We start from the raw sequence: 57671 nt of genomic DNA, 5'->3' as shown, positions 1-57671 counted from the left end.
TAGGCGAGGGGTTTTAGAGATGTCTCGACGGTGCTCGACTGACAGGTGATTAAAACGCTGTGTTTCTCTGTGTACTCTGTGGTAAAATTTAGTCTTTTAACTTCCAACCGCTGCGCCATAGTGCCCAACAGGCGAACATTGTTGTTGCGGTAGCTAGGGATACGATAAGCACAGCTTGGCTAGGGTCTGTGTCGCCTACGTTTAAGAAACCGTGGCGGAAGCCGTCAATCAGATAAAAAAATGGGTTGAAATGGTTGGCAGTTTGCCATGTTTCAGGGAGTTGTTTGACGGAATAAAACACACCCGATAAAAAAGTGAGCGGCATAATGATGAAGTTGTTTAAGAGCGCCATATCATCGAATGTTTTCGACCACATACCACCAATCATGCCCATACCACCCATAATAATACTGCCACACACACCGTAAAACATAATCATCCAAAGATGTTCGATATGCATGTTGGTGAATGGTACAAGCACCAACAATAAAACCACGGCAACAATAAATGCGCGGGTGACAGCGGCAGCCAAGAAGGCAAGGGTGACTTCAAAAGCAGTCAGTGGTGCCATCATCAAGAAAATTTGCATATTCATCAACTTGCCGACCATGATGGAGCTGGATGTGTTGGCAAATGCATTTTGCATCATTGCCATCATCACCAAACCTGGGATTAAGAAGTTAAAATATGGCACATCCAAATCGGGTACGGATCGTTCACCCATGGCATAACGAAACACAATCAAATACATCACTGCCGTTAACGCTGGCGCAACAACGGTTTGCATTTTGACATTTAAAAAGCGGCGCGTTTCACGAGAATATAAGGTCCAGCAACCATACCAATTCATGCGGTTGCTCCATTGTGGGTGATACGTAAAAATACGTCTTCCAAGTCTTCATCTTGGATATTTACTGATACTGCTTCACCCCAACAAGCCAAAGCTGCTTGGTAGGCATCATTAAAATTGGTATGTCCTTCGCATTTTTTAAGGCTTAAAATAACTTTATTTCCTTGGGTTCTCGGGCAAAAATCAGCAAGTTTATTTTTGATGTCATCACTGATGACCTTGGTATCAGCGTATTCCAATACCAAGGATGAACTGCCAACATTATCCAATAAACCTTTCATAGACTGCGAGGTGAGTAGTTTACCTTGGTTGATAATGGCAACATGGTCGCACAATTCTTCAGCTTCTTCGAGGTAGTGAGTGGTTAATAGTATGGTTGTGCCATTGTTGTTGAGTTCACGCATGAATCCCCATAAACGTTTTCTAAGCTCTACATCTACACCAGCCGTTGGTTCATCTAAAATGACCACTTTGGGTTTGTGTACCAAGGCTTGTGCTACCAGTAAACGTCTTCGCATGCCGCCTGATAACATACGGGCATTTTTTTGTGCGTGTTCTGCAAGCTCCAAGTGTTCTAAGAGTTCATCTATCCATTTTAAATCGGGTTTAACACCAAACATGCCTGACATAATTTTGAGAATATCACGCGGATTAAAGAAGGGGTCAAAAGCAATCTCTTGGGGGACAACGCCTAAACGCTGTTTGCACCATTTACGCTCTGTAAATAAATCATGCCCTAAAAAACTGACTTCACCAGCACTTGGTTTGACAGTATCTGCCAAAATATTAATCAGGGTGGATTTACCCGCACCATTAGGGCCGAGCAAAGCAAAAAACGAACCTTCAGGTACAGTTAAATCTACGCCTTCTAGGGCTTTTTTACCGTTGGAATATGTTTTGGTGAGTTGTTTAACCGCTAGGGCAATGCTCATAGTTTGTGAAGTTTAATACTCCGCAGCGGCATGACCACAGCCAGCACCTGTATCAGCAGGGGTGAATGACTTACCACAACCACAAGTTGAACCTGCATTGGGATTTTTAATCACAAAAGATTCGCCTTGTAAGGAAGTTTGATAATCCACTTCAGAGCCTTTAAGCATATCCATGCTCATTTGGTCTACCAAGAGGGGCACACCAAAACTTTCAACAACAGTGTCGGTATCTTTTACATCATCGTCAAAAGTGAAACCATATTCAAAGCCTGAGCAACCGCCACCCGATACAAAAATACGAAGTTTAAGGTCTTTGTTTTCTTCGCTATCCATTAAGGATTTCACTTTCATAGCAGCACTTTCGGTCATTGAAACAGACATAAATACACACTCCTTTTTTCCCGATTATATGGCGTAAAATACTTCGGCACAAGTGTTGCTTTCATTTGTTTCGCTCGACTTGGTATTTATTTTAATTTACGTTGGGTCTTAAAATGCAAGTATTTCAATAAAAACAAGTGATTACGGATCAAGGATTTTTTAACCTTGGATCAGCCGCTAGGAAATAACACATTGATACGTCAGAACCTTATGTTTATTGAAATGAACGGCGAGAAATTGTTTTTGAATTGCATAATGAAATTGGGCAAAACTTAACGGCTATCCGTATCTCTGCGTAGTTGATGCATAAGGTAAAGCGAAGCTAGGAAAACGCACCTTGGCGGAGAGTATTGTCTCCCTTACGGATCAATTGTATACCAGTATGTATCGGTTATACCCTAGTAATTTGGATAAGTTTGGTTTGTAGAATTCACCACAAGATTTAATGGCTTTGGCGAGCCCCTAGTTTATGTAGACAGCTAAGAGTTTCTCATCATACTTATTTGCAAACCTTACAGGTGAGAGTCTATTGTTGTTCCCATGATGACGTACTGGGTTATAGAACAATTCAATATAACCAAAAATATCTGAGCGAATCTAAGGCATTGTTTTATATATATTTTCTTAATACTCTCGGTTTTTAGTATTGAGAAAAAGCTTTCAGAAACAGCATAATCATGGCAATTACCTCAATACAATCCCAAATTGATGATATTATCCACGTAACGTATGAAAGCAAAATATTTACTGCCCACGCGATTAAGCTAGGCATTAAGGTTATTTGACCAAACGTACGTAGCCTGATGAGTTGATTAAGGAGGTACGCTTGGTGGATAAGGCGCGTTTATATTGAGCTTTCTTTGGCATAAGGCTTAGTCATGTCCAATATATCAAGATCTGCTTGATATTTTCAGTTCGCGTGAGTTCGAAGTGTTTGCTGTTTTGGCAGAAGGGGTGTCAGTAAAGGATATTTCGTCCTTGCTTAACTTGAGGCCTAAAACTGTTTGGGTACATCGTATGCATATTATGAAAAAATTAGGTGTGTATAATTTATCAGCTATTACATGTTTAACGGTTCGCCATGAGGTGATTGTAGTTTAAGCAAAAGAAATGGCATTGCTTTTGCTTTAAATTGTAAAACTTTTAGAAAAATAAGCTCAGTGTTGGAGTTGAGAATGGTTAATATCAAAACATGGTTTGCAGAACTTACAATTGTCGGACGTTTACGTTTGATTGGTACAGTTGCTGTTATTGGTATGTTGGTGGCGGGTGCAGTTCACAATAGTTCAAGTAATCAAGTGCGTGAGGTCACGGTTAGAGTAACCGATGCCATGCATCTACAAGGTGTACTAGGTAGGTTGTTGGGAAATGTTTTTGTTGAATTTGAATCAGCTGCTCGGTATTTAAAATATAAAGATAAACAAGGGAAAGAAGCATGGCTAGCGTATTCAGCAGATAATGATAAGGATATTCAAACATTGGTTCATGGTCTTCCGACCACTGCGTTAAATCAAGAGACGGTCAATTTACAGCAAGCTATGCAGAAGTTTGATAGTATTTTTGAGCAAGCTGCGGTTGAGCGTGAAAAATTAGGTTTGAATAAAAATGATGGGCTTACCGGTCAGTTGCGGAAAGCTGTACATAATGTTGAGGCAAACCTGAAAAAATACAACAAAAATAATCTTATGGTTTCTATGCTCATGTTAAGACGGCATGAAAAAGACTTTATGCTGCGCCAGCAACCCAAATATGTGGACAAGTTTCACAAAGAAGTACAAAGATTTAAGACCCTGCTACGACAATCAAACTTAAGCATGCAAGTGAAACATAATATAGAAAGAGATATGGGGGAATACGAAAAGTCATTTGAAAGTTATGCTGAAAAACTTTTAAGTTTGATTCAAGTTGAAACAGAACTGGAGAAAATTTACCAAACTGAGCTTAGTGCGGAAATAAAGTTATTAGACCAAGGGTTCCAATCTTATCTTGATAAATTATATGAAGAGCAGGCTGCTCGACAAACATCTCAAAAGTATCAGTTTTGGGGAATCTTAACCATTGCTATTGTATTGATTACTCTTTTAATTGTTAGGATTGGTAAAACCATTACAACACCGTTAAATAAGGTTGCAGAAGCTATGGATGTATTGGAGCGGGGAGAAATTCGCGAGGTATCATATCCAATGAAGGGAGCAATAAGTGAGCTGTTAGATTCACTGAGAAAGTTCCAAAAACAATCTGTGGAAAGCAATATGTTAAAGCAAGTTGTGGAGTCTTCACCACAAGCCATGATGCTTGCGGATAAGGATTCATTGGTGATTAGTTATATGAACCCAGCGGCGCTTGCATTGTTTCAGGGTATTGAAGGTGCATTGCCATGTGCTGCTTCAGAATTGGTAGGTAAAAACATCGATATCTTTCATGAAAAACCATCACATCAGCGTCAAGTTCTCAAAAATGAACAGTCATTTCCGATGTCTGCATCGTTTGAAATTGCTGATCGAACCATTGAATTTAGTGCACATACGATTAAGAATATTGATGGTGACTGGGTATCTATTTTGGTATCTTGGAATGATGTAACCCATGCTGTGCAACTGGCCAAAGATTTTGAGACTAATATTGGGGCAACAGTGGATGAATTAATCGCTGCAGCAACACAAATGCAATCATCATCCGAAACGCTTTCAGCGATGGCTGAGCAATCTTTAGGGCAAGCAACCAGTGTGTCTGCTGGTGCTGAAGAGGCGAATCATAATGTTGCCAATGTGGCATCAGCAACAGAGGAGCTTTCCTCTTCGATTTCTGAAATCACACAGCAGGTACAAGGTGCTGTGGATATGTCGTCACAAGCTGTGTCTGAAGCAGAAACGACCAATAAAACCGTCGCTAAACTATCTGTAGCATCGCAAGAAATTGGTGAAGTTGTGGGTGTAATTACAGATATTGCAGAACAAACCAATTTACTTGCACTTAATGCAAGCATTGAAGCTGCTAGAGCAGGTGATGCAGGGCGTGGTTTTGCTGTAGTGGCAGGAGAAGTGAAAGAACTTGCAAATCAAACTGCCAAAGCAACTGAACAGATTTCCTTGCAAATAACAGCGATTCAACAGGAAAGCCAAGGGGCGGCAACGGCAATTGAAAAGATTGGTCAAACCATTCAAAAAATGAATACTATCAATGAAGCTATCGCTATGGCAGCCAGTGAGCAGAGCAGAGCAACACAAGATATTGCACAGAGTGTTCACCATGCATCCGATGCAACAGTGCGGGTGACGACTGCCATTTCGGATGTGCGACAAGCAGCTGAAGATACGGGTAGATCAGCCAGTGAAGTAAAAAGTGTATCGTCATTAATTCGACAAAAAGGAGAGTCTTTATCGGCTCGTGTGACTGATTTTTTAGCCAGCTTGCGCAACCGTTAGACAGGTGTTGCGCAGACGACAAACTAGAGCCTTTTGTTGGTGTTGTTTTGACAACACCACCAGTTACGGCACTGTTAAATACAGTGGTGAAACCTACGTTATCGATGGCAAGTTGTAAGAGTATTCAGGTGGCTGAGAAAACAATAAAATTTGAAGCTGAAGATGTTCAACAAGCCAAAGCTGAGCAGGTTATAGCTGATGTGAATGCAGTAGTGAATGAAGGTTCACGAAATCAAGTTAGTGTTGAAACATCGTCTGTTACAAAAAATGATGTTGAAAGTTCCAACTTAAACCATCGCAGTTCATCGTGGTCATCAGAGTGGATGGCGCGTTTATCGGGTCCTCATTCCAAACGTGAATGGTTATTATTGGGCGAACGTGTCTTTTCGCATCCCCGTTATGCTGTTATTGTCATGATTGCTTTGGGTTTATGCGTGTTTGAGCGCTATTGGTTTGTTATGGCACCGCTGGCGATCTTTTTTACAGTGGAGTGGGTGCTTCGCTTTTGGCTGCAAAAGGAAAGTGGCTATCGCAACAAAATGGAGCTGTTTTTTCTCTTTTTTGATGGCTTAGCGACTATCAGTATGTATGCCTCGTTGTTGATGCCAGCAGGTTTGTTGGAGCAGGGCATTTATTTGCGTATCGCAAGGCTATTCCGTGGCATGTATATGTTACGGATGTTGCGTATTTTCCGCTTTTTAACCTTTGATACTTTGGTGTTTTCATTGCCATTTTCTTTGGTGATGGTGGGGCTTGCAGCTCTTGCTTGGGCGGTGTCTAGTATTGGTTTGTATATTGGCATGATTTTGTTGATTGAAACCAGTTATCGCTGGTATTCTTTATACCGCGTTTTATCCGCTGGAAAACGCAGACGGTGGGAAGTCTTTTTTATCGCCCCTGATATGTTTGCTGCTATTGCTTTGATGGGTATTGTACCTGAATTAAGTAGCACTTGGGTTTTGTTACGCCTCGTTCGTTTCCTTATTATGCTCAATCCCTTGGGTAATATTTGGCTTGCCGTGAAAAAAGTAGTGGCTAGACCTGAAATTCGCCGTGAAGGCAGCATGTTGGCAGCCATGTTTATGGCATTCATGATTATAGGTTTTATTGCCATTTGGTATTTTTATCCGCATATTGATATTAATGACGATGGTGATGTGAATGCTGGGGATTATGCGCCGTTTCAGGTGTTGTTATTTGTCTTTCGTTTGATGATAGACCCTGGCGCTGCACCCACGGTGGCATTTACACCTTGGTTAACGGGTTTGACAGTTGTTTTGGTGCTTTCAGGTGTGTTTTTCTTTGCTTTGGTGGTCAGCCTTGGCTCGAATGTGATGAAATATATGTTAGACGAGCTTGCCAATAGCCCACTTTCAGCGCGTGAACACTTATTGTTTATGGGATACAATGAACAGGCTATGCCCATTTTACACAAGCTTGGACAACTGGCGGCAAGGTTGCGTTATTCTTTTCCTTCAGTGTGGATTTTTCATGATAAAGTGGTGGATGGTGCGGCACAAGTGGGTAGTTGGTTAAGTGTGCGCGAGGTGCAAACGGGAAGTCGCGCTTTGATTGAACATTTTAAACTTACAGGTATTACTCAATTTATTGTATTCATGCAGAAACAGCATGAGCCAGATACAGCCAAGGTTGCGGATATTCACCATTTGGCACGTGAGTTGGATACCGATGGGTTGGTGGTTACAGACAGTCGGTTACCCTTAAGTTTATCCCAAGTTTATGAACATTCATTGGCAATGCATGTGGTGGACTCATCTTCGATTCGCGCCCGTATGTTGTATCAAATGCATCATTGCAGCCATATGCCAGAGTTGGGTATTCATATGTTTGATGTGGTGTCGGGGGAAACAGGTTTATACAGCATGTCGTGGCAGTTTGAGATTGTAACCAGCAGTGCGGGTGCTGCAATTAAATTTGAAAATGAACAACTGTTGCTCGAACCTTGGTTAACCAATTGTTTTGGTTTGGGGCTGAATGTGTTGGCAGCACGGCGACATGATGGAATATTTATTTTGTTCAGTGATTTGGTCAAACACAAAAAAGATGAAGCTTTTGAAGGCATCATTGCTTTGGGCAGAGATAGAATTTTATGGTCGGGTATTTTAGAGCAAAGCTTTGATTTAGGGCTTATGCCTCATGAAAATCAATTGCAAACCTTTACTTGGCCAGAAACTTGGGATTTATCCATGATGTTTTTGGGTTGGCACCCTGGTTTGCCAGCCATGATTGAAGAGATGGCAGAGCGACATCATAAGCTAACATGCCATGTTTTTAGTACCCATGATGAAACATTGTTAACAGCACAAATGCGTGCTTTGCGAAGTGTTGAAGAACATGTGAAAGAAAACATATCATGCACCTTAAATGTGTCGGTTCATGCATGGGATGGTTTGGATACCGAAGTATTAAGCAAACAACTTCGCGGTTGTAAAGTTATCATGTTTTACCCTGAAAGTGGGGAAGAGGGTAATGAGGATTCGATGTTGGAGCTTTGGTTGCATGAAGTGGCATCCATGCTCTCTGCACGCAAAGAACAAGTGAAATGGTGGACACCACCCAAACTGATGGTCTTGCCGCGTATGGCAGAAAATATTGAAAGTTTGGTTAATGCTGGTCAGCGCTACCCACTTTTGGATGTGCGGGTTGGCTCGCCTGATGCGTTCCATGATGTGTTTATGGCAAGGCAATTGCTTACACAAGCAAGAAAGATGCAATACCCTGAGGAAGCTGTTGAAGATAAGTATGCTTATGACTTTATGGACAATATGCTTGGTGATGCTGTGTTGGTGGAAGATGTAGAAGCGATACACTTGCTTGAGGGTGGGAAACAACCCAGTTGGGAGTCGGTTTATCGGGAAGCACTGCGCCGTGGTTGGATGCTGATGGCATATTTGAAACATGATAAGGATACAGATGCAAAAAGTTTGTTTCATGCTTTGGATCATGTGTTTCCTTTGCATTCAGGGCATGTGGGTAATATGCAGTTGTTGGCGGGCTCACCTGTGATGGAAATGGATGCGCCCTATCAAACGGCTTCATTTTTATTTTGTCGTCGTGGTGTGTTGAATAATGACGAAAACGAAGCTGAGCAAACATTAACGCTCAACACAGAAGAAACGGTTGTTGCTACCAACACACCAGTTGAAGCCCAAGAGGAAGTAGTAAGAGAAGAAGAAACGTGTGAAGCGGCTCCAAGTGATGAAGTGATTAAAGAAGAAAACCAAGACATACAATCCGTTGCAGTGGTTGATATGGCTGTTGAAGGAGAAGTGATGCGTGAATCAATTTGGCCTAAGCAGGTAGATAAACGTTTGTTGCGGGTATTGGAAAAACAAGTGCAAGGCTCAGTGGAGCTATTGGCAACAAGCAGTGAAGAGGGTTTGGTAAAACTCATGGATATTTTGGAAATGGGTGTAGCTCCTGAAGTGGAAGCCAAGCTGATGGAAGCACTGACCGATTTACAAAATATCGATCGGGTAAACCAACGTCTGAACAATGTGAAATCATGTTTGAGTGAATGGGCAGATGCACAGCCTGAAGCTACAGAAAAAGCAGCTTGGGAAGAAGAAGTTGCCAAACGTTATGTGATGGAAGAAGAGCGAATTGTATTGAGAGGTGAGTTATGAGTGGTCCACGGATTTTAATTGTTGAAGACTCGGCAATGGTAAGAATTACAGTGAAACGAACACTGATGTCTGTTGATTTTGGTGTGGAAGAAGCCAAAGATGGACAAGAAGGTTTGGATAAAGCAATACAAGCTGAAACACCTTTTGATTTGATTCTAACCGATTTAAACATGCCCAATATGGATGGGTTAACCATGATTCAAAAGTTGAGAGAAACAGAGGCTTATGCACACACACCAATCGTGATGTTAACGACGGAATCTGGCGAAGATAAAAAAGCTATTGGGCACAACTCAGGTATTTCAGCATGGTTGGTTAAACCTTTTCAGCCTGAAGCTTTAATTGAAACAGTCGGTGGCATGCTTTTTTAAGGCACTGCAAGTGTTGCGTCGTACAAATGTAGGAGAATGGACATGGATGAAGAACTCTTAGGTGAATTTTTAACAGAAAGCAATGAAAGCCTAGAATCCATTGAGCAGCAGCTCATGGATTTGGAAGCTTCCCCTGATGATTCAGAGCTTTTGGACTCTATCTTTCGTGCCATTCATACGGTGAAAGGTAGCTGTGGTTTTCTCAACTTAAGCAGGTTGGAAAAAGTAGCCCATGCAGGTGAGAATCTATTAAGCCGTATTCGAGAGCTTAAGTATCATGTGGATGAAGATATTGTATCCTTACTTTTGGAGTGCGCAGATGCAATTAAGGATGTGCTCACAGGTTTAGAAGAAACAGGGCAAGAACCCGTTTTAGATCATGATGACTTGATTGAGCGTTTACAAGCATGTGAGAAAAAGGTGATGGGTTTGGATGAAGGTCAAGAGGGGGGGAGGTCAGCGGGGGGAAGGTCAACAGGGAGGCGATGATCATGGGCAAGCACCAATGGAAGCTGAAAATGTTCAGGTTGCGCAAGAACAAGACAATAAAGCTGAGCCTTTGACATGGTTGCAAGGTTTTGAAGATGCGGTGATTGCAGCCATGATTGCCAACAACCTGACGACGGCTTCGAGTTTGATTGAGGCTGGTTTTGCAACTTTACGTAACCTTGAGCCTTTGACGCCTGCGGATGCCTTGAAAATCTTGGGTATGGCTAGGGCGCGTGTGGAATCGGGTGAGGATGTAGAAGTAAGTGTGTCCGTACACACTGAAAGTGGAAGCAAAGAAAAGCCAACGAAAGCGCCAAAATTGGAAACCAAAAAAAGTAATGAAACGGTGCAAAGCAGTACGCAAGAGTCTACGGAAACTGTGGCAACGCCTCCCGCAGTACAAAACAAAACACTAGAAAGCAAAGCCGTGCAAACGACATCGCAAGAAAAAGGTGTGAGTAAAACCAAACAAAAACGACCTGTAAGCCATGAAAGTATTCGTGTGGATATTGAATTGCTAGACGAGTTGATGAACCAAGTTGGTGAGCTGGTGTTAACTCGGAATAGTCTGGTGCAGATGATTCAAGCCTCTGGCTCTATGGAATTTGTGCGTATTGGTCGTGATGTGGATCAAATTACTGAGCAGTTACAAGAGCAGTTATTGCGTACACGGATGCAGCCCATTCAAACTATTTGGAGCAGTGTGCCACGTATTGTTCGTGATATTGGTAAGCAGTTAGATAAAAAAATTAAAGTGGTGATGGAAGGTGAAGATACCGAGCTGGATAGAACCATATTAAATGCGCTTAAAGACCCACTCACTCATATTATCCGTAATAGCTGTGACCATGGTATTGAATCGCCCAAGGTTAGGTTAGCGGCTGAAAAACAAGCAACGGGTATACTTAAGCTTTCAGCGGTACAAGAATCAGGGTTTATTGTGATTACGATTCATGATGATGGCGGTGGCATTGATGCACAACGCATCAAGGACAAAGCGATGCATATGGGTGTGATCAATGCAGAGCAAGCAGCCAATATGACTGACAAAGCTGCTTTACAGCTTATTTTTAATGCAGGTCTTTCCACCGCAGAGAAGGTGACTAATTTTTCAGGGCGAGGCGTGGGTATGGATGTGGTACGCACTGAAATTGAGCGCGTTGGTGGAAGCGTAGATATTGATAGTGAGCTTGGTAAAGGCACTACACTTCGGATTCGTATTCCGCTTACCTTGGCAATTATTTCAGCCATGATTGTGGTTTGTGAAGATAAACGGTTTGCAATTCCTCAGATGAGTGTGCAAGAGTTATTAAGCGCACCCAAAGATTCAGATGATTGGCGGGTGATTGCAGGGCAAGTTTTTTATCGTTTACGTGGGAAACTTTTACCCGTGTTACGTTTAAATGAAGCTTTGGGTTTATCTGATGCCAGTGATACAACTTTATCAGGCTCTATCGTCGTGGCTGATATTGGTGATAGAACGTATGGGATTTTGGTGGATGAAATTCTTGGTGCCGAAGAAATTGTGGTCAAACCGTTGGGTATTCATTTTCAACATCTGAATTTTTATGGTGGCTGTAGTATTTTGGGTGACGGTACGGTGATTCCAATTTTTGATTGCAATGGTTTGGCATCCATGATTCAACTTGAAAGCGCGCCTGCCGAAGCGATTGATTATATGGGTGAGCATGATGATGGGCTGGCAGAAGAACGGCAACATGCATTGGTATTTACCCAAGGTGAGCAGCGTTTTGTGATTCCAATGACTTTAATTGAGCGTTTGGAGTATTTTGAAGCATCACGCATTGAAAAAACGGCTTCGGGTGAGGTCTTACAATACCGTGGTGATGTGGTTCGAGTGCTGCGTTGGGGTGAAATGTTAGGGAAAAAACCTGCCGTATCTACGGGTGAAGATGAGTATTGCCTTATCTTAGCTGACAATGGAAAACGTATGTGTTTGCAGGTTGATCAAGTGGTGGATATTTTAGAAGTAAGTTTTGAAATTAAGCAAATTTCAGATACACCGCTTTTATTAGGTACAACTGTGATTGAAGGCATTGCAACCGAAGTGGTTGATGTTTTTGAAGTGGTGCAAAGAGCAGATCCAAACTGGTTTGTTCCCACGCATGACCAAGCCAAGAAGTCGGTATTGTTTGTTGAGGATTCACAGTTCTTCCGGCAAATGGTTACACCTATTATTGAATCCTTGGGTTTTGTGGTGCGTACGGCAGCGGATGGTACCCAAGCTTGTAAACTCTTGGAAGATTACACACCAGACTTTATTTTAACCGATATTGAAATGCCGATTATGAATGGATATGAGTTGGGTAAATGGGTAAAAATGCAAGCGCACTTGTCTGATGTGCCAGTGGTTGCGTTAACAGCACAGCAAAGTATTGATGAGCAACAAGCCAAAACGTTGTTTGACCAAGTGCTTTCGAAAAAAGATAGCACGCAATTGGCTAAAGAATTAAAGCAGGCTTTGTCGGTATACGATGTGCTTGAAGCACAAACGAAAGATGTACAGCCAGCTATCACTGTGAGTTAAGGGGTAAATATGTCAAATGTATTGGTTCATGAAACGTCATCCGTCACGGTGATGAAAGACAATAAACCTGTTGAGCTTTTGACGTGTCGCATCGCTGATCAATGGATTGGTTTTCGCGTACAACAGGTGCGGGAGGTGGTAAAACAACAAAAGCGAACCACTATGCCTATGGCACCCTATGCAGTCGCGGGTTTGATTAACTTGCGGGGAAGGGTGATTACAGAGCTTGAAGTGCGCCGTGTGATTGGTGAGCCAGATAGAGGAGAAGATGAGCCTTTTCACGTGGTTATTATTGAAACCATGAGTGGTGAAGACTTTGGTCTGATTGTGGATGATGTTGGCGAAGTGATTGTGTTGGATGAAGATTTGTTTGAGGCAACACCGAGTTCTTTAAACGAAGTGTGGCGGCAAGTGAGTGATGGGGTGTTAAAACAAGAGGATAGAGTGTTGTTACTGGTGAATGTGGATAGATTTGTTGCATTGACCATTCCCAATGCATCGGCACCCAATACCAAAGAAATCACTATGCATTAGACAGCATATGAAAATCCTTATAGTTGATAGTTCCGCTCCATTTCGTTTGTTATTACGCACATGTTTATCCGACTTACCCGATACGGAAATTATTGGTGTTGCCAATAATGGAAAAAAAGCATTGGATATGATTGCGCACTTGCAACCAGATTTAATTACCTTAAGCATGAAGATGCCAGATATGGACGGCATAGAAATTTTGTATCAAATGCGAGAAAAGTACCCACATATTAAAGTGATTGTTGTGGCTTGTAGCACGGAAACAGATGCAGAGAAAACCTTAAAAGCTATGGAGTTGGGTGCATTTGATTTTATTCTTAAACCTGATACCAATGTTGTCGATAAAAAAACTTACTTGCAAGATAAATTGTTACCTGAAATTCAGCAAGCGCGAAGCTTAAAATCGGTATTTAAACGTGTGCATGTGCCTGTAAAAGTTACTCCAACAGCAGTAAACGCAGCCGCCTCTCCTTTAAAAACAAGTCATAAGGTAACGCGTGGTGTATTTAAGGCAGATGTGGTTGCCATTGGTTCAAGCACAGGAGGACCTGCTGCTTTGCAAGAGGTGTTAAGTCAGCTTCCTGAAAATTTTTCAGTGCCGGTTGTGGTAACTCAGCATATGCCCAAAGCATTTATTACATCACTTGCGACACGTTTGAATCAAAGCAGTCCGCTGGTTTGTCGTGTGGCAGGGCAAGGTGAGGTGCTTCAAGCTGGGCATGTATATATGGCACCAGGTGATGTGCATATGAAAATTATGCAACGTGGTTCAGCTTTGGTTGCACAGTTAGAGGCGGGGGTACGGGTAAACCATGCCATTCCGTCGGTAGATGTAACTTACGAATCTTTGGTTGCGTTATCGCCAGCAGTAAAAACCTTGGCTGTGGTTTTGACGGGCATGGGTAACGATGGTGCTAAAGGCGCCAAGTTACTGTCAGAACAAGGAAATCATGTGCTTGTCCAAAATGAGGAAAGCAGTGTGGTGTGGGGTATGGCAGGTGAAACCTTTCGCAATGGTGCTGCTAATGAAGTCTTACCTTTAGCTGATATAGCTAAAGCTATGCTCAGGCATGTGGCCTAAGCTGAGTATTATATGGAGCTAGAAACGTGAAAGAGCATAAATTTACATGGTTTAGAGAGTTTCTAGAAAGGAAAAGTGGTATCGTAATTACCAAGGAAAAAGCATATTTGGTCAAATCAAGACTTCAGCCGATTTTGACAAAATATAACGCAGATGATTTGAATGCACTTATTCTTAAGATAAAGCAGCAAGAAAACTCGGCACTTGCTGCTGAAGCGATTGATTTGATGACTACCAATGAAACATTGTTTTTTCGGGATGGTTACCCTTTTGTTGCATTACAAGAACATATTTTTCCTGAAATAAACCAAGGTAAAGGTATGAGTTCACCTATAAATATATGGTCAGCTGCTGCATCCAGAGGTCAGGAGGCATATTCTATTGCTATGACAGCCTGCGAGGTTATGCCCAATGCTAGGCAGCGTGTACAAATTGTAGGCACAGATTTATCTGCGGAATCGGTTGCGTTTGCCAAGCAAGGGACTTATTCAGATATTGAAGTAAAGCGTGGTGTTTCCATGCCAAGGTTAAATAAATTTTTTCGTCCAATGGGGCCATCGTGGGTGGTGAATGATGATTTAAGAGCAATGGCAAGCTTTTATGAGGGAAATTTGGTGTTAGATACACTGGTGACACAAATGCACCGGTTTGGTTTATTTGATGTTGTGTTTTTGCGTAATGTGTTGATTTATTTTAGTATTGAAGAGCGCAAACGCGTGATTGACCGCATAGCCAGAACGATGCGTAAAGGTGGTTACCTCATTACAGGTGCCGCAGACTTACCTGAAGGAAATATATCCAAGTGGCAACGGGTTGATGTTCAACGGCAAAGAATTTGGCGTTTATGTTGAGGTTTGTGTTGTTTCAGGCAGTAAACTATCGATATATGCTCCTGCATGAAAAGGCATCAAGTCTTCCAAACTTTCACCCACCCCAATATAACGCACGGGTAACTTAAACTTATCACATAGTTGCAATACCACACCACCTTTGCCAGTGCCATCAAGCTTGGTCACAATCAAACCTGTGGTATGAATGATTTCACGGAATTTTTCGACCTGTACAATTGCATTTTGCCCTGTACCACCATCAACCACATGCCAAACTTCATGCGGTGCACCATCTAGGGCTTTGCCAATCACGCGGTATACTTTGGCCAACTCATTCATCAGGCTGGTATCGGTTTGTACACGACCTGCAGTATCAATAATAATCACATCATAATTTTTGGCTATGCCACGTGAGATAGTATCAAAAGCAACCGATGCAGGATCCGCACCTTCTGCTTGTTTAACAATATCTGCGCCAGCGCGTTCCACCCATACAGCTAATTGTTCAACGGCTGCAGCACGAAAGGTGTCTGCTGCGCCAATCAATACTTTTTTACCTTGGTCGGCATACATATTGGCAAGTTTACCAATCGTGGTGGTTTTGCCCGTGCCATTCACGCCTGCAACCAAAAGCACAAAAGGTTTTGCTTCTTTGATTTCACTGCCTGTCACCAAGGTGGCTTGCATATTGTCTTTTAAGGTTTGCATGGGTTGCTTTGATTTCTTTGCTTTTCTAACCAAGTCCATGGCTAATTGTGCGCCACAATCTGCCATAATTAAGGCATCTTCAATGTCTTGCCATTGGCTATCACTTATTTTTTCTTTGGTTTCACTGGGGAATAAACCACCAATACTTTCACGGGTTTTGCTCAACCCTTTGCTAAGACGACTAAAAAATGACATATACACACCCTCAAAACGATAACCATCGCATGATTGTGATTTGCACCACATTTTGCAATGTTTAATTGTCGATGAAGCGTATCAATCTGGGTGGTCGGGGTCTTGATCCTCGCTATTTTTCTTGCCGTCACCGTCTCGGTCATCATCTTCATCATCGGGGATGCCGTCATGGTCGATGTCGCTGTTTGAGCTGCCAGTATTGCTACCTTGACCTGCCCCACCAGCACCAGCGTTACCACCGCCAGCAGGGGGAGTGATTACAGGTGGATTGGGATCAATCACGGTGATGGGCATGGTGGCGGTTACCAACGTGGCATAAGGGTCGCTCACGGCTACGGATATATTGTAGTTTCCTACGGCAAGTTGCACGAGAGGCTTGGCACCTGTTGCGGTGCCGAATGCACCTGTCCAAGTGTAGGTATATGTCGTACCGTATGGGTCTTGCGGTCCAGTAATATCCAACTGCACATCGCATATGCCACCCGCACAACCTACAACCGAATAATTATCCGTCACATTGGGTGTGGCGGGCTTAACAGGACCGATGACTGGAAACACTTTACCAGGGCCGTATGGTGTGTGGTTACTAAACCCGAGCGGATTTCCTGAAGCCATATCAGTTGGAACCCAAGGACCTGCTGTGACACCCTCCGCATAAGCTTCAGCAATGCCTGGAGGGTAAGGAGATGTAAAGGTAAATGTGTGAGTTCCTGTTGGAGTCAGGAGGTTTTGATTGTTTTTTTCTGGAATAGTTCCCCAGCGAATAGAAGTGTTTTCTTTTGAACTACCTACCTTAGGCCCCCAACCTTTCCCCCAAAAAGAACTAGACGAATTAGGAATGAGTGAAGCTACATCAGGTAAAAAAATCATAAATTGCCATATTGGTTGTATGCTGTTTATGCCTAGTGATAAATTATAAGTATACTGATACCCTTGAGGCTTGGGTGCTACAGTTGTTGTGATTGATAAATTAAACTCATCTGCTGTATGCACGGCATTTCCACTTCTATCTATTAATCCAGGAATAACTTTAGCAAATGAGGGTATCGCAAGAAATAATATTCCTAATAAAATAAAAAAATTTGATTTATACATATAAACTCCTAATTAGTTCGGATAGAAATAAATATGAAGGTGGTTGCCTTCATCTAGTATTTCTCTAAATAAATCTTTATCAGAAAGCTTAATTAATTCTAATCGACTTTTTACATTTTGGCTCGTTGAGTCGAGTGTATGAACATCAATATCAATGCCACGCCTATGTGTTTGATGCGGATCTAACCAATTTCCCTTCGCATCAAACCTTCCACCTTTGGGTAAACTAGCATCATTAATATATAATCCAGCACCACTAAATTTTTTAGGATACTCAGTCATAATAATATTCATTTTTGCTGCAGTAGATGATGAAACCCAATGATTATTATCAGGCGTGGTTGGAAAGCCATTCCAGTTATTGCCATGATGTGCATCAGTGCCACCTATTTTGAAATGCGGTGAATTCACAGCCAATTGTGTTAAATTAGATATTTCTGAGGTTATTGCTGAGGATGTGGCAGTTAATGAGCATCCTTGATAATAAACATTTGCTTCTATCTTTTCCAATGAGGAAATTTCATTGCCTATATATTCAGTAAAGACATGTCCTGTTATTGTTGTACCTGATGCAGGAAATATAATACCTTTAGGTTTAGGTATAATTAATTTTGGTGGCAGCCAGTTGCCATGATCGTGACCACCAAAACCTTCATCTACAGTTAATATGGTTAAAGAAACACTTGCGCCAGTTATAGCAACCCCAAACATATCCGTAACCAATATATCAACTGGTGTTTTGTAAGCTGAAGCAACTTGACTTGGTTTTACATCTGCACGATGGCGGAGTCTTGGCTCTAACAATACTTTCGCAGGCGTTATCGTTACATTCAGCCCACCTGCAATCACATTCGCAGTTGCTGTTGCAGGCTGCTTGCTTGTTGCGCCTGAATTGCTGGTGGCTGTGGCGGTAAAGGTCAATGTAGAACCCACAGGTTCAGACACTGCATAGCTAAATGGTATAGGGGCAGATGTGCCGCCTGTGTATGTAAATGATTGTGTGCTGCCATCAGGTAAGCTTAATATCACCGTGCCGCCTTGACTAGAAGCAAGATGTTTTAATCAGGGTGGTCGGGGTCATCATCCTCATTGTTGGGTTTACCATCACCATCGCGGTCATCGTCATGTTCATCATCAATACCATCATGATCCATGTCGTTGCTGGGCGAACCTGCACCACCAGCGTTACCACCACCAGCAGGTGGATTGGGGTCAACCACGGTGATGGGCATGGTCGCCGTCACCAAGGTGGCGTAAGGGTCGCTCACGGCAACAGAGACTTGATATGTGCCTGCCGCAAGCTGCACCACAGGTTTTGCACCCATAGCTGTGCCGAACGCACCGCTCCAAGTGTAGGTATATGCCGTGCCATACGGGTCTTGCGGACCTGTAATATCCAGTTGCACATCGCATATCCCACCTACGCAACCCAGCACCGAATAATTATCGGTGACATTGGGTGTGGTGGGTTTAACAGGACCGATAACGGGAATAATTTTGCCAGGACCGTAAATGGTTTGATTGTAAAACTCTGGAATATCTTGCTCCTCATCCCAAATAACAGGTGGCTCTGTATCACCTTCAATACGTCCACTTATCATAGCTGGTGGATAGGGTGAAATAAACATAAACCCTGATAAAGTAAGTCCAGGTGAAAATGTAGAGAACCTATTTGACCATAATATAGAAAGTGTTTCTAAACTTGGTTGATAACCGAGCGTACTTGGATGTTTTGGGTTACCAAAGTAGGTTCCTTGAGAGTGTGGCCATGGGGATGCCTCGGTTCCTGCAACCACACTATACGGATCCGACAAAGCAACTTCAAAAACCACTAAATTTTGTAAACTGTTTGGTAGAGAAGTTATAGAATAGGTATATCTATAGCCTTGTGGTGTAGCTTGGACGGTGACATTCACTTGAACATTCACTTCATCCGCCGTATGCACGGGGTTCCCCTGAGAATCAAACCAACCAGGTAAAACTCTAGCTTGTGCAAATGAAACTCCAACCATAATTATGGTTGCTACTAAACAAATATTAAAAAATTTCATTTGCCCCTCCAGTTATTCATATTTGGTTTAATATGAAGGTGATTGCCACCATGCTTTTTAACTTCGATCTGTTTCAGAAGCTCAGAGTCTAGTTCTTCTATAGCAGATAAAAGCTTCTTGTATACAACATCCGCACCCACAGATGTTGGCAGAGTCATCATGGGAATACTTGTATCCTTTAGCGCCAAATCCACATCCAAGCCAAGCCTATGATTGCTATGCGGCTTATATGCCCAGTTGCCATTGGTATCAAAGGCTCCCCCAAACTTTAAGCTGGCATCATTGATGTATAAGCCTGCACCCCATCTCTGCTCATATAGCTTTAACAGCCTGTCCAGCAGTCCCGCACGATATGCTGTCAAATATTGGTTATTACTGCCCGTTATCCCTCCGCACGCAGCCGTTTTATCAGGTTTCCACGGCGTGGCAGCACCATAATGTTGGCAAGTCCCTCCAACAAATGTGTGCAGCCCCCCTGCGGGCAGAACAATGGCCTGCAAATTAGAAACCTTCGAAGTAATTACAGGAGATGCTGCGGAGCCTATACAGCCTCTAAACGAAGCATCTGCGACAACTTTTTCTTCCGAGGCAAACATGGATGCCGTGTATGTAGTGGTATAAGTGCCATCATTGTTATCAACAATAGCACTTGTTGTGCCCAAGGGCTTTAATGCTGCATTGGCTGGGTCTGCACCATGATCGTGTCCGCCGAAATTACCAGCACCCAATTGTGTTTTGAGTGATATTGATGCACCAGAAACAGGCTGATTGTTTGGGTCTTTTACATCAATGATAACCGATGTTTGATTTGCTCCTACTGTTTGCATCCAGCTTCTTCGGTTATTCAAAGTCGGCTCAACAACAGCTTTTGCAGGGGTGATGGTTACATTCAGCCCACCTGCAATGATATTGGCGGATGCAGTTGCAGGCTGCTTGCTTGTTGCACCTGAGTTGCTGGTGGCTGTGGCGGTAAAGGTCAATGTAGAACCCACAGGTTCAGACACTGCATAGCTAAATGGTATAGGGGCAGATGTGCCGCCTGTGTATGTAAATGATTGTGTGCTACCATCAGGTAAGCTTAATGTCACCGTGCCGCCTTGACCAGAGGGATCGCTGATTGTGAGAGAACCTGTTAGTGTTTCACAGCCTGTAACTTGTGTTTTACCAAGTATAACATGCACAGTAGGGGAGCGTTTGATTTGAAAACTAAGCGTAGTGGTTGCTTGTGTACCATTGATTGCCCTTGCTGTAAACTTTGCTGTGTAGTTCCCATCTGGTAATACACTAAGATTTGTATACTGCTTGGACAAATCGATGATATTTGGTGCGGAACCTCTACCATTTAATGTATCGAAAACATAAGATTTCACTGTGTTTCCGCTTACATCAATGATGTCGATAATAACTGGTGCATGTCCCCGGTGTGGCCACACACCACCACCAGGGAAAATCACCTGTCCTGTAAACGCATAGGGTTGAAAAGCAAAGTTTGAAGCAAGGCGAATGGACTGTAACAATGGAGTGTTATCAATGGTAATGCTTTTTGTGGTGAATGTTCTACCTGCCGTTGTAGTTCCTCTGCGTGGGTCAGGAATGATATCCACAGCATTCATGTCAAAAGAAAAGGAGCCTTGTGGGAATAAAGACCTTAAACATGTACTTACTTTTAATCGATTGGCGTACTGTGTACTGATGCTAAGAGAACAATACATACGCTTGATTCCAAGACCATATGGTGTTGCATTGGTGCTAGATGGATATATTGAAGCTATAGCATATAATGCTTTGGTATCTTGAGTTGCTTGTAATGTTAAAATGACATTGGAACCTTGAATAGTTATATTCCCTGATGCTGTGACCGCATAGCTAGTGCTGTGCCATGCAAACAAGATGAAAAAAAGAAATGTTGTTTGGATGCGTTGATTGACCACACTGTTGCCCTCCCAAGAAAAACATGCCGAATTTGGCAGCTTAGTTGCTAGGGGGGGAGTCAAGTATAGCGTGTTCATAGACTCCATTAGACACCAATGAGTTAGCAGAAACAAAAAACATGGGAATTTTAAGTTGGGAGATTAGTTTGCTGCCATGCTTTCAACGATAGATTTTAAATTGGCTGTTATTGACTTGGACAACACCTTGTATGCGGCAGATAATGGCGTGTTTGCGCGTATGGACGAGAAGATGATAACCTATATTCAGCGTGAGCTTGATGTAGGGCGAGAAGAAGCCAATATGTTGCGGGTGAAATATTGGAAACAATATGGCTCAACGCTTAAAGGTTTGATGCAACATCATGGGCATGAGGCTGAGCCTTTTTTATTGGAAGCCCATGATGTGAATGCGTATGAGTTGTTATCAGCGCATGATGAGCTGCGTGATGTCTTGCAAGCGATTCCACAACGGAAAGTGATTCATACCAACGGTACAACAGAACATGCCGAAACGATTTTGAAGGCATTGGGCATTTGGGATTGTTTTGCTGCAATTTATGATATTCGTTTTAACCAATATACGCCCAAACCATGCGTGGATACGTTTTATCAGCTCTGTGAAGCCGAAGGGGTGCAACCGAAAGATGTGGTGGTGATTGATGATATGCAGGATAATTTGGCTGTGGCGAAACAAGCGGGTGCAAAAACAGTGTGGATTCATGCGGATGCACACCAACAAAAGCATGATTGGGATATTGCAGCAGAATCGTTCGTTGATTTATTAGTGAAGTAGTTTTTTGATACCTTGTTAGATACTTAGAGTTGAAGTCTTTATGTTCATTTTTGGGCAGCCAAAAACGAACCCCATATCTGCATGGACAGCAGATATGGGCGCACTTTAGGGCGGGGCTTGCCCTGAGGGGAGGATGCCCCGAACCAAAAAGCTGCCTTTTAGAATCTGCTCGTTTCCTTTGTTTACACTTACATCAAAAGGGCGCGTGTTACTGCGCCAATCCTTTTGCTGTAAGACACTTCGGCGCAGATTAGCAAAGGGAGATTGATTGCTGATACGTTCACGTTTTTTCTTCGTGTTCTCTGTGGTCTTTGTGGTGAAAAAAGAAGTTAAACTTGGTCTAAAGCAAAAGCCTCATGCAATGCGCGCACGGCAAGCTCTACATACTTTTCTTCTAAAACCACAGTTACTTTGATTTCACTGGTGGTAATCATTTGAATGTTGATGTTTTCTTGGGCGAGTACATCAAACATTTTCTTGGCAACACCCGTGTGTGAGCGCATACCTACACCAATAATCGACACTTTAGCGACAGTATTATCTCCCATCACTTCACGCGCTTTCATTTTATCACACAGTGTTTGTAATAAAGCCATGGTTGCATCGTAATCGCTGCGGGGTACGGTAAATGTTAAATCAGTTTGTCCATCTTCGGAGATGTTTTGTACAATCACATCGACATTGATGTCAGCATCCGCAACAGGACCAAAAACTGCAGCAGCAATGCCTGGTTGGTCGGGGATTCCTTTGATGGTGACTTTTGCCTCATCGCGGTTGTAAGCAACGCCTGAAATTTCTGCACGTTCCATGTTTGAATCCTCTCTTGTAACCATTGTGCCTTGCACCAAATCAAAGCTTGAACGCAAATGAATCGGCATGTTGTAGCGCATGCCGAGTTCCACGCTTCGGGTTTGTAATACTTTTGCACCCAATGATGCAAACTCCAGCATTTCTTCATAGCTGATGCTGTCCATTTTTCGGGCTTTGGGTTCTATGCGAGGGTCTGTGGTATAAACCCCGTCCACATCGGTATAAATATCACAAGAATCAGCTTTAACGGCAATGGCGAGTGCCACCGCAGAAGTATCAGAGCCACCGCGCCCCAAAGTAGTGGTATTGCCATTGGCATCCACGCCTTGGAAACCCGTGACGACAGGTACACTGCCTTTTTCCATGTGTTGAATCAGGTGGTCACTTTGCACAGCTTTAATGCGTGCTTTGCTATGGCTGCCTTCAGTTTTAAAACCAGCTTGTGCGCCGCTGAATGAATAAGCTGATACACCAAGTTTATGCAGCTCAATCGCCAACAATGCAGCGGTGACTTGTTCGCCTGTGGCAACCAAAGCATCCACTTCACGCATGGGTGGGTTGTCATTCATGCTATTGGCGAGATGTAGCAGGCGGTTGGTTTCACCACTCATTGCAGAGACCACCACAGCAATTTCATTGCCGTTATCCAATTCACCCTTGATGATTTTAGCAGTGGCTTGAATGCGTTCGATTGAACCCACAGAAGTGCCACCAAATTTTTGTACAATTCTCATCTTATTTTCCGCCTAACGGTACTGTGGCAATACCAACTTTACCCATACCCAATTCACGAATGGTATCTAAAGCATATACCAGACGTTTGTGTCTAGCGTCGGCATCAGCGCGAATCACAACACGCATATTGGGGTCACCTTTGGTGATGTTCAGAATACGACGGCGTAAATCGGCATCTTTGACGCGCTCATCTTGCACATAAAGTTGCCCATCAGCTTTGATGCTAATCACTACTTGTTTTTCTTCTTTATTGGCTGCTTGCGCCTTGCTTTGGGGTAAATCCAATTTGATGCTGTTATTGGCAGTAAAACTTGTGCTGACCATGAAGAAAATCAACATGAGGAATACCACATCAATCATGGGTGTTAAATCAACAATTAAGTCGCTGCGTTTTTGTCTTGGGCGTAAATTCATTCACGTTCGCCTTTGAGCAAATCAACGAAATACAAAGCATGTTGCTCAATATCTACCACATAACGGTTGATTTTGGCTTCGAAGAAGCGGTAGGCAACCAGCGTAGGGATGGCAATTGACATACCTGCGGCAGTGGTATTCAATGCTTTAGAAATACCTGATGCCAACACGTCAGCCTTACCTACACCTTCGACAGAAATCACTTGAAACACTTCAATCATCCCAATCACTGTACCCAATAAACCCAAAAGCGGAGCAATGGCAGCAATTAATGCCAAAATGCCAACAAACCGCTCAAGGTGGGCAACTTCTTGTCTGCCCACTTCTTCTAAAATCTCTTTCATGATACTGCGTTTTACACCACGGTTTTTCAGTGCCACCCAAAGGATTCGACTCATGGCAGTGTTGCTATTTTTACATAATTCTAAGGCTTGTTCAGCATTACCTTCACGCACGGCTTCTTCAACCTTTTTTATCTTTTTCACAGGAATTACAACCGATGAGCGAAGGCTCCACAAGCGCTCAAAAATTATTGTGAGTGAAAGAAGCGAAGTGGCAATCAGGATGTACATCACTGCGCCGCCTTGAGAAATAAATTCGTACATCAAACAACCACCTTTGCATAAAAAATAGGGATAAAGCTGGCGCAAGTATAGGCAGGCTTCTTTATGCTGCAATCATCATGTTTGTTTTTGTTTTCGTATGCCTCTATCAAGGTTATGCTTGCGCCAGATATGTTAGTGTTTAATGGAGTTTTTCATGATTGACCAAGGTTTGTTTGAGATTTTAGCTTGCCCCAAGTGTAAAGGTGAGGTGCAGTATAATGCCGATAAAACGGGTCTAACTTGTGATAAATGCAAATTGGAATACCCAATTCGTGATGATATTCCAGTGATGTTGATTGATGAGGCAAAGTCTTTGGCTGATTAATGTCTAAGGAGACCATCAAAGTACCCATTTGGACACGCCTTCTTTTTAGCGGGCTTGCCAAAGTGCCCATGCCCATTATGCATGCCTTGGGTGATGTGTTGGGTTGGTTGTATTACACATTGGACAAACGGCACCGAAACATTGCCCTAAGAAACCTTGCCCGTGTTTTCCCCGAAAAGCCCAAAAAAGAGCGCAAAAAAATTGCCAAAAAAGCATTCAAACAAATGGGTCGCACCTTGATGGAAATTCCTTATGTGTTTTCAGAAAGTCGTGAAGATTTGTTGGCGCATGTTGAGATTGAAAACAAAGATGTGCTCACTGATGCTTTGGCGCAGCAAAAAGGCGTGTTTCTGCTTGCCTCGCATTTTAGCAACTGGGAATTGATGGGTTTGATGCCTGCGATGATGGGTTATCAAACCTCCATGATTTACCGCCAGCTCAATCAAAAACCATTGGATGCTTATACGTTGGCTTCACGTTCTCGCTTTGGTACACATCTTTATTCACGAAATACAGGTGTACGTTGGCTGCTCAAAGCCTTAAAAAATAATCACTGTATCGTATCCGCTCTAGACCAACACATGGGCGCAGGCAACGGCATCAAAGTGCCATTTTTAGGGCATATCGCCAGCACATCGCATCTGCCCGCACCATTCGTTGCCAAAGGTGTGCCTATGATTGGCATGGCATTGGTTCGTCAAAACAATGATTTTAAGTTCACCCTCAAATTTTGGGATGTGCCTTGCCCTGAACTCACAGACGATAAAGCCACCAATGAGGTTTTGATTATGACTGCAGCGTGTAAGAGTTTTGATGATGTGATTAAAGAGAACCCTGAACAGTGGTTGTGGATGCATAGACGGTGGCGGGCGGTTGAAACAGATGACAACATGACACAAGTCGTTCACGGCGCACCCTGACAGCAACCCAAAACATCCAACTTTCGCGTTATTTTACCTCGGAAATAGCGCTGCTATATCCTTCGGCTTATGCCTTGAACTTGAATATTTTGAATTACTTATTTCTAGTACGACTTTTACTCTAACGCCCTAAATGAGGGCGTGCGTTAGCACGTCCCTCTCGATTTTTTTTGTTATACATTTTTATGGTAATGCTCTCGATGGTATTTAATAAAGTCGATATTGATGAGGTGTTTTTTTACGACTCTAAGTTTACCCTTAATACCAATTAGCTCTAAATTATCACTTATAGCAAAGCCACCATTATCAAACATAACATGATGGTTAGGGCATAAACACAAAAGGTTGCCTTCTATATCTGGCCCGTTATGTGGTTCGCCTAAAGGTTTAATATGGGCTGCTTCAGCGTAAAAACCAGCGCTAGTTCCAATTGCTATCCCACATACTTGGCATTTGTAGTTATGCCAAGATTTTACATTCTTAGCTTTTTGATAGTTTCTTACAATACGATTGACCGTTAATGGTTTTCTACCTGGTGCATCATATTCATCAGTTGGCTCTTTTACTATGCAGTCAGCAGGCGAACCCTCTTGAACAATTAACCTGTACCTCCAAACTCTATAACCCGACTTACCTGTTTCGTACCAGTAATCTTCTACTTTATATAGTCCTGCATAGCGGTAACCTTTTACTGGACTTAGTTCGTGTTTATGTTTATGTCCACGAGTTACTCGGACAGGAAGGTTTTCTATTTTACTTTTAGCTAAAGCTAGGTTTACACCATCTAGCTCTTGATCTGAGACCTGGTTACCATTCTTTTGGCCTCCTGCGCCTGTATAGATTATAATGTCACCAAAATCTTCGTCATCCTCATACCCGCCAGAAAGTACGATAGAATCAGCACCTTCGTTTTTACCACCACTTATTCCTGCAACTAAAGGAGGATGAACTTTAGCTTTAGCTAAAGTCTCTCTATTATCAAAGATATCGCCTGGACTAACTCCATTTATTTCACCGAAAGTGCGCATTTAGATCCTTATATGCATAACTTGGTAATAGCATGACTTCAAATTCCATCTATTACGCTCCCTTATACGCCCAAAAATTCTCTGCTATTGGATATTAAAGCACAAACAAGGAAGTTAATAATGTTTGTGGCTGATAGTTTGTCGTTTGTTGGCTTGGGTGTCAATGTGATTAGTCTTAGTTCGCCAAAGCTCTGAGCACAGTTTGAGGTTCTTTAGCAACCACATTGAGCAACACCAATGCAGGGCCTTGCGGTTTTCTGTCGCCGCGTTCCCAATGGCGAAGTGTGCTGACGCTGATGCCAAATGCAGAGGCAAATTCATTTTGTGACATGCCAATTTGGGTGCGGATATTTTTTACATCAATGGGTGAAAAGTCATGCACGACTGCTTTACTTTGTTTACCTTTGGCAAAGTTCAATGCTTCGTTTAAACCTTGTTGAATACTGTTCATTGCTTCATTCATATCATTCTCCATAACTTTTCTTGAGTAGCGAAGTTAGCTTCGCAAGCTCTTGGCATTCTGCTGTGGATAGATTGGCTTTCTCACCTTTACCAAACAGCGTTAATAAAAATAGCGGCATGGATGTATTGTGGTAATAATAAATGATGCGAACACCACCACTTTTTCCTTTGCCTTGTGCAGACCATCGAAGTTTGCGAATACCACCTGTTTTCTGCATGACAACACCTGCTGCGGGATGTGCTGCCAAATAATTGATAATACTCTGCTTTTCTTCATCACTAAGTGTTTTTTCTGATCTTTTCAGAAATTCAGGTAGTTCGACAATCGTCTGCATAAAGACAAGTGTAATCCAATGGCTTATAGCTTGTCAATGTTGTTTGGTTTGATGGTTGAGAGATTGACGATAATACTTCATGCTTGGTTTTATGTTTAAACAAGCGCAAACAACCTTAACCATCAACGCCAATGGGCGTGGCTTCACCAACTTCACCCGCGATATGCAATCATGGATTGGGCAGACAGGCATTCAAACGGGGCAAGTGACTTTATTTGTGCAACACACCAGTTGTTCCCTCATCATTCAAGAAAATGCTGACCCTGATGTGCTCACCGATATGGAAACCTTTATGAATGATTTGGTGCAAGATGGGCATCCTGATTTTTTGCACAGGGATGAGGGGGATGATGATATGTCTGCCCATATTCGCATGGCGCTGACCAATGTGTCGTTGAATATCCCAGTGGTTCAGGGGCGAGCGGCTTTGGGCATTTGGCAGGCTGTGTATTTGTATGAGCATAGGTATATGCCGATGCGTAGACATGTGTTGCTGCACCTTGTTGGTGAATAGGGGGGCTTTGGGCGAATGAAATATAAAATCCTTAAAAAGAATACGTTGTTTCAGGGCTTTTTTAAGTTTGAGGGGCTTGAGGTTGAGCATGACACCTTTGCTGGTGGATCGTTTACGGTTAACCGCGAGCTTTTGGAGCGCGGTGATGCGGTTGCTATTCTGTTGTATGATAAATATTGTGATGAAGTGCTGTTGATTGAGCAGTTTCGTGTGGGGCCTGCGGCGCGTGGGGATGATGCGTGGATGACGGAAGTGGTGGCGGGCATGTTGGATGCAGGTGAAGATGCAGAGGTTTGTGCGGTTCGTGAGTCTATCGAAGAGGCAGGTTATAAGCCGTATGACATCAAATATTTGGGTAAATATTATGCATCACCAGGCGGCACATCGGAATCACTGTTGTTGTATTTGGGTTATGTGGATAAGGATAAACCCGTGGCGGCAGGTGGTGGTTTGAAACATGAACATGAAGATATTCGCAGCTTTTGGGTACCTCGAGAAGAGGCTGTAGCCATGGTGAAAAATGGGCAAATTAATTCAGGTGCACCCATGCTAGCAGTGGTTTTAGCTTTTGGTATTGATGGCGTGGTTGGATGCTAAATCAGTATGGTTTGTATCATACGGTATTGAATATCGTGGTGCTAGGTCGTAAGCTTTAGTATGAAGAAAATTCCAATGGGTGATGTGTGGGGTGGTTTGTCAGCTTCGGCGTTGGTATTGCCGCAAGCGATGGCTTTTGGTATTACCCTATGGTCGCCTTATACCAATGATCCAGCAGCAGCAGCCATGTCAGGTTTGGTTGCAGCAGCATGTTTATGTATTGCTTCGGGTTTATTTCGGGGTACTTCTGGTTTGGTTGCAGCTCCTACAGGACCAACCTTGGTTTTATTGTCAGGTGCAATAGCAGCACTTGCTGCAACAGGGCTTATGGGGGATGCGCTGGTGACGGCGACACTGATAACCGTTGCCTTGGCAGGTCTTTTTCAAATCATAATTGGTGGGCTTAGGTTAGGTCACTTGATTAAATTTATTCCATACCCCGTGGTCTCAGGCTTTATGACAGGCTCGGCGATTTTGATGATTATGTCGCAATCATCGTCTATTTTGGGTGGAGATTCGGATTTAACCATGGCCCAAGGAGCTTGGGTGCCTATGGCAGCGGCAGGTATCACTTTGGCAAGCATGGCGTGGTTGCCGCGATGGATTAAAAAAGTTCCCGGTACAATTTTGGGTTTGGTGGCTGGCACACTTGCATTCCATGCTTTTTCTTTGATACAAGGGCATATCACTCCATCATTTTGGGTGGTAGGTAGTTTGCCAAGTATTACCGACTTACATTTTGGTATTCGTTTAGAAAACAGTGCCGATTTTCCTTGGCTGCTTATGGCGGGTTCTGCACTAGCTTTGGCGGTGTTGGCATCTTTAGATACCTTGCTCACGGCAGTGATTGCCGATGTATCCACAGGCGAACGTCATGATGCCCAACGCGAACTGATGGGGCAGGGTGCAGGGCATATGTTGAGTGCTTTAGCTGGGGGTATGGCTGGCGCTGGTACAACCGGGGCAACCTTGGTTGCCATTCAAAGCGGTGGTCGATTATGGACAGGTTTGGTGACAGGCATTGGCATGCTGTTACTTATTTTATTTATGGGACCTATTGCAGCCATCTTACCCATCAGTGTATTTGCAGGTATTATTCTTCATGTCGCTATCTTTGGCATGTTGGATAAAGATATTCCGCGTTGGTTGGCTTCTCCACAAGCGAGAATTGATGGTCTAATTGCCGTTGTTGTTACAGGGGTTACGGTGTCTTATGACCTTATGGTTGCTGTTGGTTTGGGTATTTTATTGGCAGCTATTGAATTTATTCGAACACAAGTGCAATCGGCAGTGATTCAACGGCGTTGGACAGTTGGTGAGCGTACATCATTGCGACGTAGAATTAAAAAAGAATGCAAATGTTTGACAAGTCATGCCGAAAGTATTGTGGGTTATAACCTTAAAGGTACATTGTTTTTTGGTACAACAGATCACTTGTTTGACACTATGGCAAATGATTTAAAGCGTGCTAAATATATTATTTTGGATATGCGTGGTGTCAATCAGGTGGATTTAACTGCACTGCGTTTGATTGAACACATGAATGGCATGATGCATGACCGAGGCGGCGAGCTGATTCTGGCGCATGTTCCCAAAAGTATGGGCTTGGTAAAACGCGAGGGACATAGGCATGAACGCTTGGTGCCTTATCATAAAAAAACACGTCTGCGTGCCTTTGCAGACTCAGACAGAGCTTTAGAATACGCAGAGAGTGAATTGTTAAAAGGGCTTTGTGGTACTTCCACAGAGGAGAACCACGCAGTGAGTTTGGATGAAACGGAGTTGATGTCTGTTTTTAATGCAAAAGAACGAGAAATTTTACACCCATTTTTTAAAACAAAAAAAATAAAAAAAGGAGACTTTCTTTTTCATAGTGGGGATTTTGGGGAAGAGTTGTTTGTCATTTTGCGCGGTGAAATTGAAATATTATTACCTTATGCTAAGAAAAGAAAGCTACGGCTTGCCAGTTTTGGTCCTGGGATGACGGTGGGTGAGATTGCTTTTTTAGAACCCGGAGAACGCTCTGCTGATGCGCATGTCATTGTGGGTGGTGAAGTGGCTGTTTTTCAACATAAACAGCTAAAAAAACTTTGTGCGCAACATGCCGATTTGGGTATGCGTGTTTTGATGCGTTTGGGGCATGATATGAGTGAAAATTTACGCATGGCAGATGCTGAGCTTCGTAGGTTAGCTTCATAAAGTGATGCTTTTTGTTGAAAATATATGGCTTTAATGGAGTGCTTGCGTGCAAAACTTGATTCGAAAAATTGAAGTGAATATCCAACAAGTGATTCAACATGAGCAGCATGCTATTCGCTGGTTGCTGGCAAGTTTTGTTGCAGGTGGGCATGTGTTGCTTGAAGATTTGCCCGGCACAGGAAAAACAACACTCGCCAAAGCCTTGGCAAAATCCGTATCTGCAGACTTTAAACGCATTCAATTTACACCTGATTTGATGCCCAGTGATATTGTGGGGGTATCGGTGTATAAACAACAACAGCAAGACTTTGAATTTCGTGCAGGTCCTGTGTTTACCCATATCTTACTTGCTGATGAAATCAACCGCGCTAGCCCGCGTACCCAGTCGGCATTGTTGGAAGCCATGAGTGAATACCAAGTAAGTGTGGAAGGGAAAACACGCAAGTTAGAAGCCCCGTTTTTTGTCATGGCAACGCAAAATCCAGTGGAATTTCATGGCACTTATCCTTTGCCTGAAGCACAACTTGACCGTTTTATGATGTCTTTTGCCTTGGGTTATGTATCCAAAGCGCAAGAAATTGAAATGTTGGACAAACAAACTTTACACCCACTGCATAACTTACAGCCTGTGGTCAGTGTTGAGGAAGTATTGCAGTTGCAACAAGCTGTTGCTGAGGTGTTTATCAGCGATGCGATGAAAGGCTATATTGTGGATATTGTACAGCGTACCCGTAGTCATGAAGGGGTGAAGCTTGGTGCAAGCCCGCGTGCTTCGCTAGGGTTAAAACAAATTTCTCAAGCCTTGGCATTGATGGATGGGCAAGATTTTATCACACCTGATCATGTGCAAGAGGCAGCAAGCCCTGTGATTGCACATCGCTTAGTATTGGAGCCTCAGCTTAAATATGCAGGGCTGAATGCATCTCATGTAGTTGCAGAAATATTGGAGCAGCTTGTTATCCCACAGTGATGGTGCCAGATGAATAGATGGCAAGGTTTGGTACAAGGCTTTCAGCTTCGTTATCGTGCTTGGTTATTGCAAGGGCTTAGCCGCATTACATTTTGGAGTGATAAGTTTAAGCAACGATTATCAAGCTTAGGTTTGGCTGTGGCTGCTACGATATTGCTTACCTTAATATTGGGTGCCAATATTAAATTATCATCCATTTACCAATTGTTTGCTTTGCTGGTTGCACTTTTGCTGATGGCATTATTGGTGGTGTGGCTGAAAAGCGCTGTAAAGCGTAAACCATGTTTTGAAATGCATCGGGATGTGCCCAAGTTCGCCACAGTGGATACAGCCATAACATACCGTGTTTTTATAGCTAATACTTCAGCTCAAGATGTATATAAACTGAGCATTACAGAGCGATTACCGCAATATAAACCTACGCTTTTACAGTTTATCAATATGAGAGAGCCCAATGAAGAAAAGCGAAATTGGTATGATAGACACACAGGGTTCTACCGCTTTGTTTGGTTACAAGATTGGTTGCGTGGGGCAATCTTTACACCTGAAACCATCGGGCATATCCAAGCGGGGCAAAGCAAGACCATCACAATGGCATTAACCCCTATGCGGCGGGGGTATATTCATTTGAGCAAGCTGAGGTTGCGTTTGGCTGAACCTTTGGGTTTGGTGTACTCGTTTGAAGAGCATGATGTCTTTAATCGCATGCTTGTGTTACCCAAAGCATATCGTTTACCCCATGATTTGATGTGGGGTGGTAAGCGGGCATTTCAGCAGGGGGGCGTTGCACAAGCTTCGCATATGGGTGATGCTGAAGAGTTTAGTCATTTGCGAGAATATCAGGCAGGAGATGCCTTACGACGCGTGTTTTGGCCTAGTCTTGCGCGTTTACAAACGCCATTGGTGAAAAATTATCAGGAAGAATACTTTTCGCGTGCAGCATTGGTGGTGGATAATTTTGTCAGCTCTAAACATTGGGCAAAGCTTGAAGAAGCGGTGTCAGTTGCAGCAGGTTTTGCAATGGATGAACATGGGCAAGAGATGTTGTTAGACTTGTTGTTTGTTGGTGAACAAGGCAAAGCAGAACATACACTTACAGGCAGATCCATTGCTCATGCTGAACAAATGTTGGAAAGCTTAGCAACGCTACAACCATGTGCAGGTGATTTTAAAGGTTTGTCGCAAATGCTATTGCAGCAAGCAGAACGTTTAAATGGCTGTGTTTTAATTGCCTCCACTTGGGATGCGTCCAGACAATTACTATTGCAACAATTATTAGCTTTATCCGTGCCTTGTTTGGTGTTGGTGATACAGGGCTCGGATGAAAAACTTATCCGCAGTGAGCATGTATTTGGCTTACGCATGGGGCGCATTCAACAAGATTTGGATGCATTGGTTTGGCAATCATGAAACAGCCTTTATTGATGTTTATACTCACGCTGTTTTCCTTATTATTTTGGGGTTGGTTAACCGATGTTTTGTGGCTGGCAGGTTTGCTGGGTTTGTTGTTATGCGGCGCATATATCAAACGTGGGCAATATAACTTTGAATACAATGCATTTTATCAAATCGGTAATTTATGTGGGTTAATTATTGCAGCTGTCTTTGTGTTTTATTGGTTGGATGACAATGCTTCTAAAGCTATCTTGCCTAGCATACGTCTTTTGCCTTTGGCTTTATTACCTTTGTTGCTCTTGCAATATTTGTATAAACAGCATCTTGTACCTAGCAGTGCTTTATTATTTTTTCAGCGTAAACATGTAATACAACCGACTTGGTTTGATGTATCGGTCTTGTTTATCTTTGTTTGTTTATTAAGTGCAGGGGCAACAGTGCACCAAGGTTGGGTTTATTTTACAGGTATCTCTGCATTATTACTTGCTTTTATACTTGTTCAACAGCATTACAAACAAACACGTTATGTTTTGCTATTGATTGCGATATTTTTGCTCGCTGAAGTGATGGGCATGGGCATTGTTTATGGTATGCAAGATTTACAAATGCGCTTGCAAGCCAAAATGAATGCGTGGCTGCTCAGTTATAACGATGGACATCAGGGCAGCACAGCCATTGGTGAAGTGGGGCGCTTACAATTATCCGATAGTGTGTTGTTTCGTGTAAAAAGTGAAAAAAAACGAAGCGAGCCGATGTTGTTATTGGAAGGTACTTACCAGCGTTACCGTGGGCAAACATGGTTTGGTGGTGGATGGAAGGATATTAATATTCCTTATATCCATGAGAGATGGCAATTGTATGAAGGAGAGCTTGGTACTTCGCATTTAACATTTTATCAAAGTTTTGATGGTGATAAACATGTATTGGCTTTGCCCATGAACACGCTTGCTATTGCCAAGCTTGATGTGAAAAGTTTAAGCATTCGGCAGGGGCAAAGGGTGGAGATACAAGGTTTACCGCCTTTTGCTGCTTATGATGTTTTTTATCAAGATGTTCATAAGTTTATGCTAAGGGGTGAAGTACAACGAAGTGACTTGGATATTCCTAAGAATGAAAAAGAGGCAGTCGCTAAGGTGGTCGCCATGCTTGATTTGCATGAGATTAAAAATAAATATGGTGTAGAAAAGGTGATTAAAGTTTTACACCAATATTTTTTGCAGCAATATACTTACACCACATGGCTACAAATCAGCCAACAATCAGCCCAAACACCGCTTTCATCTTTTCTGCTTGAGGATAAACAAGGTCATTGTGAATATTTTGCATCGGCGACGGTGTTGCTGCTGCGAGCTTTGGGTATTCCTACGCGGTATGCGGTGGGATTTAGCATGTCAGAATATGATGCTGATAAAGATTTATATCTTGTGCGTGGGCGTGATGCCCATGCTTGGGCGGTTGCCAAAGTTGATGATACATGGATAAATATTGATAATACACCACCAAATTGGTTCAGCATTGAAAATGCGAAGCAAAGCCAGTTTCAAGGGCTTTGGGACTGGTTTTCAGATATTCGTTTTCAGTTTAAAAAGTGGCGCTATGGCGATAGCGAAATTGATAAGCAATGGTGGTATATATTGCTAAGTATCTTATTTGGTTACCTTACGATTCGGGTGTTAAGAAGGGTGAAAACAAAGCAACATGCAGATGCAAAGACAGTGGAAAAAGAGGCTCAAGATTGGTTGAAAATAGAGCAAGCTTTAGCCATGGTTGGTTTAGGGCGTAGAAATGGGGAGACTGTACAGCAGTGGTTGGTACGAATTGAAGCGGGAAAATGGTATCAATTGGCAAGGCTGCATGATATTCAGCATTATGCAGCAGCAGGATTGAGCGATGTGATGCAAGAAGAATATCAGGCTTATATACAAGATATCAAAGTTTTCTGTGCGCAATATAAAGATAGGGGTTGAATTAAAAAAACAAAGCCTTATATATTAGCATATGATAATATATTAACAGGAGAGCAGTGATGGCAACAGTGGATTTAACAGCAGCAAATTTTGAAGAAAAGGTAAGTAATAGTGCTATCACTATTATTGATTTTTGGGCACCTTGGTGTGGACCATGTAAAGCTTTTGCGCCAACATATGAAGAAGTTTCTAAGAATCATCCCGATGTGATGTTTGCCAAGGTGAATACAGAAGTTGAGCAACAATTGGGGGCGCAGTTTAATATTCGTTCTATTCCGACGTTGATGGTGATTCGTGAGAATATTGTGATTTTTTCACAAGCAGGCGCATTGCCTAAAAATGCATTGGAAGATTTGGTGAAACAAATCAAAGAAGTGGATATGGATGAAGTTCGGGCTGCAGTGGCTAAAGAGCAAGCAGAAAAGAAAGCATAGTACAACTTTAAGACGCTTTTTATAAAAACCTTCGCAACCTATTTTGTGTTGTGAAGGTTTTTTTATATGGCACTCTTTTTTGCGTTCTTTTGACTACTCTGCTATATATAGAGTGGCAAAGATAAAAGGAGAGCCCATGGATTGGAATAGGCGTAGCCAAGCACAGAAGCTGAGCAGCAAACAAAAGCGTTTTTTGCAACGCGTATCATTTCTTTTGTTATTGGTTTTTGTTGTGACCTATTTGGTTTATTAACCAGTTTATTAATCGACTTCTTCAGCAAGCGGTCGCCAAAATCTAAGCATAGGTTCTGGCACTTGTTCCAGTTGGTTTAAGATAGGGCTAGCACACCACTGTCGAATCAAATCGGCATCCAAGGCTGGGTCAATCAGTCGAAATCCTGCTTCACCACTTTGGCGTGTACCCACGGCATCGCCTGCACCGCGGTGTTGCAGATCTGCTTCAGCGAGTTGTAACCCATCATAGCATGTGGTCATCAGTTTTAATCTATTTTGCGCGGTTTCAGTGGCGAGTTTACTGGAGATTAACATACAATAACTTTGTAAGTTAGATCTGCCTACGCGTCCTCTAAGCTGATGCAGCTGGGCTAAGCCATACATATCCGCATGTTCAATCACAATGACACGTGCTTCGGGTACATTGACCCCAACCTCAACCACGGTGGTGGAGACAATCAGCTTACAACGACCATCAGCAAAAGCATTGAGCGTATCTTGTTTATCCTTGGCTTTCATTTTGCCATGTAAACCCAATACATTTTCTTGGGGGAAGCGTTGTTTTAAAGTGTCCAAACGTTCATTTACGCTGACCATATCATCATCTTCATCAATGCGCGGTACAATCCAATACACCCTACCATCTTGGGTAAGCATGCGTTGCACTGCATTAGCAAGCGCAGGCATTTTATCTGCCGCAATCACGCGTGTTTCAATGGTTTTTCGCCCTTGGGGCAAGCCTTGCATGATGCTTAGATGCATATCGCCATACAATGCAAGTGCCAAAGAGCGGGGGATGGGTGTGGCAGTCATGGCGAGTAAGTGGACGGCTTCATTTTTATTCTTTTCTGAGAGTGCCCAACGCTGTTGTACACCAAAGCGATGTTGCTCATCAATCATGGCAAGCCCAAGGTCTTGAAACACCACGTCAGGGGTGAGTAGAGCATGTGTGCCTACCAAAACATCAATATCACCTGCCGCCAGTGCTTTGAGCATGGTGTTGCGTTCGCGTTTTTTGGTGCTGCCTGTGAGCAGGGCAACTACAATGCCGTGTGGCTCTAATAATTCACGTAGGGTGACGGCATGTTGCTGTGCCAAGACTTCAGTGGGAGCCATGATTGCGCTTTGTCTACCGTGTGCAGCAAGGCGAACCATACCTAATGCGGCAATCCAAGTTTTTCCCGCACCTACATCACCCTGCAATAAGCGGTGCATACGTTTTCCCGATGCCAAGTCATCACCAATCTCTTGCCAGACATGTTGCTGCCCTGCAGTGAGTTCATAAGGCAAAGCCTTGATAAATGTTTGTTCCTTTTCTGTTGCAGGCATTGCTTTGGTTAACACTTGGGCTTGTTTGCGTTGGGATTGCATGAGTTGTAAATACACCAGTAATTCTTCAAGTTGCAGTCGTATTAATGCTTGCTGCATGGTTTCAGAGTCGGGTGCAAAATGTTCGTTGTTGTGCAGCAGGCTTAAAGCTTGGACAAGGCTGGGGAAGTCAGGCAAATGTTTGTCCAAGGGACTTTGTGCTTCTTTGGCTAGCATTTGCACGGCTTTTTTTATCCATCCGCCCACTTTTTTGCCGTTAAATCCTGCCAAGGATGCATATTTGGCAACCCAACCCGCTTGAAAGCGGTCAAGGGGCAACCAATCGGGGTGTGTCATTTGATATTGATTGCCCCATTTGTCGGGTATGCCGCGCACCGTAATTTTTTGTCCCTCTTGCAACCTTGCATCACTCATCATGTACTTGGCATGGAAAAAGGATAATTGAATGCTTGCCCCAGTATCATCAGCTAGGGTGATATGCACAGTCGCTTTGCGCCCAAAACCATGGCTTCGACGGCTTTGAATCACCCCTTGAACCCGTGCCTCTTGTTTGGCGATTAAATCCTTGATGGGGGTAACCATACGGTCATCAATCCATGATTTGGGAAGATGAAACAATAAAGAACCTAAAGTATGATAGCCCAAGTTTTGCAGCTTTTTTGCAGCTACAGGACCAATACCATCGATACGCTCAATGGGCAGGTAAAAGCTTGGGTAAATTTCAATCGGCATGGGTTAAGTTTAACCTAGGTATAGTGAACATCAAAGTGATGAGCTGGTCACTTTACGTAGGCGTTGGTAACGCAATCGTGTTGTGGGATGCAATAGGTACAGGTATACCCAAAATACGATGGCATCAAACAGAAAATAGAATACGGCAATACCGCTGGGTGGGTTGCCGCTAGGTAACCAGTTGAATATGCCAAATGCAGTTTCAGGCCAATACCAACAGCCTGTGCTTGTGCCAACCAGCTCAATATAACATACAACAACAAACATAATGAGGAAAAAGGAGCGTGATTTTTTAGTGAAGAGCAAGATAAGCATGAAAGTGGCTGCGGCAACAAAACCATAAACATCATTGGTCCAGAATAGCCAAAAAACACTGTATGCGATGGAAATCATGAGCAATACACGTTGCAGATGTATATTGTATGTTTGTCTGTGCAGTTTTTTCGACATTTTGAGTGTCCAAGCAAAAATTAGACCATGGGCAAAAGCCAACCAAAGCGGAATATTATCGAGACGGTAATGGTACATGCTCAATACTTTGGAAAAAAGGTATTCACCTGTAAGCCCAATGATAATGCCAATTAACAAGACATTGCGAACTCGCTTGGTACCGTTTCGGTAAGCGCGGATAAAAGCTAGGAATACTAAAATTGTTGCTACCCATTGCCCATTGCCAACCAGTGCATCACCATATTCACTGTCGAGTAGCAAAAAGGTAGGCACACCAAAAATTAAGAAGAATATCGAACGAATGACTTCTTTATGGCTGGACAGGCTTTTTATCATTTAAACTCTTGCATAGAATAACGGTTGTTTGCGGTAAGATCATTGTAAGTGAATACTGTTTTTTGACCTGAATAGATGTTATCCTGGAGCCAAATTTCTTCTTCTTTTGTTTCTTCTTGGTGAATAGCTTTGCTCCATACACCTTTTTTTGTTTTTCCGTATTGGTCAGTGTAAGCATAGTCTGCCAACCAACGGTAACCACGTTCTTTTAAGTCATCTTTTTTATCAAAAGGCGCACCGACGGCAAAATAACGACGGCTTTGTACTCTAGCATGGTTGAGTAATTCGGACATGGCAAGTTTACCTGAATTAGGCAAAGTTTTACTGAGTAAGTGTAATGTAGCTTCAGCATCATTAACGGCTCTATGTCCCTCAAAGAAATAACCCAGCTTATATGCGATATAATCTAATTTTAGGCTGGTAATATTTTCATCCTGCCAATGAATATCGTTCAATGTACAAGCCCAATTGCTATCTGATATTTGGGGCAAACGACGCTCAAGCATTTGCCTGTCAAAAGCAGCATTGTGGGCAATAATTAAGCTGGACTTGTTGAGCCAATGCACAATTTTAGTTTCATCTAGGCTTTGCCCTATCAGCATGTCATCGGTGATACCTGTAACTTGTTTTACAATTTCTGTAAGCGGTTCTTTGGGGTCTTCAAAACCGCCATATCTCTGTAAAATATCATAAATGGCACCTGTGCCAGCATCATAGTGAAAAGCAATAAAACCCAACTCAATAATTTTATCCTTGCTGGTATCTAAACCTGTAGTTTCTGTGTCAAGCACGATACCAATACGTGGTGTTTGCGGGTTACCTTGATGGTAAGCTTGTGGCGCATCCAAACGCTCCAACACTTTGTATTGACCACCTTTCTCTAGTTGTTGTATTGCAGTGAGAATCTCATTCATGGTTGTTCATTACCTTTTTTCATGATTGACTTTATAGTTTGACTGAATACACCGACTTTGAAAGGTTTAAGAATAACTTTTTCGATTGTAAGCTTATGTACATTTAATTTTTGGTTAAGGTCAAACCCTGTTACAAAAATAATATTAATCTCAGGGTTTATGTTACGTAGTTGCTTGGCTGCTTCAATACCATCCATTTTTGGCATGGCAATATCAAGAACAACAAGCCTAATTTCATTTTGGTATCTTTTATATACATCCAGTGCTTGTAGACCATCAGAAGCTTGAACGACTTGGTAGCCTAAACTTTTTAGAATATCTGAGCCTGTCATTAATACCGATGGATCATCATCAACAAGAAGGATAAGTTCATTGTTTCCTAAATGAATATTCGTTTTAGCTTGAGATGGCTTAGTTACTGTTTCATTTTCGATTAAAGGTAGGTATAATTTGAAAGTTGCACCTTTACCCTGAGTGCTAGTGATGGTAATCAGACCACCGTGGGACTGGATAGCACCGAATGCCATGGACAAACCTAGCCCACTACCTTTATCAATATCCTTGGTGGTGTAAAAGGGTTCAAAAATATAATTTTGTTTATCTTTGCTAATACCATGCCCATTGTCCGATATGGTAATTCGAGCAAATGTATGACTTTGAAGCTCTGGATGGGCTGCTTTAAAGTCAGCATTCGCGGTGTAAGTGTCTAAACGCAGAGAAATATAGGGGTTTTCAGACTCAGCAACCGCATCTTTTGCATTATTAAGTAGGTTGATAATGACTTGTTGAAGTTGGTTGGCATCAGCACGTACGATTAGGTTATGTGTTGCATATAATTCTTGAGTGAATGTCACCTGCGATGGAAGGGTAACTTTATGCAGCTTTGAAACATCTTGTAAGAAATCTGTGAGCGACATGGGTTTGAGGTTAACAACACCTTTTCGAGCAAAAGCAAGGAGTTGTTTAATCATGTCGGCGGCCTGAAAAGATAAGTCTTCTATTAAACTTAGTTTCTTTAATGTGTTAGGTAAATGTGCCACTTCTTCTTTTGCCAAAAATATAGTGCCAGTAATACCGGTGAGTGTATTATTGAAGTCATGAGCGATGCCACCAACCAATGTGCCAAGTGCTTCCATTTTTTGCGCTTGGCGTAGTTGGTTTTCTAAATGTTCCTGTTCTGTCATATCCCTTAGTGTTGACACATAGTGTGTAATTTTATGTTGATTGTTTTTGATAGGCGTTACTGAAACAAGGGCAGGGTAAGTATCACCATCTTTTTTTATAGCATTCATTGTGCCACGCCAAGTATTACCCAGTTGTAAGGTGTTCCACATATCGGGATGCTGTTCGGCTTGTAAAATGCTATTAACTTTTCCAATAACTTCATTTTCTTGGAAACCTGTGATTGTTGTGAATGCGGGGTTAATATATTCCGTGATGCTAGCTTCATTGGCAATTAAAATAGCTTCGTCTGATTGCTCAACAGCTTGTGATAACTTGAGTAGTTTGTTTTTTTCAGATGCAAGTAGGGCATTGGTGTGGGTAAGTTCATTGGCTTGTATGGATACTTTTTGCAGGTTTAAAAAGTTATGTCGCTTATGAAATTCGATTAAGTAACCAGCTAAAGCACCAAAAATAAAGGATACATAGATAAAAAAATGCTGGGCAACCATTTCAGTTTGGCTTAAGGGAGATAATGTAAATGCATTGAGCTCATAAAATAATATGAAAAATACACTGACCATTGCTGCATGGCGAAAAGGAAGCCCTGTAATTAACCAAACCCATATGACCATTAAGTATGCTTCGCTAAAGAGCAATGAGGATGTTGTAATGTTTTCCAATAAAAAGTGATTCAGCCAAGCCATACATACCGAGCCGACAATCATGGTGGTATGAAAGAATTGCGATTTAAAATGTAGTGATAAGGCAACCAATGTTATAAAGAAAATAGCTTGGCTTACATGAATATTTCGGGCAAGCTGTTGGGATGCTTCAGGTAGAATGTAAAAGTCTAAGAAGGCAACGATAAAATATAAAACACTAACAAAAAGTAATGCCAAACGCATTTGCAACTTTCGCGTAGGCTGGCTAGCTCGTTCGTATAATGCTTCCATTTTTTTATCTTTAAAGCTAAGCCAAAGCTTATTGATAGCATCAAAATTAAGTGTTGAAGTTTTGGTGTTAGGCACTTATTGCTCCTTGTTGCATATATAGCTTAGTATTTACGCAACTTGAGTGCCAAAGAATTGGGTTATTCATGTGTTGTTAGCCTAGCCTGTAGCAATGGTGTAAGACTGCCATCGTTTCTAGGTGTAAACCCCTGTAAACGCATACCAGATACAGCAATAACTGCATCATACCACAATGGAATATAGACTTGGTCAGCTGCCATTTGCTGTTGTACCTTGGCATATAATGCTTTGCGTTCTGCTAAGTTTTGACTACTTGCGGCTTGTTTCAACCATGTATCAACTTGCGCATTATTATAGTGGCCACGGTTGGCTCCTTTGGGGGGCTGCATGTTGCTGGATAAAATCCAGCGATAAATATCAGGGTCAGTAATACCAACCCAAGATAATGAAAAGACTTGGAAATCACCGCGTTTGATGCGGGCATAAAAGCCCCCCCACTCGAGTGATTCAATGGATACATCCACACCAATTTTTTGCCAACTGTCAGCAATGGCAGTGACCAAACGTAAACGGGTGGGGTTGGTGCTGGTTCGATAATTGAGATGAAAACGAATACCATTGGCATGCCGCTTAAAACCAGCTTCATCCAAAAGCTTCTCTGCTTGGTCAGGGTTAAATGGAGTAATGGGAATATTGGCTGCTGCCCAATGGCTTGGGGTGAGCACCGTTTCGCCTAGGGTGGGTAGGTTAGCAAATAAAGCTCGTTTTAGTAGTTTTCTATCCAGTGCTAAAGCTAAAGCTTTACGTACCTTTTGATGTTTAAGAATCGCATCTTGCATGTTTAAACCGATATAAGAAAAGGTGGTGGATGGTTTGCTGGAAATGGTTAGATTCTTTTGCTTTTTAAGCCAAGGTAATAAGTGGGGTGGCAAATCATTTTGTGTAAAGTCGATTTCATTACGTACCAGTTTTAGTACGCGGGTTACAGGGTCTTTGATGGCAAGTAGTTCAATGGCTTGAATGGAATGATGATCGGGTTTCGCACGATCTAAATATATGGTGTTATTCCACTTGTTTAGTTTAAATGCACCACAACCTATGGTTTGTTTGGCTTGGTGAGGTTTATTGGCCTCTGAGGCTGGTAAAATACCGAGGTTTAAACGTGTAAGTAGTGAAGCATCAGGTTTATTTAGATTCAGGGTAAGTTGGTAGGGGTTGTTGACAGTGATATGCTCAATAGCAGTAAAACCTGCTCTAAGCGGGCTGGATAATGTTTTGTCTAATACGGCATGAATGGTTGCAGCAACATCCGTTGCGGTGACAGCTTGTCCATTGTGAAAGGTAAAATCGTGGCGCAACTTAAATGTCCAAGTATAGGGGTCTGTTTGTTGCCATGAGGTAGCGAGACTGGGTTTGGGTAAAAAATCTTCGCCGAGTTGAACTAAAGAACAATGTATGAGCTCTTGTACACGGTGTGATGCGGCATCTGTTGCGAATCGAGGATCGAGGCTAATCGGAGGCGATGCTAAGCCTATACGCAGAGTATTATTTTTAGGCTGATCTTGATGGCAAGCTGATAAGAGTATCAGCAGTATGATTGCATAGATTCTCACGCTTCCCATAAACTTAATGCTTCCACATGTCCTGTGTAGGGAAATAAATCTAAGGGGCGCAAAGCTTTGAGTTTAAAACCTGCATCGGCTAAAGCTTTGGCATCTCGTGCACCTGCTGCAATATCACAATTAACCATAATAATTTTTTTGGGGAAAAGTTGCCCAATTTGCTGACAAATACGTTTTGCCCCTTTGCGTGGGGGGTCTAATATAAGTATGTCGGCATTGATGAAAGGTTCGGTTGAAAAAACACCAAATAAATCCAATGTTTGATAGCTAGCATTTAAACCTAAGCGTTTGGCATTGTTGTTGGCAGCTTTAACACTGGCAGGGTTTAACTCTGCACCGACAACTTCAATACCTGTGGCTGCCGCAAGCGGCAGCGATAAGTTGCCACAGCCTGAAAATAAGTCGACAACACGCTTAGCATCTTTGCTCCAATCTAAAATTTGCTGAATGAGGATTTGGTTGCCCTTAGCATGACCTTGAATGAAGTCGTTGGGGCCTATTTGTATGTTGATGGACTTGTTTTCCGTGATTTGAATAGTATCAAATAAAGTTTGTACCGGTTTATGCAGTGCTTGAATGGATGGGGTTCCAAGTTTACTCCACCACCACTGTTGGTTGTCTTGTTTCGGAGGGGTAAAATCAGTGGGGCAGCTTTGTTCAGATTCTAGAATAATATGTGTGCCATTACTTAACGCTACAGCCTGAATGCTTTGAATAGATTGAGGCAATTGACTTGTTTCTAATTGTTTGCGCAGTGTGTCTAGGTCTTGAGTAATGGCCATGCAGCTATCACTGTGTACGATATGATGGCTAAATCGTTTGCGAAAACCTAATTTCCCATTGTCCATAAACCAACGAACCCGTCTGCGTCCTGCAAAGCCACTATTATTGGGTTGAGGGCTGCAGCTGATGACTGTGCTATGTTTGTCTATGAAGGCTTGAAAAGCATCCGTTACCCATTTGTTTTTGAGTTCAGCTTGTGTTGGTTGGGAGAGATGCTGCAAGGCGCAGCCGCCGCAGGTGTTGGCAACTGAGCATTTTGCTTGCACACGCTGTGATGATGGCGTGATAATATGCTTTATCTCACCACGAAAAACACCGCGTTTTTTTTCTGTATACTGAAATTGGATTCTATCTCCGACAACAGTGTTGGGGATAAGTACCGTATGATTGCGTTCACGCACCAAACCTTCACCGCCAGGTAGTATGGCTTCCACTGTTGCTGTGTATTGCTCGCTCATGCGTTAAGAAAGAATATCAATAGGACCAATCGTAATCGGGCGTGTAGATTTGAAGCGGATACGTATGGCTTGAATGAGTGGTGCAATTTTAATAATATCATTGATGGTCACTTGAATATCCACATCATCACCTTTGCGTTCAAAAATACGTTTCCAGGTAAAACCATTGGCAGGTTTAATTTCCAAATAAACATATCCTTTACTAAAGTCTGCACGACCAACACTGGCTTTATGTAAGATAATTTTAGAAATCACTTGGGGTTGATCAAAAACCAACTTGGATTCACCTGTCCTGCTAATTACCCTATGTGTTTTACTGCTGTTTTTCCTAAAGGACTTTTGAAAAAAAACATGATTTCCGCCTTTGAATTCATGTTTGTCACTGGGTAGAGCTTTAGACTTATCACTACGTGTTACAGTATAACGTACTTGTTTCGTTAGGAGCACGGGTGCTGTTACTTTTTCTTTTTTAGGTTTGTTTACTTTTTTTGTTTGTGCTGTTTTTTTCTTTTTGGCTTGCGCGACTTCTTTTTTTGGCTTACTGACAGTCTTGGTACTTTGTTTTGCCACAAGAGGTTTTGAAGTTTTAGTTTGTTTATTACTGGGTTGCTCAAGCTGCATTTTGGCTATTTCTTTTTTTGCTAAAGCAGGTTTAGTTTGTGTTTTCACTTCTTGGCGTGATGTTTTTTGTGGATATGGTGATGCAGTTTTTTCTGCCATGGTTAACACGGCGATGACAAGTGCACCCAAAGCTATAAAAAGAAATGCAATGCCTGATAAGCCAGAAAAAAGCTTCTGAAGTTTTGGGAAAGTACTAAGCCAAAAGCGGTAAAGTTTTTCTTTGCCATGTTGTATCCATTGCTGTGCGACCTCAGCATTGCTAGGGGGCGGAAGGATAATAGAGGTTTTGCTAACATTCGAACTTGAACTTTGCTGTGATTTTCTCGTCTTGGTAGGCACGGGTTTAAGGTGAGCCATGATATCAACAATCTTATCGCGAACAACGGCAGCACTTTCAGGGCGACTATGTTTACTTTTGCTGAGTAATTTAAGAATAAGGTCAGATAAGGCTGGTGGTATGGATGGCTCTAACTTGTTCGGAATAGGTGCAGGTTCGCGCACTTGTTTTTCCATGATTTCAAATTCGCCGCCATTGCTGGAAGCATCAAAGGGAAGTTTACCCAAGACCATGTAAAATAATAAAATACCGAAAGCATAAAGGTCGGTTCTTGCATCAATGGGTTTGTTTAAAATTTGTTCAGGTGCCATGTAGCGAAATGAACCAACGGTGGCACCACTTTGTGTGAGGTCGTCTTCACCTTGTTCGGGTTTGGCAAGCCCGAAATCCAATAGTTTAACTTCACCTTTGTTTGAAACGAGCACATTGGCAGGTTTTAAGTCACGGTGAACCATGTCAAAGTGATGTGCAGCTTCTAAGCCAGTAAGTACATCGATAGCAATGCTAAGTTTTTTCTCTAGTGATAGGTCTGGATGACTTTTAAGGTAGGCTTTTAAGTCTTCACCTTCAATCAACTCCATAATCAAAGCCATATGGGTTTCATCTTCAAACAAAGAGAGCAAGGTTACGATGTTGGGGTGCATGACCTTAGCATGCATGCGGGCTTCACGGCGGAAACGTTGTTTTAAATTTTCGTGGCGTAACAAGTGTGGATGTAATACTTTAATCGCTACAGGTCGCCCCAATTCTTTGTCGATAGCGCGGTAGACAACCCCCATCCCACCTTGACCAAGGCGTGATTCAATAATGTAAGAACCTAAGTGCGTTATGTCTTCGCTGGGTTGATTTTGTTTTGGGGTGTAGCTCAAAAGGTCTCCTGTATTTCAGGCTTTATATCCATGCCGATAAGCCGATTGTTAATGTTCAATACTCAATGTCAAGGCAAATGCGCTAAGTTATATTAGCCAATCGGTTTTTTAATGGTCTATGGTGTGCATCACATAAGCAAACTGCCAATGCATCAGCCGCATCTTCGGGCAAAGGAAGGGGAGGTTTCAGCAGAGCTTTAATCATGTGTTGAATTTGATTTTTATCAGCGCGCCCATGCCCTACAATGGCTTGTTTAACTGCGGTTGCAGAGTATGTATTGATAGGGAGGTTTGCATGGCAACATGCTGCAATCAAAGCGCCCCTAGCTTGCCCCAGTTTTAAAGCAGAAGACACATTTTTAGAAACAAAGACATCTTCAATGGCGGCGCAAGAAGGCTTGTATATGTCTATGATACTTGATAATTCTTGGAATAAAATGCCCAAACGCTCAGTGAACTCTCCCGTTCCGCAGTGAATCACATGGTGGTGAACATGGCGTACTTTATTGCCATTGACATCAATAATGCCAACGCCTGCTTTACGAGAGCCAGGGTCGATTCCCATAAAACGGATGTTTGTCATAAGGGTGTGTGACTACTTAAATTTTGTAGGGTATGAACGAGTTTTTTTCGCCCGATAACAAAACGAAAGGGATGACCACCATTGATGCGCCAAATCCACGCAGCACGAATACCTGAAAGTAACAAACAGCGAATTTGTTCAGTATTTTTACTTTGTTTGAGGTGTTCGGATTTACCACGGATGATGATACGAGGTTTTATGGTGCTTACTGTTTCACCATACAGATGTGCAATCGCTGCAATGATATTTTCATGGCATGGATCATTGAAGAACTGTACTTGTTTGTGAATCCTTAGCATACCATCACCGATGTGTTGTAAAGTATTGGCGCGTTTGGCAAGTTTCTTTTCTACAGCAAGCATACTTGCTGCATAGCTGACAATTTGTTTTGAATGTTTGATGTCTTGACCTTGAAGAAGCCGTTTGGCTTGTGTGTTTCCTAGAGAGAAATGCCCGTCTTGGGTATAATCATCATTGAGTAAGGCATCCATACAGTGTTTGAAATATACAGGGTCACATTTTCCAGTTTGGGTGATAGCGGTAATGAGGCACGATGTTTGCGCCAATGCAGCCACAGCAAGTGCACGTTGTTTTTCGCGTTGGGCTTTATCATTTGAGTGGTAGGGTGCAGCTTTCATGTGGCGTAGTGTGGCGGTGTATATAGGATGTCACAAGTATAGGTTTATCGAGGTGTTGGTGTGGTTGATTTTTTTACCCAAGTTCGCGCTTGTTTATTAGAAAAAAATATAGATACAAAGGTGACGTTCATTCATCAATTGGCAAAAGATGTGCGTCAAGGTTGTGTGATTAACTTGCAGACTTTTGGTGATGTGTTGGCTGTGAATGAAAATGGTCGCCCTGATAAACCAAAGTTGGTGAGAGCAACAGGTGTTCCTAAGCGCGGTTTTGGCAGTCTTGAGGGTAGGGCAATTATGATGCATGCTATTGCTCATATTGAATTTAATGCCATGAATTTGGCTTTGGATGCTGTGCAACGCTTTTCTGATATGCCTGAAGCGTATTATCGAGATTGGTTGCAGGTTGCCGATGAAGAAGCTTATCATTTTGAACTTATACGCGCACATTTACGTTTTCTAGGTGCTGATTATGGTGATTATCCAGCGCATAATGGTTTATGGGAAATGGTGGAGAAAACAGCACATAATGCGTTACACCGTATGGCCTTGGTGCCTAGGGTGTTAGAAGCAAGAGGCTTGGATGTTACACCAGGTATTCAGAAAAAATTACGCCAAGCAGGGGATAAACATGCAGCCACATTATTGGATATTATTTTTGCCGATGAAATAGGGCATGTCGAAGTAGGCACACGTTGGTTTCGTTATTTATGCAAACAAGAGCATAAAAAGGCTGATGATACATTTCTTGCTTTGTTGGATGAATATTTTCCTAAGGGTTTATATGGACCATATAATATGGATGCGCGTGAAGCTGCAGGTTTTTCACAGCGTGAACTGCAAATATTGCTGGATGGTTAAGGAAGCTCTGAATACTCATGAACTCGTACCTTGCGCCCAGAACATCCAAACTATGCGTTGTGATTTTGAGCAATAGCCTAGCTATTCCATACAACTCATGCCTAGATTTTGAATGTTCTGAACTACAATTTTCTTCATTCAGACTTATTCAGAGCTTCCTTAAGTAACCTGCCTGTTCGTTATTTTTAACTCGATGTTTTGAGCTTGCGGTAAGTTTGCATAACTTTTTTTACATAACGCTTGGTTTCTGGGTAGTTGGGTATGGCATTGCCCGCATGTTTGACGGCATTGGGCCCTGCATTATAGGCTGCAAGGGATAATTCGATATTTTGTCCAAATGTATTTAACATTTGTCTGAAATACTTTGCACCACCCTGTATGTTTTGTATGGGGTTCCAGCTGTTTTGAACTTGGAGTTGCTTGGCTGTTTGGGGCATGAGCTGCATCAGCCCAATGGCACCAGCTTTGGAGTATGCTTGGGGGTTAAAAGCAGATTCAGTATCAATAATGGCTTGTAATAATTTGTAATCCAATTGGTTTTGGATGGCAGCATAGCGAATATGCGGTAGAAACTTGGTTTTATTTGTTTGGTATTTTTCAATGTTGTAACCCGCTGTACTTTGTTGCGTAAGTTTGGGGCGATAGATGGAGATAAGTTTGTATGAATCGTCCATGCGTTTGTCTGTAAAATACAATTGACCATCAGCATTATGATAGGTGTAAATATCTGCAGCAGCGGGAAGGCTGATGCCCAATGCAATAATATATGCAAGTCGTTGTAATATCATAATAAATATATGGTTCCAAGACCTAAGAAAGCCAAGAAGCCAACCACATCAGTAACCGTTGTGAGTATGGTGCCACTGGCGAGTGCTGGGTCAATATGTAAACGCTGTAGGGTGAGCGGAATGAGTGCACCAGCAAGACCTGCTGCAATCAGGTTGACCATAATGGCAGCGGCAATGACAAAGCTGAGTGCGAGGCCATATTCAGGGAACCAAAATTTAGCAACAAGCCCAACAAAAAACGCAAAACATAAACCTGTAACTATGCTTACGCCGACTTCTTTGAGTAGTGCGCGTTTGGCATTGTTAAATGTGATGCGCCCAAGGGCAATACCACGAACCATGACGGTGAGCGTTTGCGTGCCCGCGATGCCGCCCATGCTCGCGACAATAGGCATCAATACAGCAAGTGCTACGATTTGCTGTAATGTTGCTTCAAATTGGGAGATGACTATGGATGCAATAATGGCAGTGGCTAGGTTAAACATAAGCCAAACACCACGCCGCCATGCCGTAATACCTACAGGTTCAGCAAGGTCGTCTTGATTGGATAAACCTGCCAAGTGATACATATCCTCAGTGGCTTCATCTTGTACCACATCAATGATGTCATCTGCAGTGATACGGCCGACCAATACCCCTTGTTTATCAACAACAGGAAGGGCTAATATATCATATTTGTTGAATATTCTTGCAACTTCTTCTTGGTCTTCATCTACTAAAACACGAGGGAAGTCAGCATCAGAAATGCGCCAAACCTCTTCGTCAGGCTCGCAAAAAAGAAGAGAGTGCAGTTGAATGACACCTGTTAATCTATCATGTTGGTTTACGGTGTAGATATAATTGAGGTTTTCAATGTCTTTACCCCAACGTCGAAGTACGTTTAAAACTTTTTCTACTTTCCAGTCATCACGAACCTTGAACAGTTCTGCTTGCATTAATCCGCCAGCAGATTGTTCGTCATGAGCAAGTAGGGGCTCAATGCCACGCCTATCTTCGGGGTCTAGTCCTTTGATAACCTCATTAGCAACTTCAGGTTTAACTGCTTGTAAGATGTCTGTTGCATCATCAGAGTCCAAGTGTTCAACAACATCTTCAATATCACTGGCATTTAATTGTGCGAGTAAATCTTCTTGGATGCCTTCGGGTAATTCAAGTAATGTGTCGCCAAGTAAGTCATCCGGAATAAGCTGCATCAGTTGCAATCGTTCTTGATCGGTGCGACAGGCGAGCAGTTCTTCAGCAAGTTCAGAGGCATGCATGGTTGCGATTCTTTTTTGCAATCCCAAGGTAGATGTTTCAATATCTACATGTTTATTGTCTTCTGGCATGTTATCCTCGTTTTAAACTAACAAAGTGCTAGTTGTGTTTATGAACTCTCCCACCTTAATTGTAACTATGTTGTTTTTAAAGATAAATATCAAGAAAATGATTTCTTTTATACTGTTTGTTTTCACTGATTGTTTGGTTAATAGGTAGGTGAGCCACAGTATTCAAAATACTGTGTATCTGAAACTGTTTAGATATTTCTGTGGGTGATCTTACCGATCCGTATTGGTGATGTTTAACTCGTATTTTTGAGCTTATGCCATCACTAAAAGGTACAAGATTAGGCTCAGCAGGGATGAAGGTGGTATATACGCTTTGTTGATAAAGTGCTAAAGGAGTTGGTTTTGTTTTGGGTTATAATTAAGGGTTTATCACAGTAGAATATACCCAAGCTGATACTTTATATACGTTTCCACTTTAAATATAACCACGACAGTCTTGCAGACATGTTAAAATAAGCCATAGTCATGCCTATAAATTAACGGATGGAATTAAACCATGGCAAACATTAATGATGAAGGTTTTTTAGAGCTTTCGGGCATTCACCAGCATAATTATCAACAACAACTTAGTAGCAGCAATTTTCCAGTATTAGAAGGTCTATCACCTCTAAATCTTCGTGTATTGAATCAGGCTTCACAAGTCATGAATGTTACCAAGGGTGTTGAGATGATGGTGGCAGGTGATACACCGCACGATTTATATTTTATTGCTCAAGGCTCTATGGCTGTAGCTAAAAAACATGCGGAAAAATCGTTGGTTGTTGCTACCTTAAAAGCTGGTGACTTTTACGGGGAATATGGGGTACTGCGAGGAAAAACACGGTTTGCATCTGTATATACCGCTGAGCCTTCAGTTATTATACGGGTTGGTTTGCAAGCTATACAACAGGTCTTGGATGCAGACTTAGACTTTAAATCCAGAGTTTTTTCTATTATGAAACAGCGTGTTTTGAGTAGTTTTTTGTGTACGCATGTGGTGTTCAGAGCGTTTCCAGCATCGGTTCGGGATACATTATCCACGCAATTAACAGTTTCCGAATTAGAGCGCGGCGAGACACTATTTACCCAAGGTGAAAGCGCAGATCGATATTATATTATTTTATCGGGTGAAGCTGAGGTATTGATACAACAGTCTGGCAAAACATTGCTTTTGGAAATACGCAGGGATAATGATGTTTTGGGTGAGGTACGCGTGGATAAAGGCAGTAAATATGGGTGTACAGTTGTTGCTACGAATCAGTTGGATTTACTTGCTTTAGACAAGGCAGCTATGCTATCCCTACAACAAGTTGAGCCTGACATAGTCAAACGTTTACAACAGTTTATTGTGCAACAAAGTAAAAAGACGATTGCCAAGATACAAAGTTTGTAGGTAATAATATTGAATGTTTACTTATAGAATATCATCAAAAAGCCACCCTGTTGGCATAAAAAGCCATCTTATAATTATTCAAAAAGCCATATTAAACAAAGGTAGCAGAGAGAAATACCTAAATTCATCGTTACCCTTACTTAAACATTTGGAAACAACGGTGGCAAATACCTCTTGTTTTCAAAACAAAATAAAGGCACACTCTCATGTTCATTTTACTCTGTGGGAGGGGTTTATGTCTAACTTGAAATACGTCAAAACTATACTTTGCTTGGTGTTGGGAAGTTTTCTTCTTATGAATTCATCAACACTGAGGGCAGGAGAAACTAACCAACCTAGCGATAGTTTCGTTCTAGTCTCGCAATATCATATCTTAGTTGCGTCCAATGACAGTGATAATGATGGTATTCCGAATAGTGAAGATGATGACGACGATAATGACGGCATAAAAGATAGCCAAGATGAAGACCATGATGGTGATGGTTATACAGATGCAGAAGAAGTTGCAGCAGGTTCTGACCCTGACGATGAAGATAGCGTTCCTCCCGCAGATACTACCCCTCCAGTTTTAACTGTACCTGCAAACATAACCATTGAGGCGACAGCTATTCTAACACCTGTTTCATTAGGCACTGCAAGTGCTACGGATAATATTGATGGCACTGTACCCGTAAGTAATAATGCACCAGCAACATTCCCACTTGGTGTCACAAGGATTACATATACAGCAACAGATACGGCTGGTAACACAGCAACTGCAACGCAAACAGTCACTGTTGTGGATGCAACTGCACCCGTTCTAAGTGTACCTACAAGCATCACCACAGAAGCAACTGGCTCTCAAACTTCGGTCACATTGGGTACAGCAACTGCCACAGATATATTCGGTGCAACAGTTACGAATGATGCACCTGCCACATTCCCCGTGGGAGTTACGACAGTTACATACACTGCAACTGATGGAAATGGACTAACCAGCACGGGAACGCAAACAGTTACCGTCACTGATACAATTGCGCCTACAATTACAGTGCCAGCCAATATTACCGTAGAAGCTACAGCAGCTTTAACAACAGTTAACCTTGGTGTTGCAAGCGCAGCAGACTTGGTGGATGGTGTTGTTAGCGTTGCCAACGATGCGCCAGTTTCATTCCTTGTAGGAACAACAACCGTTACCTACACAGCCACAGATACCGCAGGAAACATTGCGACTGCTACTCAAACCGTAACAGTCACTGATACTACGCCTCCAGTATTGTCGCTTATCGGAGCAACAGCTATCACTGTAGAAGCTGGAAGTGTTTATACAAATGCAGGCGCAACCGCCGTGGATTTGGTTGATGGGAATATTTCTAGTCTTATCTCTGTAACAGGAACGGTTGATACAAATATTTTGGGTAGCTACACTTTAGCGTATCAAGTCAGCGATGCTTCGGGTAATGCCGCCGTATCACTTTCTCGCACGATTACAGTTGTGGACACAACACCACCTGCAATTACTGCATCAGCCGCAGTGTCTGCAACATCAGGCGACAATCTTCCTATCGCTGTAAATATAGGAATAGCGATTGCAACGGACTTATTTACGGTCACAATCACCCATGACGCACCTGTGACTTTTCCCGTAGGGACAACGGTAGTGACATGGACTGCAACAGATGCCAATGGAAACGCTACCACAGCAACGCAATTGGTGACTGTAACCCTTGTGGACATAACACCGCCAACAGTCACAGCACCTGCAAACATCACACTTGAAGCTACGAATGCTTTAACCACGGTTAACCTTGGCATAGCCTCAGCCGCTGATATTGTAGATGGTACTTTGCCAGTTACAAGCAATGCGCCAACAGCTTTCCCAGTAGGTACAACCATTGTCATTTATTCAGCCACAGATGCGGCTGGAAACACGGGTACTGCCACGCAGTGACAATCACTGATACTACAGCACCAAGTCTTACACCACCTATTGATTTGGTGGTAGAGGCAACAAGCATAGTGTTTACGCCAGTATTCAATTTAGGTGTTGCGACCGTAATAGATTTGGTCGATACAGGTTTAATTGCTACACATAATGCACCAGCATTGTTCCCTTTCGGTACAACACCTGTAGTTTGGAGTGTTGCCGATTCAGCGGGGAACACAGCCACAGCAACGCAATTGGTAACCATTGTGGATACCACGCCCCCATCTATTACAGCACCCGCTGTAATTCAGGCAACATCCAATGATAATCAACCTGTACCCCTAGCACTGGGCACACCTGCGGCTACTGACTTGTTTGCAGTCACCATCACCAACGATGCGCCTGCGACTTACCCAGTCGGTACAACCACGGTGACTTGGACAGCGACAGATGCCAATGGTAATACTGCTACAGCAACTCAGTCGGTAACAGTAACCTTTGTGGACATCGCACCACCCGTGATTACACCGCCTGCCAACATCACCCTTGAAGCCACAGCAGCATTAACGACTGTAAACTTAGGCATTGCCACAGCAACGGATAATGTGGATGCCAGTGTAGTGATTACCAATGATGCACCAGCAACATTTTCTGTGGGTATAACCACGGTGACCTATTCGGCAACAGATGCAGCGGGTAACACTGCAAGTGCCACGCAAACTATAACTATCACAGATACAACACCACCGATTATCTCTGCACCTCTAGATGTGAACCTCACATCAACTGATGGTAACCCTGTGATTGATGTGATTGGTACAGCATCAGCAACCGATTTGGTTGATGGCACAGTGACGGTGACCAACGACGCACCCAATGCTTTCCCAGTCGGCATAACAACCGTGACATACACAGCAACCGATGCCGCTGGTAATAGTGCAACAGCTACTCAGGTGGTTACAGTAACCTATACGCCGCCACTTCCTCCAGTGTCACAAGCGGCAGCATCCATATCCGATGGCAGTTTTGGTGCCTTGTATCGCAGCCTTGTGCCAGCGGATGCCACGATTGCAGCTTATGATGATAAACGCTTCTCTATCATCACAGGTATCGTCAATGACTTGAATGGCAATGCGATTTCAGGGGTTAAAGCCATGATTCATAATCATCCTGAATATGGCTCCAGCCTTACGGATGCTACTGGCCGCTACTCCTTGCCCGTTGATGGTGGTGCATTGCTCACGGTGGATATGACCCATGCCAATTATTTGATGGTACAACGTCAGGTGAAAACGGAATGGAATCAGATCTATATCGCAGAAACCGTTGCTTTGATTGCTCAAGATACAAAAGCCACCGTGGTCACATTTAATGGTGACCCCTATACCAAAATTGTGCACAGCTCCACACCAGTCACTGATGTGGATGGGACAAGAGCCACGCATTTGGTCTTTTCAGGCGATACCACAGCAACAGTCAAACATGCCGATGGTTCTATAACTTCACTCAATGGTCCGATTACAGTACGAGCCACAGAATTTATTCGCCCAGATACCATGCCAGGTAATCTACCGCCCACCAGTGCGTTTACCTATTGTGCTGATATTCGGATAGATGGAACATTGCCGACAGATTCAGTACAGTTCTCAAAACCTGTCATTATGTATGTCGATAATTTCCTGAATTTCCCAGTTGGAGCGGTTGTGCCAGTTGGTTATTTTGACCGTGTCAAAGCGGTTTGGATGCCATCGGATAATGGGGTCGTGGTTCAGCTACTTGATGTTAATAATGATGCTGTAGTAGATGCAGTGGATAGCACGGGTGATGGCTTGCCCAATGATTTAAATGGGAATGGTTCATTTGCGGATGAAGTGGCTGGTATTGTTGGTAACCCTGTTTATTTGGTAGGGGCTAGGTATTGGCGGGCAAGTGTGAATCATTTCACACCATTTGACCTAAATTGGTCAAGGAGTAGAGGTGGAGGGAGAGAAGCTCCAAAACCAAAGAAAGCAACAAATACTAAGAAGCTAGCTACAACAGTTATCAAAGAAATAAAAGTTTGTCCTGGGTCAAAAGTAGACTGTGAGTCGGGTGTATTTACTGAAGATATATCAATTCCAGGTTCCGATATAGTAATTCATTATTCATCGGACAGAGTTCTAGGATACCCCCTCTGTCAGGATAGTTGCCGCCTTCTCAAAAAAGTCTCATAAGTCATGATGAGGCATTCAGGAGATAGTGAATGACGCGATATTCAGAAGAATTAAAAGATAAGTTGGTTGAAAAGATGCTGTCTTCGCCTGCTGTTTCTGTTGAAACTTTGGCGAAAGAAACGGGCATAGCTAGAAGCACGCTTTATAGATGGAAACAAGCTGGTGGTGCTCGTTCTAGTGCCACGAAGTGGCGCAGTGAGGATAAGTTTAATGCTTTGATTGAAACAGCCGCATTCAGTGCGGTTGAGCTTGGCGAATACTGCCGCAAGAAGGGTATTTATGTTGAGGATATTGAGGCTTGGAAGCAGGCAGCGATTCGTGGTAATCGTGAGCAAGGTGAACTTGATATAGCAGCCAAGAAAACCGCGACCCAAGCAAGTAAGGAGTTGGCGCGTTTGCGGCGTGATATTGAGCGCAAAGATAAGGCTTTGGCAGAGGCAGCTGCGCTGTTGATACTGTCAAAAAAAGCCAATGCCATCTGGGGGGATCCCGAGGCAGAATGATTGCCAAGGATGAACGTCAGGTGGCTGTCACACTACTTCATGAAGCTATAAGTGCAGGGGCGCGTATGCATAAATCTTGTCATATTCTGGGCATTTCTACGCATACATATTTGCGCTGGAAAAAGGTTGGAGGGCTTGAAGATAAGCGCTCGCAGGTTGTGCGTGTACCTAGCAATAAATTGAGTTTAGAGGAAAGAAAACAAGTGCTTACCATCTGTAACAGTGAACCATACCGCTCATTACCACCTTCACAAATTGTACCTATGCTCGCAGATGAAGGGCGGTATATTGCTTCAGAATCAAGCTTTTATCGTATTTTACGTGAAGCAAAGCAACTGCATCGGCGAGGCAAAGCTGCGGCACCTCGCAAGGTTATAAAACCTAAAGCTTTTAAGGCTACAGCAGCCAATCAAGTATGGAGTTGGGACATCACTTATTTGGCTGCCAGCATCAAGGGTAAGTTTTACCGTTTGTACTTGGCCATGGATATTTTTAGCCGCAAAATTGTAGGTTGGGAAGTGCATGAATCTGAAACTGCCGCTCACGCATCAGCATTGATTCAAAAGGCATGTTTGACTGAAAACACTGTGGAAAAAGAGCTTGTTTTACACTCAGATAACGGCTCACCAATGAAAGGTGCGACCATGTTGGCAACCTTACAACGCTTGGGTGTTGTACCATCGTTTAGTCGCCCATCAGTCAGCGATGATAACCCATATTCTGAATCTCTATTCAGGACGCTGAAATATACACCAGCTTACCCATCTCAACCCTTTGAATCATTGGCAAAAGCTAGAGCGTGGATACATACTTTTGTGACGTGGTACAACACTGAGCATAGGCATAGTTCGTTAAAGTTTGTAACACCTGTGCAGCGGCATAGTGGTGAGGATGAAAGCATTCTTAACCATCGAAAAAAGGTCTATGAAATGGCAAAAAAACAGCAGCCCAAACGCTGGTCAGGAAACACAAGAAACTGGGGTAGGTTAAACCACGTTTGGCTTAACCCTGAAAATGAAATTTGCGCAAAAAATGAGCCTTGTCTCAATGCTGCGTGACCAATGAAGGTGCAACTATGTTGACACACACCG

General features: G+C 42.7%; 49 protein-coding genes and 1 pseudogene. 24 read left to right on the top strand and 26 right to left on the bottom strand.

What is annotated here, in order from left to right:
• Positions 1–88 precede the first annotated feature (88 nt).
• From DM09_RS08545 to DM09_RS11745, 4 genes and pseudogenes are all read right to left on the bottom strand, one after another.
• Entirely contained in the window at positions 89–850 is a 762-nt protein-coding gene (locus DM09_RS08545; protein WP_038249938.1) for an ABC transporter permease, read from the bottom strand.
• Complete coding sequence (locus tag DM09_RS08540) at positions 847–1782, bottom strand: ABC transporter ATP-binding protein (RefSeq protein ID WP_038249935.1); 936 nt, start codon at positions 1780–1782, stop codon at positions 847–849. Before DM09_RS08540 ends, DM09_RS08545 begins: the two co-directional genes overlap by 4 nt.
• Before the next feature lie 12 nt (positions 1783–1794).
• The gene (erpA, locus tag DM09_RS08535) at positions 1795–2163 is read right to left on the bottom strand and encodes an iron-sulfur cluster insertion protein ErpA (RefSeq protein WP_038249934.1); all 369 of its coding nucleotides are present in this window, start codon (positions 2161–2163) and stop codon (positions 1795–1797) included.
• A gap of 462 nt (positions 2164–2625) precedes the next feature.
• Positions 2626–2852: pseudogene (locus DM09_RS11745) on the bottom strand (IS3 family transposase); the annotation flags it as partial.
• Positions 2853–3048: 196 nt separating this feature from the next.
• Between DM09_RS11745 and DM09_RS11870 the strand changes: the two are divergent.
• The 9 genes from DM09_RS11870 to DM09_RS08490 all read left to right on the top strand — a co-directional run bounded on the left by DM09_RS11870 (position 3049) and on the right by DM09_RS08490 (position 15109).
• Positions 3049–3264 (top strand): response regulator transcription factor, encoded by a 216-nt coding sequence (locus DM09_RS11870; RefSeq protein ID WP_081881171.1) that lies wholly within the window; start codon positions 3049–3051, stop codon positions 3262–3264.
• Positions 3265–3338: 74 nt separating this feature from the next.
• Positions 3339–5588: a methyl-accepting chemotaxis protein gene (locus DM09_RS11170; protein ID WP_051938335.1), complete on the top strand. Its 2250-nt coding sequence runs from the start codon at positions 3339–3341 to the stop codon at positions 5586–5588.
• A gap of 47 nt (positions 5589–5635) precedes the next feature.
• Entirely contained in the window at positions 5636–9235 is a 3600-nt protein-coding gene (locus DM09_RS08520) for an ion transporter (RefSeq protein ID WP_038249932.1), read from the top strand.
• Positions 9232–9606, top strand: a complete 375-nt coding sequence (locus DM09_RS08515; RefSeq protein ID WP_038249930.1) for a response regulator — start codon at positions 9232–9234, stop codon at positions 9604–9606. Before DM09_RS08520 ends, DM09_RS08515 begins: the two co-directional genes overlap by 4 nt.
• A gap of 42 nt (positions 9607–9648) precedes the next feature.
• Positions 9649–10095, top strand: coding sequence for an Hpt domain-containing protein (locus DM09_RS08510; RefSeq protein ID WP_038249927.1), 447 nt, complete (start codon positions 9649–9651; stop codon positions 10093–10095).
• Positions 10040–12643: a hybrid sensor histidine kinase/response regulator gene (locus DM09_RS08505; protein ID WP_081881169.1), complete on the top strand. Its 2604-nt coding sequence runs from the start codon at positions 10040–10042 to the stop codon at positions 12641–12643. The genes DM09_RS08510 and DM09_RS08505 overlap by 56 nt, the downstream gene beginning before the upstream one ends.
• 9 nt (positions 12644–12652) lie before the next feature.
• The gene (locus DM09_RS08500) at positions 12653–13177 is read left to right on the top strand and encodes a chemotaxis protein CheW (protein WP_051938333.1); all 525 of its coding nucleotides are present in this window, start codon (positions 12653–12655) and stop codon (positions 13175–13177) included.
• Positions 13178–13184: 7 nt separating this feature from the next.
• Complete coding sequence (gene cheB, locus DM09_RS08495; protein ID WP_051938332.1) at positions 13185–14258, top strand: chemotaxis-specific protein-glutamate methyltransferase CheB; 1074 nt, start codon at positions 13185–13187, stop codon at positions 14256–14258.
• A 26-nt stretch (positions 14259–14284) separates the two neighbouring features.
• A complete protein-coding gene (locus DM09_RS08490) occupies positions 14285–15109 on the top strand; it encodes a CheR family methyltransferase (protein ID WP_038249923.1) in 825 nt (274 codons plus the stop codon).
• Here DM09_RS08490 and ftsY read toward each other — a convergent pair.
• The 5 genes from ftsY to DM09_RS08465 form a co-directional block, all read right to left on the bottom strand.
• Entirely contained in the window at positions 15101–15991 is an 891-nt protein-coding gene (ftsY, locus tag DM09_RS08485; protein ID WP_038250224.1) for a signal recognition particle-docking protein FtsY, read from the bottom strand. The genes DM09_RS08490 and ftsY overlap by 9 nt on opposite strands.
• A gap of 81 nt (positions 15992–16072) precedes the next feature.
• The gene (locus DM09_RS08480) at positions 16073–17086 is read right to left on the bottom strand and encodes a hypothetical protein (RefSeq protein WP_038249920.1); all 1014 of its coding nucleotides are present in this window, start codon (positions 17084–17086) and stop codon (positions 16073–16075) included.
• Positions 17087–17098: 12 nt separating this feature from the next.
• Positions 17099–18115 (bottom strand): penicillin-insensitive murein endopeptidase, encoded by a 1017-nt coding sequence (locus DM09_RS08475; RefSeq protein ID WP_038249918.1) that lies wholly within the window; start codon positions 18113–18115, stop codon positions 17099–17101.
• A gap of 29 nt (positions 18116–18144) precedes the next feature.
• On the bottom strand, positions 18145–19137 hold the full coding sequence (locus DM09_RS08470; protein ID WP_038249915.1) for a PKD domain-containing protein: 993 nt from the start codon (positions 19135–19137) through the stop codon (positions 18145–18147).
• Positions 19134–20750, bottom strand: coding sequence for an Ig-like domain-containing protein (locus DM09_RS08465; protein ID WP_157753676.1), 1617 nt, complete (start codon positions 20748–20750; stop codon positions 19134–19136). Before DM09_RS08465 ends, DM09_RS08470 begins: the two co-directional genes overlap by 4 nt.
• 472 nt (positions 20751–21222) lie before the next feature.
• On the opposite strand from DM09_RS08465, the gene DM09_RS08460 reads away from it, so the two are divergent.
• Positions 21223–21861 (top strand): pyrimidine 5'-nucleotidase, encoded by a 639-nt coding sequence (locus DM09_RS08460; RefSeq protein WP_232507791.1) that lies wholly within the window; start codon positions 21223–21225, stop codon positions 21859–21861.
• A gap of 329 nt (positions 21862–22190) precedes the next feature.
• Here the strand turns inward: DM09_RS08460 and DM09_RS08455 are convergent, their stop codons facing one another.
• The 3 genes from DM09_RS08455 to DM09_RS08445 are packed head-to-tail and all read right to left on the bottom strand — an operon-like array spanning position 22191 to position 24425.
• Positions 22191–23405, bottom strand: a complete 1215-nt coding sequence (locus DM09_RS08455; protein ID WP_038249912.1) for an aspartate kinase — start codon at positions 23403–23405, stop codon at positions 22191–22193.
• A 1-nt stretch (position 23406) separates the two neighbouring features.
• Positions 23407–23820, bottom strand: a complete 414-nt coding sequence (locus tag DM09_RS08450) for an ExbD/TolR family protein (RefSeq protein WP_038249910.1) — start codon at positions 23818–23820, stop codon at positions 23407–23409.
• Positions 23817–24425, bottom strand: coding sequence for a MotA/TolQ/ExbB proton channel family protein (locus DM09_RS08445; protein ID WP_038249908.1), 609 nt, complete (start codon positions 24423–24425; stop codon positions 23817–23819). The genes DM09_RS08450 and DM09_RS08445 overlap by 4 nt, the downstream gene beginning before the upstream one ends.
• A 154-nt stretch (positions 24426–24579) precedes the next feature.
• On the opposite strand from DM09_RS08445, the gene DM09_RS11415 reads away from it, so the two are divergent.
• Both DM09_RS11415 and DM09_RS08440 read left to right on the top strand, forming a co-directional pair.
• Entirely contained in the window at positions 24580–24750 is a 171-nt protein-coding gene (locus DM09_RS11415) for a Trm112 family protein (RefSeq protein WP_081881167.1), read from the top strand.
• Entirely contained in the window at positions 24750–25670 is a 921-nt protein-coding gene (locus tag DM09_RS08440; protein ID WP_051938331.1) for a lysophospholipid acyltransferase family protein, read from the top strand. The genes DM09_RS11415 and DM09_RS08440 overlap by 1 nt, the downstream gene beginning before the upstream one ends.
• Positions 25671–25843: 173 nt before the next feature.
• On the opposite strand, the gene DM09_RS08435 is transcribed toward DM09_RS08440, so the two are convergent.
• The 3 genes from DM09_RS08435 to DM09_RS08425 form a co-directional block, all read right to left on the bottom strand.
• Positions 25844–26698: a YDG/SRA domain-containing protein gene (locus DM09_RS08435; RefSeq protein ID WP_038249905.1), complete on the bottom strand. Its 855-nt coding sequence runs from the start codon at positions 26696–26698 to the stop codon at positions 25844–25846.
• A 175-nt stretch (positions 26699–26873) separates the two neighbouring features.
• Positions 26874–27161, bottom strand: coding sequence for a NadS family protein (gene nadS / locus DM09_RS08430; RefSeq protein ID WP_038249901.1), 288 nt, complete (start codon positions 27159–27161; stop codon positions 26874–26876).
• Position 27162: 1 nt separating this feature from the next.
• Positions 27163–27495, bottom strand: a complete 333-nt coding sequence (locus tag DM09_RS08425; RefSeq protein WP_038249898.1) for a type II toxin-antitoxin system RelE/ParE family toxin — start codon at positions 27493–27495, stop codon at positions 27163–27165.
• A 91-nt stretch (positions 27496–27586) separates the two neighbouring features.
• Here DM09_RS08425 and DM09_RS08420 point away from each other — a divergent pair, with 91 nt between their 5' ends.
• From DM09_RS08420 to trxA, 7 genes are read left to right on the top strand one after another with little or no spacing between them, the layout of a single operon-like run.
• The gene (locus DM09_RS08420; protein ID WP_038250217.1) at positions 27587–28009 is read left to right on the top strand and encodes a secondary thiamine-phosphate synthase enzyme YjbQ; all 423 of its coding nucleotides are present in this window, start codon (positions 27587–27589) and stop codon (positions 28007–28009) included.
• A 15-nt stretch (positions 28010–28024) separates the two neighbouring features.
• Positions 28025–28606 (top strand): NUDIX domain-containing protein, encoded by a 582-nt coding sequence (locus DM09_RS08415; RefSeq protein ID WP_038249895.1) that lies wholly within the window; start codon positions 28025–28027, stop codon positions 28604–28606.
• Between the two features lie 60 nt (positions 28607–28666).
• Positions 28667–30805 (top strand): SulP family inorganic anion transporter, encoded by a 2139-nt coding sequence (locus DM09_RS08410; protein ID WP_081881166.1) that lies wholly within the window; start codon positions 28667–28669, stop codon positions 30803–30805.
• A gap of 46 nt (positions 30806–30851) precedes the next feature.
• The gene (locus tag DM09_RS08405) at positions 30852–31775 is read left to right on the top strand and encodes an AAA family ATPase (protein WP_038249889.1); all 924 of its coding nucleotides are present in this window, start codon (positions 30852–30854) and stop codon (positions 31773–31775) included.
• A 9-nt stretch (positions 31776–31784) separates the two neighbouring features.
• Positions 31785–33185, top strand: coding sequence for a DUF58 domain-containing protein (locus DM09_RS08400; RefSeq protein ID WP_038249886.1), 1401 nt, complete (start codon positions 31785–31787; stop codon positions 33183–33185).
• The gene (locus DM09_RS08395) at positions 33182–35137 is read left to right on the top strand and encodes a transglutaminase-like domain-containing protein (protein ID WP_038249884.1); all 1956 of its coding nucleotides are present in this window, start codon (positions 33182–33184) and stop codon (positions 35135–35137) included. The genes DM09_RS08400 and DM09_RS08395 overlap by 4 nt, the downstream gene beginning before the upstream one ends.
• Positions 35138–35196: 59 nt before the next feature.
• Positions 35197–35571 (top strand): thioredoxin, encoded by a 375-nt coding sequence (trxA, locus tag DM09_RS08390; RefSeq protein WP_038249881.1) that lies wholly within the window; start codon positions 35197–35199, stop codon positions 35569–35571.
• 261 nt (positions 35572–35832) lie between these two features.
• Here trxA and DM09_RS08385 read toward each other — a convergent pair whose 3' ends face one another.
• The 9 genes from DM09_RS08385 to DM09_RS08345 form a co-directional block, all read right to left on the bottom strand.
• Complete coding sequence (locus tag DM09_RS08385; RefSeq protein WP_038249879.1) at positions 35833–37866, bottom strand: ATP-dependent DNA helicase RecG; 2034 nt, start codon at positions 37864–37866, stop codon at positions 35833–35835.
• Positions 37867–37896: 30 nt separating this feature from the next.
• On the bottom strand, positions 37897–38652 hold the full coding sequence (locus DM09_RS08380; RefSeq protein WP_051938330.1) for a hypothetical protein: 756 nt from the start codon (positions 38650–38652) through the stop codon (positions 37897–37899).
• Positions 38649–39566: a 3'-5' exonuclease gene (locus tag DM09_RS08375; protein ID WP_038249876.1), complete on the bottom strand. Its 918-nt coding sequence runs from the start codon at positions 39564–39566 to the stop codon at positions 38649–38651. Before DM09_RS08375 ends, DM09_RS08380 begins: the two co-directional genes overlap by 4 nt.
• Positions 39563–41758: a hybrid sensor histidine kinase/response regulator gene (locus DM09_RS08370; RefSeq protein WP_051938329.1), complete on the bottom strand. Its 2196-nt coding sequence runs from the start codon at positions 41756–41758 to the stop codon at positions 39563–39565. Before DM09_RS08370 ends, DM09_RS08375 begins: the two co-directional genes overlap by 4 nt.
• Positions 41759–41820: 62 nt before the next feature.
• Complete coding sequence (locus DM09_RS08365) at positions 41821–43323, bottom strand: ABC transporter substrate-binding protein (protein ID WP_099098503.1); 1503 nt, start codon at positions 43321–43323, stop codon at positions 41821–41823.
• A complete protein-coding gene (locus DM09_RS08360; protein ID WP_038249874.1) occupies positions 43311–44564 on the bottom strand; it encodes a class I SAM-dependent RNA methyltransferase in 1254 nt (417 codons plus the stop codon). The genes DM09_RS08365 and DM09_RS08360 overlap by 13 nt, the downstream gene beginning before the upstream one ends.
• A 3-nt stretch (positions 44565–44567) precedes the next feature.
• Positions 44568–46391, bottom strand: coding sequence for a serine/threonine protein kinase (locus tag DM09_RS11165; RefSeq protein ID WP_051938328.1), 1824 nt, complete (start codon positions 46389–46391; stop codon positions 44568–44570).
• Positions 46392–46473: 82 nt separating this feature from the next.
• On the bottom strand, positions 46474–46974 hold the full coding sequence (ruvC, locus tag DM09_RS08350) for a crossover junction endodeoxyribonuclease RuvC (RefSeq protein ID WP_318024159.1): 501 nt from the start codon (positions 46972–46974) through the stop codon (positions 46474–46476).
• Entirely contained in the window at positions 46971–47612 is a 642-nt protein-coding gene (locus DM09_RS08345; RefSeq protein WP_051938327.1) for a lysogenization protein HflD, read from the bottom strand. The genes ruvC and DM09_RS08345 overlap by 4 nt, the downstream gene beginning before the upstream one ends.
• 60 nt (positions 47613–47672) lie before the next feature.
• Here DM09_RS08345 and DM09_RS08340 point away from each other — a divergent pair, with 60 nt between their 5' ends.
• Positions 47673–48470: a ferritin-like domain-containing protein gene (locus DM09_RS08340; protein WP_038249871.1), complete on the top strand. Its 798-nt coding sequence runs from the start codon at positions 47673–47675 to the stop codon at positions 48468–48470.
• A gap of 185 nt (positions 48471–48655) precedes the next feature.
• On the opposite strand, the gene DM09_RS08335 is transcribed toward DM09_RS08340, so the two are convergent.
• Together DM09_RS08335 and mgtE are read right to left on the bottom strand one after the other, a co-directional pair.
• Positions 48656–49258, bottom strand: coding sequence for a lytic transglycosylase domain-containing protein (locus DM09_RS08335; protein WP_038249870.1), 603 nt, complete (start codon positions 49256–49258; stop codon positions 48656–48658).
• On the bottom strand, positions 49255–50586 hold the full coding sequence (mgtE, locus tag DM09_RS08330) for a magnesium transporter (RefSeq protein ID WP_038249869.1): 1332 nt from the start codon (positions 50584–50586) through the stop codon (positions 49255–49257). Before mgtE ends, DM09_RS08335 begins: the two co-directional genes overlap by 4 nt.
• A 496-nt stretch (positions 50587–51082) precedes the next feature.
• On the opposite strand from mgtE, the gene DM09_RS08325 reads away from it, so the two are divergent.
• The 4 genes from DM09_RS08325 (at position 51083) to DM09_RS08305 (ending at position 57638) form a co-directional block, all read left to right on the top strand.
• Positions 51083–51958 (top strand): cyclic nucleotide-binding domain-containing protein, encoded by an 876-nt coding sequence (locus DM09_RS08325; protein ID WP_038249867.1) that lies wholly within the window; start codon positions 51083–51085, stop codon positions 51956–51958.
• Between the two features lie 295 nt (positions 51959–52253).
• On the top strand, positions 52254–53888 hold the full coding sequence (locus tag DM09_RS08320; protein ID WP_038249865.1) for an HYR domain-containing protein: 1635 nt from the start codon (positions 52254–52256) through the stop codon (positions 53886–53888).
• The gene (locus tag DM09_RS08315) at positions 53885–56077 is read left to right on the top strand and encodes an HYR domain-containing protein (protein WP_038249863.1); all 2193 of its coding nucleotides are present in this window, start codon (positions 53885–53887) and stop codon (positions 56075–56077) included. The genes DM09_RS08320 and DM09_RS08315 overlap by 4 nt, the downstream gene beginning before the upstream one ends.
• A 29-nt stretch (positions 56078–56106) precedes the next feature.
• Positions 56107–57638, top strand: a protein-coding gene (locus DM09_RS08305; RefSeq protein ID WP_232507708.1) for an IS3 family transposase whose coding sequence is annotated in 2 segments (ribosomal slippage) — positions 56107–56545 and positions 56545–57638 — 1533 coding nt in all. Because the reading frame shifts where the segments join, the coding sequence is not laid out codon by codon here.
• The last annotated feature ends 33 nt before the right edge of the window (positions 57639–57671 follow it).

This window comes from Ghiorsea bivora (assembly GCF_000744415.1).
GTDB classification, from domain to species: Bacteria; Pseudomonadota; Zetaproteobacteria; order Mariprofundales; family Mariprofundaceae; genus Ghiorsea; species Ghiorsea bivora.
The sequence above is the reverse complement of the archived record's forward strand: the minus strand, read 5'-3'. Positions and strand labels throughout refer to the sequence as shown.

What these genes read in the sequence shown, in the direction of transcription:
- DM09_RS08450 (WP_038249910.1), bottom strand. Translation starts at nt 23,820, where the DNA reads ATGAATTTACGCCCAAGACAAAAACGCAGCGACTTAATTGTTGATTTA.
- DM09_RS11415 (WP_081881167.1), top strand. Translation starts at nt 24,580, where the DNA reads ATGATTGACCAAGGTTTGTTTGAGATTTTAGCTTGCCCCAAGTGTAAA.
- ftsY (WP_038250224.1), bottom strand. Translation starts at nt 15,991, where the DNA reads ATGTCATTTTTTAGTCGTCTTAGCAAAGGGTTGAGCAAAACCCGTGAA.
- DM09_RS11170 (WP_051938335.1), top strand. Translation starts at nt 3,339, where the DNA reads ATGGTTAATATCAAAACATGGTTTGCAGAACTTACAATTGTCGGACGT.
- DM09_RS08480 (WP_038249920.1), bottom strand. Translation starts at nt 17,086, where the DNA reads ATGTATAAATCAAATTTTTTTATTTTATTAGGAATATTATTTCTTGCG.
- DM09_RS08395 (WP_038249884.1), top strand. Translation starts at nt 33,182, where the DNA reads ATGAAACAGCCTTTATTGATGTTTATACTCACGCTGTTTTCCTTATTA.
- DM09_RS08545 (WP_038249938.1), bottom strand. Translation starts at nt 850, where the DNA reads ATGAATTGGTATGGTTGCTGGACCTTATATTCTCGTGAAACGCGCCGC.
- DM09_RS08345 (WP_051938327.1), bottom strand. Translation starts at nt 47,612, where the DNA reads ATGAAAGCTGCACCCTACCACTCAAATGATAAAGCCCAACGCGAAAAA.
- DM09_RS08420 (WP_038250217.1), top strand. Translation starts at nt 27,587, where the DNA reads ATGTTTAAACAAGCGCAAACAACCTTAACCATCAACGCCAATGGGCGT.
- DM09_RS08460 (WP_232507791.1), top strand. Translation starts at nt 21,223, where the DNA reads ATGCTTTCAACGATAGATTTTAAATTGGCTGTTATTGACTTGGACAAC.
- mgtE (WP_038249869.1), bottom strand. Translation starts at nt 50,586, where the DNA reads ATGCCAGAAGACAATAAACATGTAGATATTGAAACATCTACCTTGGGA.
- DM09_RS08400 (WP_038249886.1), top strand. Translation starts at nt 31,785, where the DNA reads ATGAATAGATGGCAAGGTTTGGTACAAGGCTTTCAGCTTCGTTATCGT.
- DM09_RS08335 (WP_038249870.1), bottom strand. Translation starts at nt 49,258, where the DNA reads ATGATATTACAACGACTTGCATATATTATTGCATTGGGCATCAGCCTT.
- DM09_RS08325 (WP_038249867.1), top strand. Translation starts at nt 51,083, where the DNA reads ATGGCAAACATTAATGATGAAGGTTTTTTAGAGCTTTCGGGCATTCAC.
- DM09_RS08365 (WP_099098503.1), bottom strand. Translation starts at nt 43,323, where the DNA reads ATGGGAAGCGTGAGAATCTATGCAATCATACTGCTGATACTCTTATCA.
- DM09_RS08425 (WP_038249898.1), bottom strand. Translation starts at nt 27,495, where the DNA reads ATGCAGACGATTGTCGAACTACCTGAATTTCTGAAAAGATCAGAAAAA.
- ruvC (WP_318024159.1), bottom strand. Translation starts at nt 46,974, where the DNA reads ATGACAAACATCCGTTTTATGGGAATCGACCCTGGCTCTCGTAAAGCA.
- DM09_RS08505 (WP_081881169.1), top strand. Translation starts at nt 10,040, where the DNA reads ATGAAGGTCAAGAGGGGGGGAGGTCAGCGGGGGGAAGGTCAACAGGGA.
- DM09_RS08435 (WP_038249905.1), bottom strand. Translation starts at nt 26,698, where the DNA reads ATGCGCACTTTCGGTGAAATAAATGGAGTTAGTCCAGGCGATATCTTT.
- erpA (WP_038249934.1), bottom strand. Translation starts at nt 2,163, where the DNA reads ATGTCTGTTTCAATGACCGAAAGTGCTGCTATGAAAGTGAAATCCTTA.
- DM09_RS08320 (WP_038249865.1), top strand. Translation starts at nt 52,254, where the DNA reads ATGAATTCATCAACACTGAGGGCAGGAGAAACTAACCAACCTAGCGAT.
- DM09_RS08415 (WP_038249895.1), top strand. Translation starts at nt 28,025, where the DNA reads ATGAAATATAAAATCCTTAAAAAGAATACGTTGTTTCAGGGCTTTTTT.
- DM09_RS08515 (WP_038249930.1), top strand. Translation starts at nt 9,232, where the DNA reads ATGAGTGGTCCACGGATTTTAATTGTTGAAGACTCGGCAATGGTAAGA.
- DM09_RS08510 (WP_038249927.1), top strand. Translation starts at nt 9,649, where the DNA reads ATGGATGAAGAACTCTTAGGTGAATTTTTAACAGAAAGCAATGAAAGC.
- cheB (WP_051938332.1), top strand. Translation starts at nt 13,185, where the DNA reads ATGAAAATCCTTATAGTTGATAGTTCCGCTCCATTTCGTTTGTTATTA.
- DM09_RS08410 (WP_081881166.1), top strand. Translation starts at nt 28,667, where the DNA reads ATGAAGAAAATTCCAATGGGTGATGTGTGGGGTGGTTTGTCAGCTTCG.
- DM09_RS08540 (WP_038249935.1), bottom strand. Translation starts at nt 1,782, where the DNA reads ATGAGCATTGCCCTAGCGGTTAAACAACTCACCAAAACATATTCCAAC.
- nadS (WP_038249901.1), bottom strand. Translation starts at nt 27,161, where the DNA reads ATGAATGAAGCAATGAACAGTATTCAACAAGGTTTAAACGAAGCATTG.
- DM09_RS08385 (WP_038249879.1), bottom strand. Translation starts at nt 37,866, where the DNA reads ATGCCGATTGAAATTTACCCAAGCTTTTACCTGCCCATTGAGCGTATC.
- DM09_RS08455 (WP_038249912.1), bottom strand. Translation starts at nt 23,405, where the DNA reads ATGAGAATTGTACAAAAATTTGGTGGCACTTCTGTGGGTTCAATCGAA.
- DM09_RS08465 (WP_157753676.1), bottom strand. Translation starts at nt 20,750, where the DNA reads ATGAATGCTGTGGATATCATTCCTGACCCACGCAGAGGAACTACAACG.
- DM09_RS08440 (WP_051938331.1), top strand. Translation starts at nt 24,750, where the DNA reads ATGTCTAAGGAGACCATCAAAGTACCCATTTGGACACGCCTTCTTTTT.
- DM09_RS08380 (WP_051938330.1), bottom strand. Translation starts at nt 38,652, where the DNA reads ATGATAAAAAGCCTGTCCAGCCATAAAGAAGTCATTCGTTCGATATTC.
- trxA (WP_038249881.1), top strand. Translation starts at nt 35,197, where the DNA reads ATGGCAACAGTGGATTTAACAGCAGCAAATTTTGAAGAAAAGGTAAGT.
- DM09_RS08445 (WP_038249908.1), bottom strand. Translation starts at nt 24,425, where the DNA reads ATGTACGAATTTATTTCTCAAGGCGGCGCAGTGATGTACATCCTGATT.
- DM09_RS08470 (WP_038249915.1), bottom strand. Translation starts at nt 19,137, where the DNA reads ATGAAATTTTTTAATATTTGTTTAGTAGCAACCATAATTATGGTTGGA.
- DM09_RS08360 (WP_038249874.1), bottom strand. Translation starts at nt 44,564, where the DNA reads ATGAGCGAGCAATACACAGCAACAGTGGAAGCCATACTACCTGGCGGT.
- DM09_RS08500 (WP_051938333.1), top strand. Translation starts at nt 12,653, where the DNA reads ATGTCAAATGTATTGGTTCATGAAACGTCATCCGTCACGGTGATGAAA.
- DM09_RS08375 (WP_038249876.1), bottom strand. Translation starts at nt 39,566, where the DNA reads ATGAATGAGATTCTCACTGCAATACAACAACTAGAGAAAGGTGGTCAA.